Source organism: Xanthomonas sp. DAR 35659, from assembly GCF_041242975.1.
Classification (GTDB): Bacteria; Pseudomonadota; Gammaproteobacteria; order Xanthomonadales; family Xanthomonadaceae; genus Xanthomonas_A; species Xanthomonas_A medicagonis.
The window spans coordinates 4,757,082-4,814,752 of record NZ_CP162488.1; the positions used below are offsets into that span (position 1 = coordinate 4,757,082).

49 protein-coding genes and 2 pseudogenes (2 of these 51 cut by a window edge) are annotated in these 57,671 nt (G+C 65.3%); 25 read left to right on the top strand and 26 right to left on the bottom strand.

The annotated features are described in order from the left end of the window. Positions 1 to 883: the 5' portion of a LysR family transcriptional regulator gene (locus AB3X07_RS20155; protein ID WP_369940633.1), read on the bottom strand. It extends 11 nt beyond the left edge of the window; only the first 883 of its 894 coding nucleotides appear in the window; it begins with the start codon at positions 881 to 883; its stop codon lies off the left edge, out of view. 85 nt (positions 884 to 968) lie between these two features. Between AB3X07_RS20155 and AB3X07_RS20160 the strand changes: the two genes are divergently transcribed. Together AB3X07_RS20160 and AB3X07_RS20165 are read left to right on the top strand one after the other, a co-directional pair. Then, entirely contained in the window at positions 969 to 1,808 is an 840-nt protein-coding gene (locus tag AB3X07_RS20160; protein ID WP_369940635.1) for an NAD(P)H-dependent oxidoreductase, read from the top strand. Between the two features lie 71 nt (positions 1,809 to 1,879). Next, entirely contained in the window at positions 1,880 to 2,974 is a 1,095-nt protein-coding gene (locus AB3X07_RS20165; protein ID WP_369940637.1) for a DUF1615 domain-containing protein, read from the top strand. A 24-nt stretch (positions 2,975 to 2,998) separates the two neighbouring features. Here AB3X07_RS20165 and AB3X07_RS20170 read toward each other — a convergent pair whose 3' ends face one another. From AB3X07_RS20170 to AB3X07_RS20185, 4 genes are all read right to left on the bottom strand, one after another. Further along, positions 2,999 to 3,337 carry a hypothetical protein gene (locus tag AB3X07_RS20170; RefSeq protein WP_369940639.1) on the bottom strand — a complete coding sequence of 113 codons (339 nt, stop codon included), beginning with the start codon at positions 3,335 to 3,337 and terminating at the stop codon, positions 2,999 to 3,001. A 122-nt stretch (positions 3,338 to 3,459) separates the two neighbouring features. Further along, entirely contained in the window at positions 3,460 to 3,804 is a 345-nt protein-coding gene (locus AB3X07_RS20175) for a DUF3817 domain-containing protein (protein ID WP_369940641.1), read from the bottom strand. A gap of 143 nt (positions 3,805 to 3,947) precedes the next feature. After that, on the bottom strand, positions 3,948 to 4,712 hold the full coding sequence (locus AB3X07_RS20180; RefSeq protein ID WP_369940643.1) for an AAA family ATPase: 765 nt from the start codon (positions 4,710 to 4,712) through the stop codon (positions 3,948 to 3,950). 270 nt (positions 4,713 to 4,982) lie between these two features. Continuing rightward, positions 4,983 to 7,067 carry a beta-galactosidase gene (locus tag AB3X07_RS20185; RefSeq protein WP_369940645.1) on the bottom strand — a complete coding sequence of 695 codons (2,085 nt, stop codon included), beginning with the start codon at positions 7,065 to 7,067 and terminating at the stop codon, positions 4,983 to 4,985. Between the two features lie 429 nt (positions 7,068 to 7,496). Here AB3X07_RS20185 and AB3X07_RS20190 point away from each other — a divergent pair, with 429 nt between their 5' ends. Then, the gene (locus AB3X07_RS20190) at positions 7,497 to 8,714 is read left to right on the top strand and encodes a glycoside hydrolase family 30 beta sandwich domain-containing protein (protein WP_369940647.1); all 1,218 of its coding nucleotides are present in this window, start codon (positions 7,497 to 7,499) and stop codon (positions 8,712 to 8,714) included. Positions 8,715 to 8,938: 224 nt separating this feature from the next. Here AB3X07_RS20190 and yjjJ read toward each other — a convergent pair whose 3' ends face one another. Both yjjJ and AB3X07_RS20200 read right to left on the bottom strand, forming a co-directional pair. Then, positions 8,939 to 10,312, bottom strand: coding sequence for a type II toxin-antitoxin system HipA family toxin YjjJ (yjjJ, locus tag AB3X07_RS20195; protein WP_369940648.1), 1,374 nt, complete (start codon positions 10,310 to 10,312; stop codon positions 8,939 to 8,941). 309 nt (positions 10,313 to 10,621) lie between these two features. Then, positions 10,622 to 11,245: a DUF2076 family protein gene (locus AB3X07_RS20200; protein ID WP_369940650.1), complete on the bottom strand. Its 624-nt coding sequence runs from the start codon at positions 11,243 to 11,245 to the stop codon at positions 10,622 to 10,624. Positions 11,246 to 11,566: 321 nt separating this feature from the next. Here AB3X07_RS20200 and AB3X07_RS20205 point away from each other — a divergent pair, with 321 nt between their 5' ends. Together AB3X07_RS20205 and AB3X07_RS20210 are read left to right on the top strand one after the other, a co-directional pair. Beyond that, complete coding sequence (locus tag AB3X07_RS20205) at positions 11,567 to 12,844, top strand: acetamidase/formamidase family protein (protein WP_369940652.1); 1,278 nt, start codon at positions 11,567 to 11,569, stop codon at positions 12,842 to 12,844. Between the two features lie 99 nt (positions 12,845 to 12,943). Further along, complete coding sequence (locus AB3X07_RS20210; protein WP_369940654.1) at positions 12,944 to 13,606, top strand: GDSL-type esterase/lipase family protein; 663 nt, start codon at positions 12,944 to 12,946, stop codon at positions 13,604 to 13,606. A gap of 121 nt (positions 13,607 to 13,727) precedes the next feature. On the opposite strand, the gene AB3X07_RS20215 is transcribed toward AB3X07_RS20210, so the two are convergent. Together AB3X07_RS20215 and AB3X07_RS20220 are read right to left on the bottom strand one after the other, a co-directional pair. Then, positions 13,728 to 13,928: a hypothetical protein gene (locus AB3X07_RS20215; RefSeq protein WP_369940656.1), complete on the bottom strand. Its 201-nt coding sequence runs from the start codon at positions 13,926 to 13,928 to the stop codon at positions 13,728 to 13,730. Between the two features lie 90 nt (positions 13,929 to 14,018). Continuing rightward, positions 14,019 to 14,990, bottom strand: a complete 972-nt coding sequence (locus tag AB3X07_RS20220; protein ID WP_369940658.1) for a polysaccharide deacetylase family protein — start codon at positions 14,988 to 14,990, stop codon at positions 14,019 to 14,021. A 341-nt stretch (positions 14,991 to 15,331) separates the two neighbouring features. Between AB3X07_RS20220 and AB3X07_RS20225 the strand changes: the two genes are divergently transcribed. After that, complete coding sequence (locus tag AB3X07_RS20225; protein ID WP_369940661.1) at positions 15,332 to 16,462, top strand: hypothetical protein; 1,131 nt, start codon at positions 15,332 to 15,334, stop codon at positions 16,460 to 16,462. A 181-nt stretch (positions 16,463 to 16,643) separates the two neighbouring features. On the opposite strand, the gene AB3X07_RS20230 is transcribed toward AB3X07_RS20225, so the two are convergent. Together AB3X07_RS20230 and AB3X07_RS20235 are read right to left on the bottom strand one after the other, a co-directional pair. Then, the gene (locus AB3X07_RS20230) at positions 16,644 to 17,279 is read right to left on the bottom strand and encodes a DUF4142 domain-containing protein (protein ID WP_369940662.1); all 636 of its coding nucleotides are present in this window, start codon (positions 17,277 to 17,279) and stop codon (positions 16,644 to 16,646) included. Between the two features lie 174 nt (positions 17,280 to 17,453). Continuing rightward, a complete protein-coding gene (locus AB3X07_RS20235; protein WP_369940664.1) occupies positions 17,454 to 18,374 on the bottom strand; it encodes a hypothetical protein in 921 nt (306 codons plus the stop codon). A gap of 282 nt (positions 18,375 to 18,656) precedes the next feature. Here AB3X07_RS20235 and AB3X07_RS20240 point away from each other — a divergent pair, with 282 nt between their 5' ends. After that, entirely contained in the window at positions 18,657 to 21,152 is a 2,496-nt protein-coding gene (locus AB3X07_RS20240) for a DUF1963 domain-containing protein (RefSeq protein WP_369940666.1), read from the top strand. A gap of 94 nt (positions 21,153 to 21,246) precedes the next feature. On the opposite strand, the gene AB3X07_RS20245 is transcribed toward AB3X07_RS20240, so the two are convergent. The 3 genes and pseudogenes from AB3X07_RS20245 to AB3X07_RS20255 all read right to left on the bottom strand — a co-directional run bounded on the left by AB3X07_RS20245 (position 21,247) and on the right by AB3X07_RS20255 (position 23,468). Continuing rightward, entirely contained in the window at positions 21,247 to 22,143 is an 897-nt protein-coding gene (locus tag AB3X07_RS20245; protein WP_369940668.1) for a hypothetical protein, read from the bottom strand. 229 nt (positions 22,144 to 22,372) lie between these two features. Beyond that, positions 22,373 to 23,152 (bottom strand): annotated as a pseudogene (locus AB3X07_RS20250) (SPFH domain-containing protein). 91 nt (positions 23,153 to 23,243) lie between these two features. Beyond that, entirely contained in the window at positions 23,244 to 23,468 is a 225-nt protein-coding gene (locus AB3X07_RS20255; RefSeq protein WP_369940670.1) for a hypothetical protein, read from the bottom strand. A gap of 1,353 nt (positions 23,469 to 24,821) precedes the next feature. Here AB3X07_RS20255 and AB3X07_RS20260 point away from each other — a divergent pair. Next, positions 24,822 to 25,154 carry a hypothetical protein gene (locus AB3X07_RS20260; RefSeq protein ID WP_369944825.1) on the top strand — a complete coding sequence of 111 codons (333 nt, stop codon included), beginning with the start codon at positions 24,822 to 24,824 and terminating at the stop codon, positions 25,152 to 25,154. A 413-nt stretch (positions 25,155 to 25,567) separates the two neighbouring features. Next, the gene (locus tag AB3X07_RS20265; protein ID WP_369940672.1) at positions 25,568 to 26,380 is read left to right on the top strand and encodes a hypothetical protein; all 813 of its coding nucleotides are present in this window, start codon (positions 25,568 to 25,570) and stop codon (positions 26,378 to 26,380) included. Positions 26,381 to 26,395: 15 nt separating this feature from the next. On the opposite strand, the gene AB3X07_RS20270 is transcribed toward AB3X07_RS20265, so the two are convergent. Both AB3X07_RS20270 and AB3X07_RS20275 read right to left on the bottom strand, forming a co-directional pair. Continuing rightward, positions 26,396 to 26,821: a hypothetical protein gene (locus AB3X07_RS20270; RefSeq protein ID WP_369940674.1), complete on the bottom strand. Its 426-nt coding sequence runs from the start codon at positions 26,819 to 26,821 to the stop codon at positions 26,396 to 26,398. A gap of 454 nt (positions 26,822 to 27,275) precedes the next feature. Continuing rightward, a complete protein-coding gene (locus AB3X07_RS20275; RefSeq protein ID WP_369940676.1) occupies positions 27,276 to 28,079 on the bottom strand; it encodes a hypothetical protein in 804 nt (267 codons plus the stop codon). 376 nt (positions 28,080 to 28,455) lie between these two features. On the opposite strand from AB3X07_RS20275, the gene AB3X07_RS20280 reads away from it, so the two are divergent. Then, positions 28,456 to 29,082, top strand: a complete 627-nt coding sequence (locus tag AB3X07_RS20280) for a hypothetical protein (protein ID WP_369940678.1) — start codon at positions 28,456 to 28,458, stop codon at positions 29,080 to 29,082. Positions 29,083 to 29,200: 118 nt separating this feature from the next. Here the strand turns inward: AB3X07_RS20280 and AB3X07_RS20285 are convergent, their stop codons facing one another. The 4 genes from AB3X07_RS20285 to AB3X07_RS20300 form a co-directional block, all read right to left on the bottom strand. Further along, positions 29,201 to 29,830: a hypothetical protein gene (locus AB3X07_RS20285; protein ID WP_369940680.1), complete on the bottom strand. Its 630-nt coding sequence runs from the start codon at positions 29,828 to 29,830 to the stop codon at positions 29,201 to 29,203. A gap of 55 nt (positions 29,831 to 29,885) precedes the next feature. Beyond that, positions 29,886 to 30,800 (bottom strand): hypothetical protein, encoded by a 915-nt coding sequence (locus AB3X07_RS20290; RefSeq protein WP_369940682.1) that lies wholly within the window; start codon positions 30,798 to 30,800, stop codon positions 29,886 to 29,888. 43 nt (positions 30,801 to 30,843) lie between these two features. Beyond that, a complete protein-coding gene (locus tag AB3X07_RS20295) occupies positions 30,844 to 32,172 on the bottom strand; it encodes an SAM-dependent methyltransferase (RefSeq protein ID WP_369940684.1) in 1,329 nt (442 codons plus the stop codon). 497 nt (positions 32,173 to 32,669) lie between these two features. Then, positions 32,670 to 33,230 carry a hypothetical protein gene (locus AB3X07_RS20300; protein WP_369940686.1) on the bottom strand — a complete coding sequence of 187 codons (561 nt, stop codon included), beginning with the start codon at positions 33,228 to 33,230 and terminating at the stop codon, positions 32,670 to 32,672. Between the two features lie 161 nt (positions 33,231 to 33,391). Here AB3X07_RS20300 and AB3X07_RS20305 point away from each other — a divergent pair, with 161 nt between their 5' ends. After that, on the top strand, positions 33,392 to 34,330 hold the full coding sequence (locus AB3X07_RS20305) for a hypothetical protein (protein ID WP_369940688.1): 939 nt from the start codon (positions 33,392 to 33,394) through the stop codon (positions 34,328 to 34,330). An 89-nt stretch (positions 34,331 to 34,419) separates the two neighbouring features. Here AB3X07_RS20305 and AB3X07_RS20310 read toward each other — a convergent pair whose 3' ends face one another. Next, a complete protein-coding gene (locus AB3X07_RS20310; protein WP_369940690.1) occupies positions 34,420 to 34,797 on the bottom strand; it encodes a hypothetical protein in 378 nt (125 codons plus the stop codon). 150 nt (positions 34,798 to 34,947) lie between these two features. Next, on the bottom strand, positions 34,948 to 35,301 hold the full coding sequence (locus AB3X07_RS20315; protein WP_369940692.1) for a lysozyme inhibitor LprI family protein: 354 nt from the start codon (positions 35,299 to 35,301) through the stop codon (positions 34,948 to 34,950). 627 nt (positions 35,302 to 35,928) lie between these two features. Between AB3X07_RS20315 and AB3X07_RS20320 the strand changes: the two genes are divergently transcribed. Then, positions 35,929 to 36,720 (top strand): hypothetical protein, encoded by a 792-nt coding sequence (locus AB3X07_RS20320; protein WP_369940694.1) that lies wholly within the window; start codon positions 35,929 to 35,931, stop codon positions 36,718 to 36,720. Between the two features lie 21 nt (positions 36,721 to 36,741). Further along, positions 36,742 to 38,826, top strand: a complete 2,085-nt coding sequence (locus tag AB3X07_RS20325; protein WP_369940696.1) for an XVIPCD domain-containing protein — start codon at positions 36,742 to 36,744, stop codon at positions 38,824 to 38,826. 163 nt (positions 38,827 to 38,989) lie between these two features. Here AB3X07_RS20325 and AB3X07_RS20330 read toward each other — a convergent pair whose 3' ends face one another. Further along, complete coding sequence (locus AB3X07_RS20330; protein WP_369940698.1) at positions 38,990 to 39,589, bottom strand: XAC0095 family protein; 600 nt, start codon at positions 39,587 to 39,589, stop codon at positions 38,990 to 38,992. A 373-nt stretch (positions 39,590 to 39,962) separates the two neighbouring features. Between AB3X07_RS20330 and AB3X07_RS20335 the strand changes: the two genes are divergently transcribed. The 6 genes and pseudogenes from AB3X07_RS20335 to AB3X07_RS20360 all read left to right on the top strand — a co-directional run. Beyond that, positions 39,963 to 40,688, top strand: coding sequence for a hypothetical protein (locus AB3X07_RS20335; RefSeq protein WP_369940700.1), 726 nt, complete (start codon positions 39,963 to 39,965; stop codon positions 40,686 to 40,688). Between the two features lie 126 nt (positions 40,689 to 40,814). Next, a complete protein-coding gene (locus AB3X07_RS20340; protein WP_369940703.1) occupies positions 40,815 to 41,447 on the top strand; it encodes a hypothetical protein in 633 nt (210 codons plus the stop codon). After that, positions 41,444 to 42,268 (top strand): hypothetical protein, encoded by an 825-nt coding sequence (locus tag AB3X07_RS20345; protein WP_369940705.1) that lies wholly within the window; start codon positions 41,444 to 41,446, stop codon positions 42,266 to 42,268. The genes AB3X07_RS20340 and AB3X07_RS20345 overlap by 4 nt, the downstream gene beginning before the upstream one ends. Next, positions 42,265 to 43,713 carry an XVIPCD domain-containing protein gene (locus tag AB3X07_RS20350; protein ID WP_369940707.1) on the top strand — a complete coding sequence of 483 codons (1,449 nt, stop codon included), beginning with the start codon at positions 42,265 to 42,267 and terminating at the stop codon, positions 43,711 to 43,713. Before AB3X07_RS20345 ends, AB3X07_RS20350 begins: the two co-directional genes overlap by 4 nt. 114 nt (positions 43,714 to 43,827) lie before the next feature. Continuing rightward, positions 43,828 to 44,526: a transposase gene (locus AB3X07_RS20355; protein WP_369940710.1), complete on the top strand. Its 699-nt coding sequence runs from the start codon at positions 43,828 to 43,830 to the stop codon at positions 44,524 to 44,526. A gap of 21 nt (positions 44,527 to 44,547) precedes the next feature. Further along, positions 44,548 to 45,039, top strand: a pseudogene (locus AB3X07_RS20360) (transposase); the annotation flags it as partial. A 214-nt stretch (positions 45,040 to 45,253) separates the two neighbouring features. On the opposite strand, the gene AB3X07_RS20365 reads toward AB3X07_RS20360, so the two are convergent. Continuing rightward, on the bottom strand, positions 45,254 to 48,304 hold the full coding sequence (locus tag AB3X07_RS20365) for a metallophosphoesterase (protein WP_369940712.1): 3,051 nt from the start codon (positions 48,302 to 48,304) through the stop codon (positions 45,254 to 45,256). A gap of 209 nt (positions 48,305 to 48,513) precedes the next feature. Next, positions 48,514 to 51,204 carry a pyruvate dehydrogenase (acetyl-transferring), homodimeric type gene (gene aceE / locus AB3X07_RS20370; protein ID WP_369940714.1) on the bottom strand — a complete coding sequence of 897 codons (2,691 nt, stop codon included), beginning with the start codon at positions 51,202 to 51,204 and terminating at the stop codon, positions 48,514 to 48,516. Between the two features lie 269 nt (positions 51,205 to 51,473). Here aceE and AB3X07_RS20375 point away from each other — a divergent pair, with 269 nt between their 5' ends. From AB3X07_RS20375 to AB3X07_RS20400, 6 genes are all read left to right on the top strand, one after another. After that, complete coding sequence (locus AB3X07_RS20375) at positions 51,474 to 53,381, top strand: SpoIIE family protein phosphatase (RefSeq protein ID WP_369940716.1); 1,908 nt, start codon at positions 51,474 to 51,476, stop codon at positions 53,379 to 53,381. Further along, positions 53,378 to 53,818: an ATP-binding protein gene (locus tag AB3X07_RS20380; protein WP_369940718.1), complete on the top strand. Its 441-nt coding sequence runs from the start codon at positions 53,378 to 53,380 to the stop codon at positions 53,816 to 53,818. The genes AB3X07_RS20375 and AB3X07_RS20380 overlap by 4 nt, the downstream gene beginning before the upstream one ends. Then, the gene (locus AB3X07_RS20385; RefSeq protein ID WP_369940720.1) at positions 53,815 to 54,201 is read left to right on the top strand and encodes an STAS domain-containing protein; all 387 of its coding nucleotides are present in this window, start codon (positions 53,815 to 53,817) and stop codon (positions 54,199 to 54,201) included. Before AB3X07_RS20380 ends, AB3X07_RS20385 begins: the two co-directional genes overlap by 4 nt. 281 nt (positions 54,202 to 54,482) lie before the next feature. Beyond that, positions 54,483 to 55,037, top strand: coding sequence for a PadR family transcriptional regulator (locus AB3X07_RS20390; RefSeq protein ID WP_369940722.1), 555 nt, complete (start codon positions 54,483 to 54,485; stop codon positions 55,035 to 55,037). A 75-nt stretch (positions 55,038 to 55,112) separates the two neighbouring features. Then, on the top strand, positions 55,113 to 55,904 hold the full coding sequence (locus AB3X07_RS20395) for a siderophore-interacting protein (RefSeq protein WP_369940724.1): 792 nt from the start codon (positions 55,113 to 55,115) through the stop codon (positions 55,902 to 55,904). Positions 55,905 to 56,451: 547 nt separating this feature from the next. After that, positions 56,452 to 57,375, top strand: coding sequence for an IS110 family transposase (locus AB3X07_RS20400; RefSeq protein WP_369938742.1), 924 nt, complete (start codon positions 56,452 to 56,454; stop codon positions 57,373 to 57,375). A gap of 278 nt (positions 57,376 to 57,653) precedes the next feature. Here the strand turns inward: AB3X07_RS20400 and AB3X07_RS20405 are convergent, their stop codons facing one another. Beyond that, positions 57,654 to 57,671: the final stretch of a YceI family protein gene (locus AB3X07_RS20405; RefSeq protein WP_369940727.1), read on the bottom strand. It continues 615 nt past the right edge of the window; only the last 18 of its 633 coding nucleotides appear in the window; its start codon lies off the right edge, out of view; the stop codon is at positions 57,654 to 57,656.

The window sequence follows — 57,671 nt, forward strand, 5'->3', positions numbered from 1 at the left end:
CCGCAAGAAGCTCACGCACCCAGCGATGCGCCGGATCGCGATGCACCCGCTCATGCCACAGCATCGCCATCTCGTATCCAGGCACCGGCACCGGCGGCGCGCACAGGCGCAGGCCGGGGTGGCCGCGCGCCACCCGCTCCGGCAGCATCGCCACCAGATCGGTGCGCAGCAGCACGTCGATGACGAACAGGAAATGCGGCACCGACAGCGCCACCCGGCGCCGCAGCCCGCGCTCGTGCAGCGCCGCGTCGGTGACGCCGCTGAACCCGCCGCCGTCCGGCGATACGATCACGTGTTCGAGCGTGCAGAACTGCGCCGGCGTCGGCCGTCGCCGCAGGCGCGGATGGTCGGCACGGCCGGCCAGCACGTAGCGCTCGGCGAACAGCGTGCGCTGGCGCAGGGTCGGCGGCGCGCCGGCGCGGGTATGCAGGGCCAGGTCGATCTCGCCACGTTCGGCCTGGCGCGCGATCTGCAACGGCGCCACCTGCAGCACCGCCAAGCGCGTGCCCGGCGCCGCGCGGCGCAACGCCGCCAGTGCCGGCAACACGATGGTGGACTCGCCGTAATCGCTCGCCGCCACGCGCCAGGTGTCGCCGGCCTGCGCCGGATCGAACGGCGCGGCGGGCGCGACCGCGCGCTGCAGCGCCTCCAGCGCCTGCCGCAGCGGCGCGCGCAGGGCGTCGGCGCGCGCGGTCGGGCGCATCCCGCGCGGGCCCGGCAGCAGCAAGGGGTCGTCCAGCGCCTCGCGCAACCTGGCCAGGTGCACGCTGACCGACGGTTGCGACAGATGCAGGCGTTCGGCGGCGCGGGTCACGTTGTGCTCGGCCAGCAGCGCGTCCAGGGTCAGCAGCAGGTTCAGGTCCAGGCGTCCGAAATTAAGCATGGCTATGACTGGAATATCCGAAATTCATTTCCACTATAGCCAGGCGCGGCCTACGTTGCGTGTCTCCGTCATCGAAGGTCGCCCCATGAACGTGCTGCTGGTCTACGCCCACCCCGAACCCACATCGCTCAACGGCGCGCTGCGCGACTTCGCCGTCCGGCGCCTGCAGGCCGCCGGACACCAGGTGCGGGTATCGGACCTGTACGCGATGCGCTGGAAGCCGACGCTCGATGCGCAGGACAGCCTGGACGGCGCCGCCGGCGCGCGCTTCGATCCCGTCCTGGACTCCGGGCGCGCCTTCGCCACTGGCCGCCAACGCGAGGACATCGCCGCCGAACAGGAAAAACTGCGCTGGGCCGACGCCGTACTGCTGCAGTTCCCGCTGTGGTGGTTCTCGATGCCGGCGATCCTGAAAGGCTGGGTGGACCGCGTCTACGCCTACGGTTTCGCCTACGGCGTCGGCGAACACTCCGACACCCACTGGGGCGACCGCTACGGCGAGGGAACGCTAGCCGGCAAGCGCGCGATGCTGCTCGTCACCACCGGCGGCTGGGAATCGCACTACGCCGCGCGCGGCATCAACGGGCCGATCGACGACCTGCTGTTCCCGATCCAGCACGGCATCCTGTACTACCCCGGTTTCGACGTGCTGCCGCCGTTCGTGGTCTACCGCAGCGGCCGCATGGATGCGCAGCGGTTCGCGCGGACCTGCGACGCGCTCGGCCAGCGCCTGGACACGCTGTGGGACACCACGCCGATCGCATTCCGCAAGCAGAACGGCGGCGACTATGCCATCCCGGACCTGACGCTGAGACCGGAGATCGCCCAGGGCCAGACCGGGTTCGCGGCGCATGTGCTGGGGCACGAGGAGACGCGAGCCACCGAGGCAGCGCCCGCGAGCGAGCGCCGCAGCGGTCGGGCATGAAGGACCGCGCCGGACGGTAGGATGGCGCGTGCGGCGAGTCCGCCGCGCTTGCCATCGGAACCCTGCCGCACATGACCGTCCCCGCATTCGCCCGCCTGCTCGTCCTGTGTGCCAGCCTGGCTCTGGGCGCCTGCGCCACCCAGGCACCGCGCGCGCCCGAACGCACACCGGCCGAGATCAAGGCCGACATCGCGCGGCGCATCCCGGCGGCGATTCCCGATCGCAACGGCTGGGCCAACGACGTCTATGTCGCCCTGGCCTCGCAGGAACTGAGCACCAGCGCCGACAACATCTGCGCCGTGCTGGCGGTGATCGAGCAGGAATCCACCTACCGGGCCAACCCACCGGTGCCGGGCCTGGGCAAGATCTCGCGCGCCGAACTCGGCCGCCGCGCGTCGGCATTGCATGTGCCCGGGTTCGTGCTCGACGCGGCGCTGGCGGTGACCTCGCCGAACGGCCGCAGCTACGGCGACCGCATCGCCGCGGCGCGCACCGAGCAGGAACTGAGCGCCATCTTCCAGGACTTCGCCGGCAGCGTGCCGCTGGGCCAGCGCCTGTTCGGCGGGCTCAACCCGGTGCATACCGGCGGGCCGATGCAGGTGAGCATCGCCTTCGCCGAAGCGCAGACCGACGGCTATCCGTATCCGCTGCAGGACACCGTGCGCCACGAAGTCTTCAGCCGCCGCGGCGGCGTGTGGTTCGGCACCCGCCATCTGCTCGGCTACCCGAGCGACTACGATGCGCTGCTGTACCGCTTCGCCGACTTCAACGCCGGCTGGTACGCCAGCCGCAACGCCGCGTTCCAGGCCGCGCTGGCACGGGCCAGCGGCATCGCCCTGGCGCTGGATGGCGACCTGCTGACGCCGGGCGCGGACCTCGATGCCCCCGGCGCCACCGAGCGCGCCGCGCGCAGCCTGGGCGCGCGGTTGGGCATGGACGCACGCGCGATTCGCCGCGACCTGCAGCGCGGCAGCGATGCGGACTTCGCCGACAGCGCGCTGTATCGCCAGGTGTTCGCGTTGGCCGACCGCGACGCCGGACGGCCGCTACCGCGCGCCGTGCTGCCAGGCATCGCCCTGGAAAGCCCGAAGATCACCCGCAAACTGACCACCGCCTGGTTCGCGCAGCGCGTGGCCGAACGCTGGCAGCGCTGCCTGGGCAGATGACCCGGCCGCTGAGCGGCGGCCGCGCTACTTCGGCTTGCGCAACGCCATCACCGACCAGCCAGTGGCGATGCCAAGCGCCAGCAAAACGACGCAGAGCACGCTGTCCCACGCGATCGAGAACCAATAGTGTCCTGGATCGGCCTCCAGCACATAGATCCGTTTCGGCCCGCCCCTCGCTGAGCCGATGTACACGCCGCTCAGCAGCGCCTTCGTCAGCAGGTAAAGCTTGATCGCGGCGCTGGCGCCGATGACCGCGGCCATCATCAGCAACAGCGGCCGTTCCAGACGCGCGACCAGCCGCTGCAGGCCGCTGAGTGGCGGCAGTGGCGGTGGCGGTGGAGGACGTCGTTTCCGTTTGCCCATGGCTTCCTCGCCTGCGTAGGCGCCGCATTCTAGAGCGATGCTGGAGAACCCAGGCACAATGCATCACCGATACAACGCATCCACACGCGGAGAAGTGCCTGGCCTGCGCGGTCGCGCCTGCGCTACTGCACTGCGCGCTGTCGTGGCTCGCCGAGCAGGCCGATGCGGCGAAACCACAGTTCCAGCGGCACCGTCACCAGCGGCGGCAGCGCCGCCAGCAGGCTCAACAGCCAGGCCCACCATGGCCAGCGCAGGCGGACGGCGGCGATCACGCTGACGGCCAGGTAGCACAGGAACGCTACGCCATGCAGGCGCCCGAACAGCCACACGCCCAGCTCGGTGGTCTGGGTCCCGTACTTGAGCAGCATGCCGAGCAACAGGCCGGCCCAGGTCAGTCCTTCGAAGAAAGCCGCGGCGGCGAACACGCGGCCAACGGGTGCGAGCGGTGCGACGGTGGAGGAAGGCACAGGCGGCTCCAGCGGAGAGGGAAGATGCCGCGACGCGATGGCGGCGGCGACGCCCGCTGGCCGCGCCATTCTACAGACCCGCGACGCGCGATCGACGGCGCGGCGCGGCGAACCGGTCGCGCCGGCGCGACGCGGCGGCCGTGTCACGCCTCCTCGTCGAGCAGCGTGTCGAGCATGCGCTGCGGCTGCTCCAGGAACGCGCGCGTGAGCTGGTAATGCTCGGTGTCGCGGTAGGCCACGCGCTGCAACCCGTCCTCGCCGATCTGCAGGATGTCGGCATCCGGGTAGGCCATCAGGATCGGCGAATGGGTGGCGATCACGAACTGCGAGCGCTGCTGCACCAACTGATGCAGGCGCGTCAGTATCGCCATCTGCCGCTTCGGCGACAACGCCGCCTCCGGTTCGTCGAGCACGTAGAAGCCGTTGCCGCCGAAGCGGTGCAGCATCAGCGCGAAGAACGACTCGCCATGCGATTGCGCGTGCAGCGAGGTGCCGCCATAGCTGCTGATGAGACGGTTGCCCAGGGTCGGCGCCGCGTCCAGGCGGTCGATCTCGGTGGCGACGTTGTAGAAGCTCTCCGCGCGCAGGAAGAACCCGTCGCGCGCGCGGCGGCCGCTGCGGCCCAGGCGCAAGGCCTCGTGCAAGGGCGAATGCGAGGCCTGCGTGCTGAAGTTGAAGTTGCGGGTGCCGCCCTCCGGATTGAAGCCCCAGGCCACCGCGATCGCTTCCAGCAGGGTCGATTTGCCGCTGCCGTTCTCGCCGACGATGAAGGTCACCTTGGGGTGGAAGCGCAGCACGCCCAGGTTGCGCACCGCCGGCAGCGAATACGGCCAGTCGCGCATCGAGGCGATCCGGTCCAGCTTCAGCGCCACATCCATCAGATAGTGTTCGGCATCGATCGCGCGCACGTCCTGCTCCCGGCCGGCGGGATGCCGGACCACCCGCGCCAGTCTTGCGGCGACCTGCGCCGCACGCAAGGTGCCTGGCGCCCTAGCCGGCCCATGGCGACGGGTGGCGCGGACGCGCGCATCGCGGTCGACCCGCAAGGCGCCCGTGTCGCCCGGCAAACGGCAGGATCGCGCGTTGCGCCAGCAGCGACGCGTGCAGCCGCGCGCCGCATCTGATCGCGCAACGGCCGGATGACCGCGCCGCTTCGTCGGCCCCGCCCGCGGCCTCGCTCAGCGGCGATCCTCCAGCACCGCCACCGCGTCGGGCGCCAGGTGCACCGTGTCGCTGGCGGCGCCGGCGTCGAGCAGCGAACGCATCGGCGCCGGCAGCCGCACCTGCTGCGCATCGGTGCCGTGATTGATCAACACCAGCACGCGACGGCGGCCGTCGCCGCGCACGCCCACCTCCACGTCCGCGGGCACGTCGGCCAGCGGCGCACGCACGTGCGCATCGCGCAGCCAGTCGCCGGTGAGGCGATCCAGGGTCGCGTCGTCGAGCCAGGCGCCGACGTAGCTGATGCGCCCCTTGCCCACCTGCCGGGTCAGCACCGCCGGCTCGCCGTCCAGCCAGCCATTGGCCTGGCCGTAGCGCAACGGCACCTCGGTCTGCGCGGCGCGCGCCTGCAACTGCTCGGCCCAGATCTTCGCGCTGCCCTCGCCGGCCGCACCGGCGACCGGGATCGGCTTGTCCAGCGCATAGAACTGCTGCACGCGGCCGCCCAGCAGTTCGCCCAGCGGACCGGGCTGGCGGTGCGGCTGCATGCCGTTGTCGGCGTTCTTCATTGCGCTGCGCGGCCCCAGCACCAGGTGCCCGCCGCGTTCGACATAGGCCTTCAACCGCTGCGCCTGCGCATCGCTGAGTACGTTGAGCGACGGCGCGACCACCAGCTTGTAGCCCTCCAGCGGCGCCAGCGCCGACACGACATCGACCACCTGCGCCTGCTGCCGCAACGGGCGGTAGAACGACTTCATCTGCACGACCGGATCGAAGTCGGCGGCATGCTTCTGGAAGCCCAGCGCCCAGCGGCTGTCGAAATCGTTGATCAGCGCGACCTCGGCATGCGGCGTGGTGCCGGCCAGCGCGGCGCCGGCCTTGGCGAACTCGGCGCCGACCTGCTGGATCTCCGCGTACACCGGCACCGGCTCGCCATCGGCGCCGACCAGGGTGCCGTGGTACTCCTCCTGGCCGTTCGGCGCCGCCCGCCACTGCCAGTACGCGACCGCATCGGCGCCATGCGCGACCGCCTGCCAGGCCATCGCCCGCACCTGGCCCTTGCGCAGCGCCACGTTGGTGGCGCGCCAGTTGACGAAGCCCGGTTGGGTTTCCATCACCCAGTAGTTGCGCTGCTTGTAGCCGCGGGTGAGATCGTGGCGCGCGGCATTGTCCACCCAGTCGTAGCGCTCGCCGGCGACATAGTCGTCCCAGGCGGCGATATCCAGCACGGCGTGCACCTTGTAGGCGTCGAAGCCGGCGAACCACCCCATCATGTTGGTGGTGATGAACTGGCGCGGATCGGCGTGCGGGCGAATCGCGTCGATCTGGTTGCGCGAGTAGTCGGTCCAGGTGTCGCTGACGAAGCGCTTCCACTCCAGCAGCAGCGCCGGATTCTCCTCATCCTCGCGCACCGGGATCTGTCCGAAGTCGTTGTACGTCTGGCTCCAGTACGCGGTGGCCCAGCGCTGGTTCAATGCGTCGATGTCGCCGTACTTGCGCTGCAGCCAGGCGCGGAACTGCGCCTTGGCCTCCGGATCGAACGAGGCCTGCGCGTACTCGTTGTCCAGCTGCCAGCCGACCACGTGCGGGTTGCGGCCGTAGCGCTGCGCCATCTGCTCGGCGATGGCGTGGGCGAATCGCCGGTAGCGCGCGCTGGCGAAGGAAAACTGCTGGCGGTTGCCGTGCTCGTCGCGCACGCCGTCCTGGCTGACCCGCAGCGTGTCCGGGTACGCCTGGGTCAACCACGCCGGTGGCGCCGCGGTCGGCGTGCCGAGCACCACCACCATGCGATGGCGCGCGGCCGCGGCGATGGCGCGATCCATCCAGCCGAAGTCGTACTGGCCCTCGCGCGGCTCCATGCGGCTCCAGGCGAACTCGCCGATCCGCACCACGCGCACATGCGCCGCTTCCATCAGCGCCAGGTCGCGCTCCCACTGCGCTTCCGGCCATTGCTCCGGATACCAGGCCACGCCCAGCAGCAACGGCGCGGCATCGGCGTAGCGCGTGGCCTGCGCGCGGGCCGCTGGCGGCACCGCCAGTGCCAACAACGCGGCGAACAGCAGCGCGAGCGCGCGCGGCGGAAACAAGGAAGACGATGGCATAGCGGACTCGTCGAGAGGGGGAGTGGCGACCGAGGCACATGCGTGGCGGCCGACCTCATTGTGCACGCGCGCACCGTGCGCGGACTTGCGCAACTTGCCACGCCTGGATGCGCAACTTCGCACAAAGCCGATTGGCCGCGCAGCCACCCGCGCAATCCGCATCGTCGCACCGTGCATTGACCGCAAGTGTGTGCATGCGCAGTGCCGGTCTGCCGCACGCCACCGAGCCGATACGACCGCGCTGCACCGCTCGGCCCACGCCTGTCCCGGGACAGCGCGCTGCCTGTCCTGCATCCACGCGAAGGCAATCCCTGCTTCGCTGCGCGTTGCATCTCAGTTGGCGCCGTTGGCGCATGCACCGATTGCCGATGTCACCTTCGCGGCGTAGCGTCGCGCCCTGCCCCACCGTTCCTTCCCGAGGAGACAGACATGAAGACACCCCGCATGCTCGGCGCGTTGCTGGCGATGGCCGTCGCCGCCTTTTCCAGCGTTCCCGCCCGGGCGCAGAACGTCACCCTCAATCCGAACGAGACCTACCAGACCATCCAGGGCTTCGGCGGCATGAACGGCGCCGGCTGGATCGCCGACCTCACCCCCGCGCAGGTCGATCTGGCCTTCGGCAGCGGCGACGGCCAGATCGGCCTGTCGATCATGCGCATGCGCATCGATCCCTCCAGTTCCGGCTGGAGCCTGCAGGTGCCGTCCGCGGTGCGCGCCCGCGCGCGCGGCGCGGTGCTGCTGGCCACGCCGTGGTCGCCGCCGGCGTACATGAAGTCGAACAACAATCTCAACAATGGCGGCAAGCTGCTGCCGCAGTATTACGGTGCCTACGCCAAGCACCTGCTGGACTTCGCCAACTACATGGCCGCGCAGGGCGCGCCGCTGTACGCGCTGTCCGTGCAGAACGAGCCGGACTGGCACCCGGACTACGAGTCGGCCGACTGGAACGGCAGCGACTTCACCAATTTCCTCAGCGTCCAGGGCGCCGGCTTCGGCACCCTGAAGGTGCTCGCGGCCGAGTCGTTGAACTTCAATCCGACCCTGACCGACGCCTTGCTCAACAGCGGCGCCAGCCAGCACGTGGACATCATCGGTGGGCATCTGTACGGCGTGCAGCCGAAGGACTATCCGCTGGCGCGCAGCAAGGGCAAGCCGCTGTGGATGACCGAGCACTACACCGACAACACCGACGGCAATGCCTGGCCGTCCGCACTGGGCGTGGCCAGCGAATTGCACAAGAGCATGGCGGCAAATTACAGCGCCTATATCTGGTGGTACATCCGGCGCAGCTATGGGTTGATCACCGAAGGCGGCGCGATCAGCAAGCGCGGCTACGCGATGGCGCAGTACGCGCGCTTCGTGCGTCCGGGCGCCAAGCGCATCGGCGCTACCGCGGCCCCGTACAGCGATGTCGCGGTGACCGCGTACAAGCGCACCGACAACAAGCTGGTGCTGGTCGCGGTCAACACCGGCACCCAGTACCGCGAACTGAAGCTCACCCTGCCCAGCGGCAGCGCCGCCAGCTTCACCAAGTACAGCACCTCGGCCAGCACCAACGTCGGCTACGGCGGCACCTACCAGGTCAGCAACGGGCAGACCGCGTTCTATGTCGATCCGCAGAGCGTGGCGACGTTCATCAGCAATTGAGCGCTGCTGGCGCAGTGCCGTGGCTGGCACTGCGCCGCGAGGCCTGCGGGACGCTGCCGGCATGGTCTGGCGCAGCGTCGCTTGGTCGTGCGGGCATCCGCTTTCCGACATGCGTGTCGCCGTCGCACACGATCTTCAATGCAGCGGAAGCCGCCCAAGATCCTCACGCATCGCCTGCCTGATGACGCATGCGGCGCGAGGCGGCGCAATGGCCGCCATCGGTGTCAGCCGATGCGCTGCACGGCTCGGCCGAGCTGCTCCAGCGCGCGCGTCGCCACAGCGCGGAAGCCGGCCGACACCGCCGCGGCACGTGCGACGCGGCCCCAGAAATCCAGCGCCATCGCCGCCGCTGCGCGCCATTCTTCCCGGTCCTCCGGCGTCGGCAGCAGCACCGCGTAGTCGCGCTCGACCACCTCGCCATTCACCGCTGGGCGGAACGCCATCGGCAGCATGTCGTAGGCCGGGGCTAGCGCCAGCGGCCGCACGTCGGCGAGCAGCGCGCCGGCATTGCCCAGATGCATGTCGTTGTTGCCGATCAGCGCGCCGAACCAGCCATACACGCCAAGCCGTTTCGCGTCGTCGCGCGCGAGCCAGCCATCACGCTGCAGTTGCCGGGCGAACAGCCACCAGTCGATGCGGCCGTGCCCGTAATAGGCGGCGTCCAGTGCGGCCAGCGAGACGAAGCCGCGCCGGCCCAGGTCCGGCGTGCGGTCGAAGCGGGTGGATTGCAGGAACACGCGCTCGCCGGCGTCCACGATTTCGCTGTCGGCGGCGGCCATGCCGTGCGCACGCAGCACCTGCCCCGCCAGATGCTCGCACCGCAGCAGGTCGGCCCAACGCTGCGCGGCCGGCGTGCCGGCGCGTTCGCTGAACTTGACGATGACCGATTGGAAGCGGCCTTCGTGCTGCAATGTCGCGACGAACTTGGGCTGTTCGCCGCCGGCCGAGGAACCAACGTCCTCGCCACGCAGGGCGGCCTCGGCAAGGCGCGGGTATGCCTGCGCGCGCTGCGCCGGCGCGATCGCGTCGGCCGGTTGCAGCATTGCCTGCAGCGCGCGTTGCAGGGCGACGTTGCCCAGGACCAGATCGCCAGGTTGATCGTCGCCGTGACGCAACAGCCCCAGGACGACGTCGTCGGGCTGCCAACGCAACAGATCGGGAGAGGCGCCGATGTCCTCGGCCACGCGACGCGCGAAGGCACGCCCCAGGAAGCCTTGCGGCCGCTGGTCGTCGAGAAACCAAGGCAACCCCGGGAACACACCGCTCGCGAATTCGCCATGCAGCAAGGCCGGACACGCGCCTTGGGGCGCGAACAGGTAGCCATCGCCATGCAGGGCATGCAACTGGCCGAGCGATTCGGCCTGGCCTTGCGCGGTGATACGGAACAGCGGCCATCTGCCGCCGACGCCCCCGAGCTGGCGGCTGAGCGCGTAGCGCGTGGCGCGCGCCTTGCCCAGGCGCACCACGCTGTCGCCTGCGGACAGTAATAGGCGCGATACCGTCGGCTGACTGACGCCCAGCGCCACCCCGATCTGGGCGGCGGTGCAAGCGCCCTGGCGAAGGAGCGCGGTCAACTCAGGGAGGCGAGAGGCTGGCATGCAGCAGAATTGAATGGAATTATGAATAGATAGTCAGGCCATCTTAACTATCGATCCACATGTGGATCAATCGCTTGCCGCTTGTCTTGGCTGCCAGAAGCAGTAGAAGTTGAATAGATAGTTCGTCCATTCCGCATCGGTGCGGGCGTGCCCCATCGCCCCGGCTTGGCGCTGAGTGCCGCGCTTCTTAGGCTCGACTTGGACCGCAAAGACCGCTCCAGCCCATTGAAGACCGGCAGCGGGAGCAGCCGGCGCCATGGCCGGACGCGCCCGTCCGGCCATCGCATCGGAACACCTGTGGGACCCGGACTACACCCAGTTGTCGTCGTCCGCGCCCGGATCGTCGGCAAAGTCCTGATCGGCATCCTGCAACGGCGCATCGTCGTAGTAGTTGTTGGTGACGTTCTCGACCACGGTGGGTTGGGCGGCCCCGCCACCGAGGAACCCGCCATGGTGGCCGCCAAGCAGGCTCTCCACGCCCTCGAACAGGAACATGCCGCCGGCCACGCCGGCGGCCGTGGTCGCAGCGGTGCCGAGAAAACTCGGCGCGCGTGCCGCTGGAGCCGCGACCGGCGCCGGCTGCGACGCGGCAGGGCCACCGCCGAACAGGCGCTCGCGCCATCCCGGTGCAGCAGGCTGTTGCGCGGACGCGGACGGCGCCGGCGGCGGCGCCGCATTGAAGTCCTGCCCAAGGAAGCTGGCGGCGGGCGGTGGCGGCGGTGCTGCCTGCTGCAACTGGGCGATTTGCGCCTTAGCATTCTCCAGCGCGTGTTCGAGCAACAAGGCCCGCTGCACCAGCAGGTAGGCCGCGTCGGGCTGGCCGGCCAGGCGCTCGCGGATCAGCGCGTCGGCCTGCGGGTCCTTGGCGAGACCTCCGGCATTGCGGACGCGCGCCAGGAAGTCTTCGAGTAGCTGTTGTTCTTGCGGGGTCATACCGGATACCTGGAGGGGATGACCGGCTCGATGCCGGCACGCACAGCATGGGCACGGACCCGCCGGCACCAAGGGGCGTCACGTGCGCCGGTGCGATGGCGTTCATCGAGCGAACGCTGCATATGCTCGCCTGGAGCCTGATCGCCCTGCTGTGCGCTGGCCATGACTTCCGGCATCTCCTGTCGGCACCAGTATTGACTACATTTGTAGTCAAATTTCCGCAGGGGAACACCGATGCACCTCAAGGGCCTGCAACGCGTCCTCGCGGCGACGCTCGCGGTGGCAGCCTCGGCGCCCGCGTGGTGCAAGGAACAATGGATCGTGACCACCGATCTGTGGGGAAACCGCCTCCAACAGACGCTCGAACTGGAGGCGAGCGGCGCGCACCTGCAAGGACGGCTCGACGCCGATCCGGTGCGCGGCAGCCGCCACGGCGACACGCTCGCCTTCACCGCCCTCTCCGCCGACGGTCGCGTCTATCGCTTCGATGGCCGCATCGATGGCGAACGCATGCGTGGGCGCAGCGACCAACCCGATCCCAACGCCGCGGGCGTGCGCGCCAGCCACACCTTCGAGGCCTGGCGCGTGCCGGACCGCGACGCCGATACGCCGCGCACCCACGATTTCGCGCCCAGCGACTACGCCAACGTCTTCAGCGCCGAGCGCGCGCCGGTGCTGGTGATCTGGCCGGGCGACACATTGCGCACGCGGACCCTGGACTCGGGCGGCGTGGACGCCGCCGGCGTCACCCGCGCGCTGTTCGGCAACCCGCAGGTCGGACCGTTCTTCGTCGCCGGCGCCGAACCCGGCGACACGCTCGCGATCCACCTGGTCGCGCTGCGCCTCAACCGCGACTGGGCGGACAGCCTCGACGGCCTGGTCGAACGCCTGCAGACCCCACGCGTGGCGGCGCAGGCCGGCGGTCTCGGCAAGCACGTGCGCTGGCGCCTGGACCGCGCCGCCCAGCTCGCCTCTCCGCAGCAGGCGGAAGGACCGATGCAGCGCTTCGCGGTGCCGGTGCGGCCGATGCTCGGCGGCCTGGCGCTGGTACCGGGCTTCGGCAACGCCGCGCTGTCCACCGGCGACACCGGCGCCAGCGGCGGCAACATGGACTTCAATGCCGTGGTCGAAGGCAACACGGTGTACCTGCCGGTCCAGCAGCCAGGCGCCCTGCTGTATTTCGGCGACGGCCATGCGCTGCAAGGCGACGGCGAGACCACGCAATGGGCGCTGGAGACCTCACTGGACGTGGAGCTGCGGGTCGAGCTGATCAAGCATCAGGCGATCGCGATGCCGCGGGTGGAGTCGCCCGAACGCATCATGACCTTGGGCCAGGCCGGCTCCAGCGACGATGCGCTGCGCATCGCCACCTCCGGCCTGTTGCACTGGCTGCAACAAGGTTATGGCCTCTCGCTGGCGCAGGCCACGCAGGTGCTCGGCGTGGCGGTGCAGTACCGGGTGGCCAACCTCGCCGGACGCAGCATCGGCGTGGCCGCCAGTCTCGACAAGGCGGTGCTGCGCACGCTGGACGCAGCGCCGTCGCGGGCCGCGTCGCCGACCAATGGCCAACGCTTGTCTACCGAACGCAGTAGGGAGTGACGACCGCCACTCGTCTTTCATGGAACAGGGCTGCGATGGCGGCCGAACCAGGGAGTCGACATGGCACGTAGCCCCCGCAACTGGTTGGCGTTGCTGCTAATGGCGGTCGGCGGCGGCAGCGCCGCGCCGAGCTTCGCGTACTGCAGCATCGAACTCAACGGCGACAGCATCCTGTACGGATACGCGAACCGTCCCGGCATGCAACTCGAGATCACGCCCGAAGCCTATCTGCGCGCGCGGGTCGGCGCGTGGATCGACAACCGCACCGCCGCGGGACTGAATACGCGGGATCTGGTCAACGGCTACACCGAACCGTTTCCCGGCGCCGATCCGGCGCTGTATCCGCGTGGGCCGCAAGCGGCGTACGCCGCGCTGCCCCACATCTCCACACTGACGGTGTTGCAGGTCGGCGCGAACGACTACGCGCGCGCCGATTTCGATGCGGAAACGTTCCGCGGCTACTACCGGCATCTCATCGCGACGACGCTGAACAACGGCAGCCTCCCGCTGGTCACCGGCGTTTCGCAATTGAACCTGGACCGCCTCTCGCAGGCACAGCGCGACAACCTCGCCGCGATCAACACGGTGATCCACCAAGTGGCCGCCGAGACCGGCACCGCGCATGCGGGCTGGGACAGCATGCCGGTGCAAACCATCGACGGCGTGCATCCCGACCAGGACTCCTCCCTGCGGCTCAGCGAGCGACTGCTGATTGAACTCGACCGCCTGTGCGCTCTGGTGAACCAACCCGGTGGCGGCTAGGCCAACCCGGTGGCGACTAGGAACGCGTAGCGCCGCAGACGCGGCTAGCGATGCGGCGCGCAGGACGAACGCCGTCCACTGCTAGAGAAGGGCGACGCCCACCCAAAGGTGCCGATCCACGCTACTCCTCCTCGGCGGTGCCTGCCACGGTCTCGCCGCGCGGTTGTCGCGCCGCCCACATGTTGTCGACCAGGTTCGGGTATCTGCGGCCGTTTTGCTCGGCGCGCTGCCGGGCGGCCGCCTTCTGAGAGGGCGACAACGGTTGTGCGCGTTGGCCGCGCGGCTTGGGCTTCTTCCACGGCGGGGTCCTGGACGCGGGCATGGCTGGAGTGCCGAGGTGAGAGGGCTGCATGGTGCCGCGGCGCGGTGCGCGACGCCGTGAACGGCACCGGGCGCGCATCGCTGGCGGCGCCTATTCCGAGTCGACGCCCGCCAGCTTGAATACCCAGCCCGGCACCGCCGGCTCGCCGGCGTAGAAGTCCTTGGGCTTGTGCTCGGCCATCGCCCAGCGGTGCAGCCAACTGATGCCGCCGCGACCGGTGTAACCCTCGGCGTGTTGGTAGGCCGGGTCGCGCAGCGCCTCGTCCAGGGTCACGAACGCATAGCCGCGGCGGCGGGTGGCGGCGATCAGGTCCGGGAACGCGGCCGCGTTCAACTCGTTGGCGTGCATCAGCCAGACCTGCGCGATGCGACGGCCGAACAGCCGCTGCGATTGCGCCTCGAAATAATCCAGCTTGTTGAGCATGTACGGCACGTAGCCCTTGCGCAGCCGCAGCAACGTCGCCTCGCGCGCGGGGCCTGCCGGCTCGGTCTCCAGCACGCGCGCATAGGCGAACGCCCACACCCACTCGCCGTTGTCCACGGTGACCGGCGCAATGCGATAGCCGCGCGCGGTGACGAAGGCGACCACCGCCTCACGGTCGGCCTCGCTGCGGCCGGTGGCCAGGTACGGGTGGCGGAACCAGCGCAACGGCTGCCCGTACTCGGCCAGCAACGGGCGCAGGGTGCGTTCGCCGCGCACGATGGCCTCCTCATAGGCCGGCAGCCCCACTTCGTGCAGATTGACGTGGCCATAGGTGTGATTGCCCAGTTCGTAGCCGGCGTCCAGCCAGTCGCGCAACATCGCCACGCGCTGCGGCTGCACTTCGCCACCCTGTTCGAGCTTGTCCTCGTTGACGAAGCCGACGATGGGCACGTTCGCCTGCTTCAGCGCCGCCATCAGCTGCGCGTGGTATGCCGGCGCCAACGCGTCCGGGGTCTTGCCCAAGCGCTGCCAGGGCAGGTCGTCGATGGTCACGGCGATCCGCCGATCGGTGCCCTGCGCCTGCGCGACACCGAACACGGCCAGCAAGGCCAGCAACACGAAGCGGCGGCAGGGGTTCATCGGGTCGCACCAGATCATGGAATGGCCAAGTCTAGCGGGAACGCTCGCGAGCATCCCCCCATGGCGGCACACGTCAATGACGTGGCGCCCCGACACCACCCGAAGCCGTACAGGCATCGCCCATCCCGACGGAGACCGGATCGCCGCGCCATGCTCCACGCCCGTGGCGCCTGCCGTGCCTCGACGTGCCGGGCCTGCCCGCAACGTCCGCCACCCTCTCTGCGATACTGCGGCGATCCACCCGCTGGCACGGATCGCGGGCCGCCGCCGCTTCGCCAGCACGGACGGCCACCGCCGCCGACCGAATCGCAAGCCGCCTCAACACACCAAGGGAATGAAGCATGAAAGCAACGAAGCACCGCCGCTGGCTCTGCGTGTTGTTCCTGGTCAGCGCCACCTGCGGGGTCCAGGCCACGGCACAGCCCATGACCTTCGGTTCCATCGGCAAGCGCATGGCGGGCAACACGCTTTCGCTCCCCGGTCCGGATGGCGCGGCCGGCACCACGGCCTATCTGGCCGAGGACGGGAGCGGCTGGATCCTGCAAGCCGGACGCGACCAGGCGCCTGCGCCGATCCACTGGTTCACCTACTCCGATGGCACATTCTGCGTGACTCGGACGACGCGCGGCGCTCCGCAGCCAGGGGAATGCGCGACGTACACCTTCGCAGGCGACCGGGTCAGGCTGACGCTGGATACCGGCGACATCCGCGACGGCACCGTCCTGCCGGGCGATCCGAACGGGTTGGAAGCGCGCGCGCGCGGCCAGGCGCCACGGCGTCTGCAAGGCGCCGATGCGGTCCACGCGCTGGTCGGCAATACGCTCGCGATCGTGGCGATCGGAAGCCGGCATCAGTACAGCGCCTACCACCTGCTGGCGGACGGCAGCGGGCGCTGGCTGCAGGACGAGGAGTCCTTCGGCGACGACGTCGGCAAGGTGAAGACACAGGACTTCCGCTGGCGAATCGATCCGCAAGGCCGATGGTGCACCGCGTGGACGCGCGGAGAGGACTGCATGACCATCGCCATCACCGGCGACCGCGTGCTGTTGCGCCAGGACGACCAGGTGCTTGCCGGGCTGCTGGAAACCGGCGATACGCGCCACCTGGCACCGCAGGCGATGGCGCAATCGCAGCGCATGCTGCGCGCCCTCACCGATGCCACGTTGGTGCGGGAGGCGCCCACCGGGCAGGCGGACGGACGCGCCTACTACCTCGGCGCGGATGGCCGTGGCGAGGAACTGCGGCGTACGGACGGCAACTGGACGACGACCGAGCGCGTGCAGTGGCTGTTCCGTCCCGACCGGCGCTGGTTGTGCATCTCGCCGCTTCCGCCGGAGCATCCGAATCCCTTTCGGACCAGCCACTGCGCGTCGGTCGTGCTGTCCGGCAACACGATCACGCTGACACCGGAAAACGGCACGGCCGCGCACGGCACCCTGTCGAAAGGCAGGCCGTCGGCAAAGCGTCCTTAACGCCCCGCCATTGGATGCGCTTGCCTGACGCAGATGGCTTGCGCGATCGCCGCTTCCCGGCATGAACTGGGCCAGTCGATGAACTCGCAGGCATCGGCGCAGGTCGACCAGAGGGGCTTGCCGCGTTCGATATCACGCGGCAAGCCAGGCGCGGCAGATCGGCGACCTGCCGCACCCATGCTCACATCGACTTCTTGATCTCTTCCGCCTTCGCCAGGTGCTGCTCGACGTGGGTCTTGGTCTCGGCCAGATGCTTCTTGACCGGTTCGGTCGAGGCCGCCGCCGTCATCTGCGTATCCAGCAACTGCAGCGCCTCCTTGTGCCCGGCGATCATCGCGTCGATGTAGGCCGCCGCGTAGTCCTTGCCGGACTTCTGCCCAAGCGTGCTCAGTTCCTGCTCGCCCTTGCTCTCCAACTGCTTGACGTCCGGCGTCTCGGCCAGCGTGCCCAGCGCCTGGGTCTTTTCCAGGTTCGCGGTGTGTTCCTTCTCCATCATCTTCGCGTACTCCAGCACCGCGCCGGTCACGTTCTTCTCCTGCGCCTGCTTCGCCGCGGCGATTTCGTTCTTGTCGACCGCACCCAGCAAGCCCAGTGCGATGTCGTCCCCGGAACTCGCGCGTGCCGCGCCTTCCGGCGCCGGGCCGGGCTGGCCGACCGGGGGCGTGGTGGGCGTGGCCGCGCCACCCGCGGGCGTCGGTTCGGCGGATGCGGCCGGCGCCTGCTCGGCGGGTGCCGCGGCGTCCTTGTCGGCATTGGGCTTGCAGCCGGCAAGCGTCAGCACGGCGGCGATGGACAGGACCAACAGTGACTGTTTCATGCTCGCTTCCCTCTCGAATGGAGACCGCAGCATCGCGCCACCAAGGTGAAGAAGGCTCATGCAGCCGCACTGAATTATTCAGACGCAACGTTGCCTGGTGGCGCCAGCACGTCACCGCCGCGAAACCGCCGCGCGACGGGCGCGGGGCGCCAGGCGCGAATCCTTCGCCACCGCTCAGTACTTGCTTACTTCCGCCGAAGTGTCCAGCGGCGCGAAGCGGGCGCCGCGGAAATCATGCAGCAGGCGAAACGCAGGCGCGCTCTCCTGTTGCGAACGCGGGATATCGCTCTTCACGAGACGATACAGGCAGCCACCGCGCGCGAACACCAGATCGCCGCCGTCCCAGTCCGCCCAGTCGGTGTCCGGCAACGCCAGCAACAACACGCCGTCGCGGTCCATGATCCGGTAGTCGAGCGAATACCAGGGCGCATTGCGGCGTCCAATCGCGTGCAGCACCGCCTGCAGGCGGCGACCGCCGACGCCCTGCTTCTCCGATACCCGCGGGCGGCTGAACCGATGGAACGTATCGCCTCGCAACCGATCGCGTTCACTCTCGCCGACATCCAGTACCTGCCAGCCATCGCGCTGCCGCAGCGCGCTGTCGATCGGCTCGTCTTCGCCGCGACCCGGATAGTGCCCGAACGGGCGCACACGCATGTCCGGCGCCAGCGCGAACCCGGCCGGCATCGGGAATGGCGTGCGGCCTTCCAACGGCGCATGGTTCAACAGCAATGTCCGCTCGTCCTCGAACATGCCACCACCGCCCCAGGAATCGCCCTTGGGCCACAGCGCCAGGGCGGTGAAGAACGGCGGGCGCGAAAGCGCGGTCCATGTACCGAACTCGCCGCGCTGCGTGGAGGCGAAGTAGACCAGCAACCTGCCCGATGGCGACAGGTCGCAGCGCCGCTCGTAGATACGGCCCTTGAACCATTGCCCGTGCTCGAACGTGTCCGTGCGCAGATCCCAACGGATGAGCTGGACCTGTTTGCTGGGCCCGCGGCGAAAGATCACGCCGCAGCGGCCCTCGCGCGCCAGCAGCGCATATAGGCGCGTGGATGGGGCGCGCTGCGTCTTGTCGTGGCGAGTACTTTCCAACTGGCCTCCATGAATGCGCTCGGCAGCGTGATCGGCACGCCGTCGGCAACGCCGAGCTCATCGCCACTGCATGCGATACGGCATGGCGTCCGCGCTGACGCGATGATGCCTATATGCCGCTCGGTCCCGCGCATGATATCGATACTCCGCCGTCATCGTCGCGGCGTCACGCCACCACGCGTCGAGCCGATGGTCGGGAGTGCGGCACGCGTTCGCGCGCATGACAGACGCAAAAAAGGGGGGGTAAGCTGCGGCCACCTCGCCATACTCCAATCCCACGTCATGCGCACTGTCCAGACCGATGCCCTCTCCATCGACCTGCCCGATCGCTTCACCGTCGTGCGCCAGATCGGCCAGTTCATCAAGGCCGCGTATCCCGTCGGCGACGACGAAGTCTCGTTAGGCATCGTGATCGTGCGGCGCAAGGCCCCGTACGATGCAGATGCCACCGATCCGTGGGCCGCCTTCCGCGTCGACTGCCGCACGCGCCGTGGCGAGGCGACGCTGTTGACGGAGCAGACGCTGACGATCGACGGCCGCCCTGCGGCGCAGATGACCTTGCACGGCAATGGCTACGCCTACCTGTTCGCCATGGTGCAACTGGACGAGACGCTGTCCCTGGACATCGCCGGCGATTGTCCCGTCGGCACCGAGGCCGAGCACTTCCCGGTGTTGGAAACCGCGCTGCGCAGCCTGCGCGTCACCGGTGATCCCGCCGCCGCGTTGGCGGCGCACGAGCGCTGGATGCAGCAGATGTTCGGCGACGACGACGACGATGATGACGACGAAGAGGAAACCGCGAGCGACGACCCGCATCCCGCGCCGGCGACCGCGGCGGCCGAGCCGTTCCGGATTCCCGAGAACGGCGAGGACGTCTTCCGCATCGACGACCTGGCGTTCGACTTCCCGCGCAAGACCACGCCGCGCATCGACACCGCGAGCAACACCGGCGGCGAACTGACCATCGACCTGCAGGCCAAGGCACGCAAGGGCGACGCCGCCGCGCGGCCGCATCTGGTGGAGGAGAACAAGGTCTATTTCCGCTTCTCGGTAAAGGGCGTGCACGCCGCCGGCGTCCCCACCGGCCGCATCCGCTTCGAGAACGATCGCGAACCCGCGCACCAGGCCTATCTGTGGTCCGGCGGGCTGCGTCACGACCTCAAGCTCTGGGGCGAGCTGGTCCTGGAACAGGGCTGGGTCGGCTTCAGCGGCTATCTGCAGGCGTACGGCGCGGGGCACCGCTACCCGGTACGCATCGCGCGCAAGCTGGCCTTGGACGCGCTGAATTGGAAGAACTACCGTTTCACCTCGATGGATGAGCTGGCGAGTGCGCCCGCCGATGTGCCGCGTCACGTACATCTGTCCAACCTGCCGGGACCCGGGTTGCCGGATGCGCTCCTCGCCTATCCGGCACTGCGTTCCCTCAGTCTCTACTACGACGAAGATGCCGATGCCACGCATGGCGTGCGGGAACTGCCCGAGGCGTTGGCGGGCCTGTCGCACCTGGAGGAACTAAACATCGTGCGCGCCAGTGCGTTGGCGCGGCTGCCAGCGACGCTCGGCGCCCTGCGCGCCTTGCGCCGCCTGCACATCACCGGAACCGCCATCGACACCTTGCCGCCGGAGCTGCTGTGGCTCCCGCTGGAGCACTGCGTGCTGGACAACAACGCGCTCACGCACCTGCCCGAGGCGCTCTTCCCGGCCACGCTCAAGACGCTCTCGCTCGCACACAACCAACTGCGGACCGTGCCGGCGAGCGTCGCGGCATTGCCGGCACTGCGCTCGCTGGATCTCACCGACAATCCCTTGACCGCGCTGCCGGCCGGACTGGAACGCATCGAGAAGTTGGACCTGGAACTGCCCAAGAAGCATGCGTTGCTGGACTACCGCTACAAGGGCGCCGACGGGCAGGGCACCATCGGCTTCGACGACGATGCCTTCTTCGTGCGCAGCGATCCGACGTTGGTGGAGCGCCTTGCGCAAGCCCTGGCCAATGACGCGCAATGGGCGCCCTACCACGACGGAATGCAGGCACTGGCCTGGCGCGCGGTGGCGCTGGCCACGGACGCGCCGGACGACTACGCGACACGCGGCAATACCCGCTTCGGCGGCCTGCCCGACCTGCCGCCGGGCATGGCCTATCCGCATCACACCGACGCCGACGGCACCACCCGGCCGATGCTGTTCATCGCGCAACTGGACTGCACGCAGTTGGCGCCGTTGCAGACCTATCTGCCGCGCAGCGGCGTGCTGTACTTCTTCATCTCCGACCAGGAAGAGCTGGTGCCGCGGGTGTTCCATTACGACGGGCCAGGCGACACGTTGCGCAGCGCCGCGGCGTTGGCGGGGGATGCCTTGCAGTTCGAGGACGAGGACGTGTCCACGCCCTACCGCGCGAACGCGGCCAGTTGGATCAGCGTGCCGCATTTCTATTCCGACGACGCCTACTACGAGGGCGCGGCCGGCGGCCTGAGCGAACTGGAGGAGGCCTACGACCTGGTGGAATCGCTGCGCGAGCGCCTGCAGGCGCAGTCCACCGTGCACCCGGTGCACGGCGTGAACAGCCATGTGTTCAAGCAGCACGACACCCCGCTCAGCGAAGCCGCCAACCGGCTGCACGGCCGGCCCGAGGATTTCATGGTGCTGCTGCGCGTCGCCTCGGACCCGCAGCCCGGCTTCTGCTTCTGGGACGCGGGCGAGGTGTACTTCGTAATCCACAAGAGCGACCTCGCCAAGCAGGATTTCTCCAATGTCTACTGCGGGCTGGAGAGCAGCTGAGCGGGTTGGCGCACCGCCGTCGACCGCGTGCGGCCTGCGATGCACGGATGCGGTCACGGCCTGCGCGCTGGCAGGCGTCACATCGATCCGTTCATCACGGCGATGTCGGTCCAGCGGGCGCCGCCTCCCAGGTCGCCATCGGATGCCAGGTGCCCATGACCGATTTCAGCCATTGAGCGAACGTGGCGCAGGTCTCCGCGGAGGATTCGCAGCGTACGGCGTAGGTGCGCGCCTTGTTCGGATAATCGTCGACGATCAGGACCGCCGCCTTGGCGCGTCCGTTGCGCTCGTCGGACAACCACCAGATCAGCGCCAGCTGCTCACGCTCGTTCCAGGTGGCGTTCATCGCAAACGGCTTCCGGGTCTCGTCTTTCTTGAACGCGGGATCGGCCTGCACCGTCGCCGCGATCTGGTCGACGCTGCCGCGAGGCATCAAGCGGTCGTCGCGCTGCGTCGCGCGGCGGCCTGGCTGTGCCCGTTGTGCGTTCAGCCACGACGGGAAATAGCCGATGGCAAAGCGCTGCGGCAACGGCTGGCTGTGATCCGAGCCGAGCACCGCCGGATCCATCGCGATGTCCACCCTCGCCCAACGCTGCGCCTCCGGCACGCTCGACGGACAGACATAACGCCACTTGCGGGCCGTCTGCATCGCGATCCGGTCGAGATCGCGATTGCGCGTGGAGCGCTGCACCTGCACGTCGCTGGCCTGCAGTCCGGCGAGCTCCGCCGGCGCGGGTGCCGCCGGCGCGTCCGCCTTGTTCTCGAGCGCGACATCGATCAGCACAGTCCCCTTGATGCCCGATGTCCCCAGGAATCCGGGATACAGCGGAGGATGCGCCTTCCTGCTGGCCTCCTCGGCGCGGCAAGGCGGCACGTCCGCCAGCGTCTTTCCCAGTTTGACGAACGGCGTGGCCGCGACGGCAGTGGCCGAGAGGGTGAGCGCGACCAGGAAGAGAACGGGGCGAGAAGGCTCGAAATGACTGGAACGCATGCGGGTGTCTCGAAAGTTAGGCCGGACAGTGCGATCGACCTGGGTGAACGCGTTACTGCACGCTACATGGATCGACCATCGAATCGACGGCGCAGCGTGGTGTGCCACGGAGAGCGGGGGGCCACGCTGGGGACCATATCGCTGATCGACGGCGCACACCAAGTCGCCGCCGATGCCTGGCATCCAGAGCAGCCAGGCATCTCGCAACGTCGCGGCCGCCAGGTACAGCCTACTTGGCGACCACCGAGGTCCCGGACGGCACCATGTAGCACGCCTGCGCCTTGGCGCAGGCGTCGGCATTGACCTGGGCGATCTGGCTGGCCAGGTACTGCTCGGGGGTCAGCCCCATGCGGTTGCGATAGGCATTGTCGGCATCGGCCTTGGCTACCTGCTCCTGCTCGCGCTGGCGTTCGGCGGTGGTCGCCTCGACCAAGGTCTTGACCCGCTGCTGCTGCGCGGCGGTGAGATTCATCTGCTGCAACACGTCCGGATTGGGGCGCGCACGGCCGAGGGTGATGTTCTGGATCTCGATCGGCAGGCCCTGCTGCTTGACCAGTGCGCGCACGTTCTCGGTGACCGCGTCGTCGATCTTCCGCGCGGTGTCGGGGTCGCTCATCATCCGCGTCATGTCGTAGCGCTTCACCTGGTCGCGCACGATCGCCGCGTACTGGCTGGCGACGTTGTTCTTGAACCAGTCCTACCCGAAGCCCGACAGCAGCTTGGCCGGCGCGGTGATCCGGTATTGGATCTGGGTAGAGAAGTCCAACAGGATATTGTCACTGGAGGAGAAATCGTCGAACGCCACCTGCACCGTCTGCGGTGTGACGTCCACATACACCGCCGAGGTGGTCAACCAGGCGTAGGTGCGGCCGGGATCGCGCACGTCGTCCAGGCGGATGCCGCCCTTGCCGAACAACACGGGCTTGTCCACCAGAACCGCCTGCTGCCCGGGATCGGGCGAGACCACGGTGCAGGCGCAAAGCAGGCTCGCCACCGCGGCGGCCAGCAGAATGTGTTTCATCGATGTCCCCTTGCCGGCCGGCGCAGCGCCGCCCATCGCGCGCCGATGCTAGCCGATCCTGGCGGACAAGGCATCCGGATCAGGACAGCCCCAGCAAGTGCAGCCCCATCCGCACGCCCAGCACCAGCATCCACGCCGACATCAGCGCGTACACCAGCAGCACGCACCAGAACCGGCGCGGCTGGCGTGCCCGGTAGAACACCAACCGGTGCGCGCCGGTCACTCCTTTGCGCCAGGACAGCAGCGTGATCGCCAGAAACAACAGGCCGAAGCCCAGCACCATGAGGAACGCGACCCACTCCACTGCAGACTCCTCCCGTGTTGCGCGCGGGCGCCCAGGCGACACCCAGACGCACAGCATGCACCCGTGCGCGGCGGGACGCATCCGCGCTCCGCCGCCGTATGCGGCGACCCGATCCGGCGCCGTTCATCCCAGCGCCGCAGGCGGGCGGCTAAGCTGCCGCCTGCCCCAAGGATCGCAGGGAGGACACGCATGTCACAGCACGCCATCGAGGATCTGGTCGAAGCCACCATCCACCTCATCGACCACAGCGCGCTGGATCCTGAGCGCCAGGCGGCGCTGATCCACGGCGTACTGGACCTGCAGGCGCGCTACGACACCAGCCTGATCTGGTTCCGGATGACCGAGGTGCTACTGCGTCGCGGCGTGTTGCTGCGCACGTCGCTGGATGCGCTCGCCGACGCCACGCTGCGCGCCCGCGCCGACGCGGCCGATACGCCAGGCTGGATCGAGCACGAGGGTGACGCGCTGTACCTGGAGTGGGAGGACGGCGCGCGCGTGCTGTATCGCCAGACGACGCCCGGGACCGTGTTGCCGCTGCCGGTCCTGCTGCACGATGTGCTGGCGCTCGCGGACCAGGCCGACGATGGCGCGCTGTTCAACGACTGGTACGCGCTCCTGGTAAACGGTTGGCTGGAGGACGTGTTCGGCGCAGAGGACGGTATCGCCGCCTCGCTGGATGGGCTGCTCGCCTCGGACACGCTGCAGGCCATCCGCGCGCTCGCCGCGCACCGAGGGCTCAAACGCCGGCGCGGCGTCCCGGAGGATCTCGCGCTGCCGCGGCTGGCCGACGCCGGCGACCGCGACGATGTCGAACGCAGCGCTGGCCTGCGCTTCTTCCTGGAGCCCAAGCGGCGCCCGAGCGCGCTACGCGCGGCGCGCGACAAGGCGCTGGCGCAGCAGGTGCGTGTGCGCGAGCGGATTCCCGCGCTGGTCGCGCAGCGGCTGGATGGCCCGATGCAGGGGTTGGGCTGGGTGCCTGTGACCGCTGCGCCGGCGCCGCGGCGGCACTGGGTCCGCGAGCGCGACGGCGGCCATCATGCGCTGTGGGTGCACCACGAACCTGCGCTGGGCGTGCTGATGGTGCATGTCGGCATGCAGCATGCCACGCTGCTTGGATGGCAACAGCGCGTTGCGACCGCCGAGTTGCACGACCTGCACTTCCAGGACAGCGCCGCCGGCTTCCTGGACCACGGCGTGCTCGCCAGCGAGGACATCGGCGCGTTTGGCGGCTGGGTACTGGACCCGGCCAGCGACGATGCGCACCTGTGCGCCGCGCTCGACCGCCTGGCGGCCGCGCTGCCCGCGCTCGACGCGAACTACTTCGGCTTCGTCGCCCGGCAGTTCCCGGACGCCTTGTTCGCACGCGACATCGACACCTTGCTGCACCTGCTGGAGGAAGGCGACGACACCGGCGCCATCCCGCCGGAAGTGCTGTTCGACAGCCCCGACAGCCTGCTGCTGGCCTTCGTCTTCCATCATCTGGCGCAAGACGATGTGGCCGGCGCGGCGAGCATGGTCGAGCGCCTGCGCGCACGCCATGCCGCGCTCACCCGCCTCAACGCGTGGCAGCGCCGCCACCTGGCGCCGTTCCTGCAACAGTGGGACGCGGGCAAGCGCGACATGCCGATGCCGCCGGTGCTGCATCCGTTGCTGGCCGGCCACCTGCGCGCGCAGGAGGCCGACTGAGTGGCGCTGCTGCGCATCCGCTGCCGGCGGCGATAGCATGGAGTTGTGCTGGTTCGACTCCGCGGTGATCGCCGAGCGACCCGTGAGTCCGAAAAAGCGCCAGCGTGAGCGCTGCTCCGTGAAAGCGTCCTTGTAGCTGGCGCGCCATTGCAGCATCAATAGTTCGGTCCGGCGCGCCATCGGAGAGCGCAGCGCGCGTGCTCGAGGATTGGCAGGACGGCCATCGATGCAACGCGCGTTGCCCGCCAACCGGGCGCCATCTCCAGCGCCTGGCGAACCGGCACCCCAGGTGACGCCCAGCATGCCGCAGCACGGAATCCAGTGTCCGCTTCCTCGAGGCTCCCGCGCGGATTGACGCAGCCCGCGACGACGCGCTACATAGGGCCGCACAAGGAAGACTCGGCGAAGCGACCATGGCACAGCTCCATCACCTGAAAACCTGGCTGCCCTGCGCGGCGCTCGCGGCGTTCTGCGCAGCATCCAGCTCCGCGCAACCGGCAGCTGCCGCCGCCGGGCAGGCGCAGGACAGCGCCCCCGCCACGGCAGCGGCGTCGCGTGCCAGTGGCGGTAAAGCGCCGCAGGCGGGCGAGTACATCACGAAAAAGGGCTGGGGCCGCTTGCTGCTTCAGAACACACAGGGGCCGATGAAGTTCTCCCTGGAAAGCACCTCCGGAGAGGACATGTGCGAGCTAGGCGGCACGCTCGACGGTACCAAAGGCATCGCCAAGAGCGACGACGGCAGCGACGCTTGCAAGGTGATCTTCACCCCCACCGCGCAAGGAATCGAGGTCAAGGCCGCCACACCCGCCGAATGCAGGGACTTCTGCGGCTACAACGGCAGCTTCCAGGCCGAATACCTGCATGTCCCGGAGGGCTGCGGCCGCGACGCGCTCGACCGCACGCGGACCACGTTCAAACGTCTCTACGACAGCAGGGACTACAAGGCCGCACTGGCGACCTTGGCGCCCGCGCTGGACAAGTGCCAACCGACGCTGGAATGGCGGGAAGAAGGCGGCATGCGCAACGACCTGGCCATCACCCAGTACAGGAACGGCCTGTACGCGCAATGCCTGGCCACGCTCGCCCCGTATGCCGAGGATGCGCGCAAGGACGACAATGCGGTGACGGAAGGCTGGACGCCGATGCTGGCGGACGACTACCTGTCCATCGTGCGCGCCGCGAGAACCAACCTCCGGCTGTGCCGCAGCAAGCAGGCTAGCAGGTAGGCAGCCAGGCCGGCCTCAGCGCGGCTCGTCGTCGTAGCAGTTCTGGTCAAGGGCGACCTCCTTGCCTGCCGGAGCGGGCTGCAAGGCGATATCCGGTGCGAACCCGGCGCCGAATCGCTGATGGCGCAACAGCATTCCCTTTTCGATCGTGAAATAGTCCTCCTCGGGCCCAAACGCAGGGCAGGCCTGGTAGCCGACCCCGCCGTCATCGCTGCAGTAGCGGACATATAGCCGACTGCCGCGCACGGTGCCCTGCAGTTGGCCATCGTTGCCGCGCAACAAGGTCCCCGCACTCCAGTCGCCGTTCACCGACGCGCCAGACTGCTCCAGGCGCAGGCTCACGAAGTGTCCGCGATCGCAGGTCTTGGCGTAGGCCCACTCCCCGGCAAAGCGAGGAGTGGAGCAGGCGGTGATCAGCGCGGCGATGGCGGCTGGCAGCAACCATCGCGCAAGGAAGCGGCGTACGTCGCGCGACGTGGTGTGGGCCGTCCCCACTCCAGGACACGTGGCCGCTCCGCTTGCCATGCGCGTCACGCCCACCGCCTCGATAGGATGGCGCTCACCGCCTGCGTCGCCGTGTGTGGCAACAGGAAGCCGGACGTTCAGGCATGGACGACAGCGTAAGGACATGCAGCACCCTGGTCAGAGAGATGGCAATCGTCTAGGCGACGCGCCAGGCAGCATAGCGGGATCGCGCTCGCCATGAGACGCGCAAGCGGCAGAAGCACATTCAGGCCGCAACACCTTTGCCATTCCGGCGACACCGGGGATAGCGCTCCAACGCGCGACGCTACTGCGGGAGCGCAGCAGTCGGATGGCATTCGCCGGCTTGTCCCCGCACCTCGCGCGCCCCAGAGCGCCGCCACCGCGGAATCGCCTTTCGTGCACTGGATACCTAGCGGACACCACGCTGCTGCGCGTTTTCCTTAGCAGCACTGCATGAACGCTCTGCAGCAATCTCGAGGTCACCTCGCAACCGAGAACGCATTTGCTCGATGCCACCCACGCGCTGGTAGAGCTTCGACTCGGGCGGCAGCAATGCCTGAACCGAACGAGTGAGCGGCACCGACCAGTTCTGCGGTGCCTGCGCGCGTGCGCGCCGGTCGGGAACACCGACGTGCCAAGGCAACATCAACGCCATTTGCGAATCCGACGAAATGACCAGCGGTTCGGCATCGCGGAAAAGGATCTGCACCACAACAAAAGGGTAATCGTCCGTCCAGCGCATACCATCCCCGTAGTACGCATCGACGATGCCCTCGACGCCCTGGCGCGCGACCATCGAACGCGCCGCCGCCAGAATGGCGCTGTCATCGCAGGCCGACGGGGGCAGCCTGCTCACCGGCTCGAAACTCAGCAGACGCCGCACGCCAACCCGTTTTGCGACGTCCCCAATGCCTTCGCGTCGCGACCAGGCAGGCGCAGCGGCTTCGTCCAGGAAACGCCGGAGATCCGATTTCCGCACCGCGACATCGACTGTCCTGGGTGGCTGGCCGCCGGACGCAATCCTTCCCGTCATCCCAAAGTCACCATTCGGCCGGCGCTGAATGACGAAGTCTTCGTTCACCGTCGCCCAGCCTCTGTATTCGTAATGGAGCACGATCTGCCGAACCGCCTCTTCATCGATCGCGCGCTCCTTGTGTCGGGGCGCTCCATTGCAGGCAGCGATGCAGCCGGCCACCAGGATTGCCAGGCCCAAAGTCCTGCTCGACGTAGGGCGACGCTGCTCCATTGGCTCGGGCTCTGTGTAAGGCGGAGCAAGCAGTGGACCAGAGTCATGCATCTTCCGTCCAGCTGTAACGGATGGCCTGTCAGATGGCGGAGCGATCCCGCATCTGGAGCTTCCCGAACCCCACGGGGATGCTGGTACGCCGCCAGGCACGCCCGATACCGAAAAGGTCATGGCGCTGTATACGCCCCACGTTGTGGCGCGGCCGTTGGCCGCCAGGCGCAATACGCCCGCGGTGCGCGAGCGTAAGGGAATCCCCGCCGTCGTTCGTCTTTGAGAAGAGCGCGCTCGCGGCCGCGCCTCGGCACCGGCCCAGTGCTGCTTTCCCACCTCTCGGAACCATCGCATGCAATACGACCAAACCGCAGACACCGCATCGATCGACACGCTACGCGCCCTGGCCGAGCAAGGGCGGGACAAGGTCGAGGTCCACGAGGGCGGCAGCACGATCCCCATCATCCTGCTGCTGTGGGGGCTGTCGTTCTTCATGATCGCGCCTGCGCTGCTGATGCTGGCGTTCGCGTTCAAGCAAGCATGGTGGATCGCCCTCGGAGGCCTGGCGGTCGGCATCGGCTTCATCCTGCTCGGACGCATGTTCTGGAAGCGGCGCACTACGCCGTTCCTGTGCATCAGCGACGCGGGCCTGCAGTATCCGGACCTGGCGCGGCCGATCCCGTGGACGGATGTCCAGGGCTACCGCGTGCAGGCCGGCCAACTTCCCGGCCAGAACCTGATCATGTTCGTGGACCTGCGCGAAGGTTGCCACGTACCGCTGCGGGATCCGCGCCTGGCCAGCGCGACCTACAGCGTGCGCCGCGTCTGGTTCAACCCGAAGGAACACTGCATCGTGTTCAAGACCCTCGGCGTGCGCGGCATGTCCGGCGCGAAGCTGATCGAGCTGTTCGACGCTTACATGCAGGCCGGACATGCACGGGCGCGGTTGGCGGCGCTGGACTATCCCGGTCAGGGTTGAAGACGGTAAGCAACATGCCCAGGACCGCAGGTCAACCGGTGAACCCGACAGAGACTTCGCAGTACCGCATGGAGGCCACGGCGCGGCACGAACGGTCGCCGGCGCGAGCCGACCCGCTCTACAAGGAAAAGCGGAAGTCGTAGGAAATCCGGGTGCCCCCACTCAGATTGTCCAGCGTGCCGTGCACCATCTGCGTGCCGTAGAACATGAAGCCTTCGCCGTAGTCGAGTTCGACCGGCTTGAAATCGCTCAGCCCCGGCGCCGATTCCACGTACATGGAGTTGCTGCCGTGCGTGCGCGTGACCGGCAGCCAGATGTTGACCAGGTTCGGCCGCTGGCCGTACTCCTCGTCGCGGTGGAAACGCAGGATCGCCCGCGAGCCATGGAAGTTCACCCGCATCATCGCCTCCGGCTGCAGGCTGCGGATCGGGCTAACGAAGCCAGCGATGTGCTCGAACACCAGCGACTGGATCAGCGGCATCGAGCGCTCGATCACCGCCTCGCGCAAGGCCTTGCTGACATCCCAGCTGTTGCGGGTGACGAAGTGATGCGGAAGGGGGAGGCCTTCCTCCTGCGGATTCCAGCGCGGATTCAGATGCAGGGTCTCCAGCGCATCGGTGCCGAAGAACTCGGCCACGATCGCGCGCAGGTCCCAACGCGCCGTGTCGTAGGCGAAGACGGAGGACAGCGGCAGGGCATGCCCCGCCACCTCCACCGTCTCCTCGCTGCGCGCACGCAAGGCGGACACGCGAGACGCCATGACCGGTTCGCCCATACCCAACGCCCCGAGCGCGCGCCGCCGCCTAGCCCGCCAGCGCCAAGGCCTTGGTGAGCAGGCTTTCCGCCGCCGCCGAATCGTCCTTGGGACGCGAGCCCTTGGTCGAGCCCAGCGACGGCTTGTCCTCCTCTTCGGCGAACACCTCGATCACCGCCACCGCCACCTCTGTCATGACTTCGGTGGTCACTTCGGTCGTGACCTCGGTGGTCACCTCCGTGGTGACTTCCGTCGTCACCTCGGTGGTCACCTCGGTCGTCGTATTGCTGATCAACGCGGCGACCACGGTGATGTTCGGCGGGTTGGACGCGTCCTTGGTCGTACCCGACAGGTTCACGTACGTCGGCTGCGCACCGCTGCTCCACACCTCGCCATAAAGCGTCAACGTCGGCGCCTGCGAGTTGGAGAACTGGATGATCGCGTTCTGCGCATTACCGTTCTGGCTGGACCAGGCGAGCTGATCGATCTCGCCATTGGGCCCCTTCTCGCCGGTATAGATCGGCTGGTTGATCGTCGCGCCGCCATACGTCACCTGGGGCGCGCTGATCACCAGCTTGTCGCTGAGCGGCGTGCTCTTGCCGTCGCTGGTGAGGCTGAACAGATTGTAGGTACCATTCCAGGTGGAAAGCTGCTGGGTCGCCGTGCCGGCATTGCCGAACAGGTTGTTGGCCGCTGGCAACGGATCGCTGCCCTGCGCAAACAGACCGACGAAGCCGTTGACGCCGGCGTTCTGGTAGAAGGTCAGCTGCGCCGAGGTCGCGTTGTTGTTCGACGCGGCCCAGCTCACCCCCGTCGCGGTGAACGCGGGTGAATTGATCGCCGCGCCGTTGAGCGTGATCGACTGGTTGCTCGTGTCGATCACCACCGGGCCGGGGATATAGGTCTTCCCGTCCGGCTGCAGCCAGCTGGTCATGTAGGTTCCGGACGGATCGAAGGTCGCCATGGTCGTCTCCTGGATGTCCCGCGGATGGAAGGTGCGATCGGAATCAAGCCGCGACCAGGCTGTCCTTGCTGGTGCGGACCTCGGCCATGGCGCGGGTCACCGCGGACGGCGTGGCCGCATAGCCCTGCTGGCGCAGCCACGACGCGACCATGCCCTCGTATTCGCCGATCGTAATCTGGTGATCGACGACCGCCTGCGCGGCGGCGGCCTGGCGGTCGCGGTAGGCGCGCGCCAGGGCCGGATCGATCAACGCGGCGCCGACGAAGCGGACCGCTTCTTTGTCCGGGTCGCGCTTGAACATCATGCGCGTCACGCCGGTGTGCTGCATCAGCAGTGAGCGCCGCTCCTCGGCACTCAGGCCCGCGCGCGAATCGAGATAGGCCTTGGGGTTGGCGCGGAACTCGCCCTGCGCACGCTGGTCCAGCGCCAGCGTCAGCAGCGTCTGGTACAGCGCCTCGGACGCGAAGCTGTACTTGTAGCCGGGCGGCACCGCGTGATTGTGGATGTTGCGGCGGGCGATCTCCGCCAGCACCGGATAGTCCTCGCGGTCGCAGATCAGCGGCGTGCGGCGCGCCTCGCTGATCTTGGCCAGGCCTAGCCTGGACAGCATCTCAGGATCAGACTGGATCGCATCCTTGGCCGGAATGAAGAAGGTTGAGATGCCGGACACCTTCGCCTTCACCTCCGGATTGCGATAGTCGCCGATCACGTGGCGGTCGATCTGCGGCGGGCCGGAGAACATGTTGGCGACATAGTTGATCGCCGGATGGTCCGCCCCGTAGATCTCCTCCAGATAGTCGATCAGCACATCGAACTTGTCGTTCGAATAGCCGCCGAACTTGAAGCCAAGATCGCCGATGCAGCCCACCTGCCACAGCACGAAGTTGGCGGTGGTATCCACCTTGCGACGACGCAGCAGGAAGTCGGTGGCCTCGTAGATCTGCATGCCCGGCACACTCGGATCCACGCCGAGATCCGCGTACAGGCAATCCTCCGCCGACACCGCCGGCAGCATCACCGCGTCGTAGCCCTCCTCGCGGGCGATCGCGATCGCGTTGTGCGAGGGCGTCACGAACACGCCGGGATGGCCGTAGAACAGCGCGCAGACGTACTTTCCGGCGCGCACCTCGGCCATGATCCGCTCGATCATCTGCACGTAGGTGATGATCCGCGACTTGTCGTCGCCGTAGTACTCGTACAGATCGAACGCATTGGGGTTCTGCGATTCGATCCACATGTCGGTGACCGGGTCGGCCGCCGCATACAGCACGATATCCGCCTGCTGGATATGCGCTTGCGCCTCGAGCGTGAAATGCGACACCGCCTTGATGCCCGACCCGATGACGACCAGCCTGCCCCGCTCCTCGCGCACTGCCCCTTGCTCGTGACCTGCCATGAGAGACGCCCCGGCTCCAGAGAGGTATCGAACGCTACGCCGATATCTCGGGAATTATGTAGACATCGCGACGATGTCTACATAATCGATTTTTCTTCGGGTTTGTGCGGTTTTCTGAATGCTCATTCCAGGTGGCGGTCGCCGAATGTCTTCACCGACCCTTGGATGCGCCGCGGCGAAGACAGCGCATCACGCCACCGAGGCTGGCGCGCCGCTGCTGCGCTGCGTGACGCGCAATGCGGGCGCTGGCGCCTGCGGTAGACAGTTCGCAGAGCCGAGATTGCTGATGTGCCTTCGCCGAACTACCTAGGGCGCCATGAGCGCCGGAGTTGCTGCGCGGAATGATGATGTGCCACCAAGCCATCGAAGCCATCACTGCTTTGGGCGCGGCCCCAATGCGTCGCCCAAGTAAGCCGGATCACGCGATAGTGCGGCAGTGTCGTGCTGGTTTCTCATCCATGGCATGCCCGCTTTCAGTCCCTGAGATTGATCACCCGCGCCAGATACCAGCAATCCAGCTTGCGCTTGAAGAGATAGGTATCCGTTTCATACTCCATGCCGAAGTCCACCTTGCGTCCATCCGCCGGCTCCGTGGCGACTGCCAACGGGTACGGCACCGATCCCTGCAGGGTCTTCTGATCGCCCTGCGAATCGATGCGGTCGAAGGCGCGTGCGTTCTTGAAGTATCGGTAGGGGAAAAGCTCCAGGCGCGAGAGCCCGCTGCGCGCTGAGACATGGGTAGGTGGAGAGGAAGGCGTCTCGTCCTCCACCGTGTGGGTGGGCACCTCGTATTCCAGCGGGTCGTCGGTGAAGCGCAGGCGCACGCTATCGTTGGATGCATCTGCGTAGCGTTGCAGGAACGTGGTGAAGTCCTGAGATGGACAAGCCGGCTTTGAACCTTGCTTGTCATGCTTGCCCGCAGCATTGGCGTCCCCGGCATACGCGAGGGCGGACGAGGCGCCGCTTGAAAGCAACACCGATAGCGCCAGCAAATGGGCGACTCGCACCTTCCAGTCGTGCTGCCACACCTTCATCTTGGCTCCTTGCTGATGCGACATCGAGTCCGGGAATCACCGCTTTGCGACACAGATGTCGCTCGTCGGCCATGCAAACCCGCCACGACATCCAATAAGTTAACCTGAACCCGTTACTCTCGAAAGCCAGACAAGCAGCTGGCCTTCTCCAAGCATAGAGGATGTTCATGAACCCCCGGCGCATATTGCAGTACGTGACTATCTTCTCTGCATGCTTCCTCTTGTCGTCACATGCATTCGCCACAAAGCCCAGGCCGATCGATTGCGGCAAAGCCCAGTCGATCCAGCCCGGCTGGACGGCCGAACAGGTCACCAGAAGCCTTGGAAAACCTTACATCCTTTCGTTTGCTCGCGAGAACATGCGGTATGGCTGGAGAAGCGCCGATGGAACCGACAAGCTCGACGTGACGTTCGACCTCGCCAACCCAAAGATGCAACAGCGCAGCGTCATCGCCATCGAAGGGGTCTGTGGCGGCAAGCAGATTGAAGCCGATCCTCGTCCTGGAGTCGATCGCCGCAACGTCGAAGTACCGGGAGCCCCGAGGCGCATCGAGTTCGGTGGGAATTCGTTCTATTTGGGCTATGTCGCCGAATCGCGTGAGGACGCGATGCGTTATGTTGAGTACGTCCCGCAAGGCCAAAGCCTGAAGAAGTGGCGCAACATGATTGCTGTGTTCCAGCATACGGATGACAGCACACCGGAGAAGCACCTGGAACTGCTCCGCCAGCGCGCCGAGGCTACCGGCAATCCGCACTTCAGGCAGGTCTACATTTCCCCGCAAAAGGATGAGGCGATTGCGGCGATGCCACAGATGATCGACAACGCCCTGGAGTACCAGGTCGCGCGCTGGCGGATTACGCCCAAGGGCACGCTCGCCGCGGTGTACTTCAGTCGCCACTACCCGGACGACAAGGGCCAGTTCGACCGAGACGCATATGTTGCCCAGGAAGAATCTCGTATCCCAGAGCACGTCGCTGCCCTGAAGGCCCTGCCCTCAATCCTGCCGCCAGAGATGGGCGGATCGGGAAGCGTCACTCTGACAATCGATGGTACCGAAACTGGCGAAGTGTTGGTGCCTACGCCATCGGCTGCAGATTAGGCGCTTGTCCAATGGGGCTCTGCCCGACGCCCCACGCACCCGCATTCGCCTCCATCCATAACGACAGCGAGAATTTTTGTCGCTGATGGCTACTTACAGCGACGATATTGTCGCGTCGCTTCTCCGTCGGAGATGGTGAGATAGTCGCCTTTGACGATGTACAAATCGACTGTCCTGATGCCCGGCGCGTTGTCCGACGTCGTGGTTACCGCCCATGCCAAGGGATCCATGGACACTCGCTTGATGGAGACCAGGGACTCTTGGTGCTCGTAACCGACCAGCCGCACCGCTTCCAAGCGTATCGGTGAATCCGCATCGGGACTGACTGGCAGCGTGCAGGACTGCGGCCCGAGATTCCAGGTACCAAGGAGCACAGCAGGATACGCAGTCGCCGGATGAGCATCTGTCGCACCTGCGCAAGAGGAGACCATGAATAGCGCCAGACGAAGCCTTATCTTCAGGTTCACTTTTGCCCCGCCTTGAACACGACATGGAGTTCGAGAGTCACCGCCTCGCCGGCGTCAGGCCCGCCTGTGGGCCACGCAAACCTGCCACGGCACCGAATATATTCACCTGACCCGCTACTCATACCCATATTCCTGTGCCATGGCCACCACCTATGGAATGGCTTCCCCTAGTTGTTTGAGTTGTTCGATCCGGGAGTGCGTAAGCCGCAGCCGGCAGTCCGATGCAAGCGCTTCCTGCTCATCACGCGACATGCCCTGCACCAGTGGCTCGGCCTGGCAATACGCATCTCGATAGGTACGCCACGCCACCGCGGATGATGCAAAGCTCTTTTGGAGATCGCCGAGGTATTCCGCATCGTCGGCAACGTAGCTCACATACCGGGCCTGAGCCCTCGCGAGAATATTCTTCTCGATACGGGTCAACTCGGCTTCCTGCCTGTGCGCGCGCTGCACCGTGGCACAGGCCGCTCCCATGGCGTTGCATTGATCTTCCGGCAGCGACAAGAAGCATGCTTCGCGATCCCGAACAGACCCAGTGCGTGAACAATCACCTGTTGTCACTGCTGCCGGACGGGCACCACTCACCGGGGACTTTGCATACACCAACGCCCCGTGGAAGCTTGACGCCATCAACAAAAATACCGCCATCGCACCAACGCATCGCGGCACTCCGCAACCTCGAGCATGCACATCAGTTCCGGTCCCCATCTTCCTATCAACCATCGACGTGTCTCTAGGTGTACGTTTACCTGGAAGCTACCCAAAGCAGGCGAAGCACTCAACTATCGCCGACGCCAGGCCCGCCCGTCGACCACGCAAATCCGCCACGACACCGAATAAGTTAACCTGACTCCGTTGCCCTGGATGATGCCGTCCCATCTATCCGCTCAGACCCAGTTGCGAGATCCGCCAGCGCCCGTCCTAACAACTGGCACAACATCTTGCCAGGGTAGCCAGTGATCTTCAGCTGCCGAGGGCAGCCCCCTGTTGTTCCGGCCATAGGCCAGTCAGGCACAGGACTAAAGCGCGCCTCCAGCACTCGGACTTGACGCACGGCCGCATCGCGCGTTAAAGAGCGGCGTGGAAGACAGAAATCGGCGAAAGGACATGGCGAAAGCAGTTCCTCTGAAGATGGCCTGGCTGGCCGGCGCCGCGATCGCAACGCTGCCTGTAGCTGCATGTTCGGCACAACCACCGGCCGCCCCCCCCAGGCCGGCGGTGCGCAGTGAGCAGCCTGCCTTAGCCGCCACGCAGGTCCCGGCCGATCATCCTCTGCAGCCGGGCGAGTACATCACCGACATGGGATGGGGTCACCTACTGATCAAGCAGCAGAACGGGTCATTAGCCTTCTCCTTGGAAAGCATCACCGGGGAAGACGTGTGCGAACTGGATGGCGCGATAGAGGGACACTCCGGCATCGCCAAGGGCAACAAGGGCCAACCCACCTGCAAAGTGAACTTCGCCAGTACCCCGCAGGGTATTGACGTATCTGCAGCCACGCCCGCTGAATGCAAGACGTTTTGCGGCTACAACGGAGATTTCGAGGCCCCCTATCTGCGGGTCAAACATGGCTGCGGCCGGGATGAGCTGGCTCGCACTCGGGCCGCTTTCAAACGTCTCTACGATGCGAAAGAGTACAAGGCTGCGCTCACTACCTTGTCACCGGCCCTGACGAATTGTCTGCCAACACTGGAATGGGAAGAAGAAGCCGGCATTCGCAACGATCTGGCCATTACCCAGTACAAGAATGGGCTGTATGCGCAGTGCTTGGCCACGCTCGATAAGTATGCCGAGGACGCCGCCAAGGACGACGACGCCGCGGTGGAGGGATGGACGCCGATGCTGGCGGATCGCTACCTGGCGATCGTTCGCGCAGCGAGAACCAACATCGGCTTGTGCCAGAAAGGTGCAATAAAGAAATAGGCCAAAAAACGAGGGAGTGTCATGGCGAAAGGAAATGAGGGCACCACGCCACCGCCGGCGGCGCTGACGGATTCGGAGTTGCGTGCACTGGCCTACTTTGGCGTAGGGCTTGGCTCGGAAGGGGGTGACAGTGGGAGAAACATCTCCTATCAACTCTCCTTCGCTGGCAATGTTCGCAATGGGGTGATGACCCCCTCAGGAAACAGCGGTTACTCCATCGGCACCTTGCAGACGGACTTAGGCCAGCATCCTGAGGTGGCCGCGTCATTGGTGGAGGCCTATCAAACCTGGGCGGGCAGATCGCATCCAGACTGGGTACTCACCGAAGCGCAGCAGACCCAGACCGCCAGTGACCTCGGCCGCAACGGCCGCACGATCAAGGCCCAACACGGCCGCCCCCTGGACGAGACGGTCAAATCGCACCTGGACACCTTCCTCGCATCGGATGCAGGCCTTACCTATGTCCATGAGCGCGACACTACCCAAGTCAATTTTTTGATGCGACCCGATAGTGGTGTCAACCAGCTTCGCGAGACAGCACTCTACCGCGGTGCAACGCTGGACGAACAGGCAAAATTGGCCACCATCGTACTGAAGCTGGAGAACCAAGGCGGTGACCGCTATTACCCGACGATCATCGACGGCATCAGCAACGGAACGATTACCAGCACACAGGACGCCCAAACGGTCGCGAATGGCTTCCTACCCAATCATAGTGGGCCGAGTAAAACCGGGCCAGATTACATCGAGACAGGCGTTGCGCATGCCCTGGAGGCAACCGACGTCTTCAACGCCTTGCGCAATGCCGACACACGCAGCCCGCTGCGCCAGCCATGGCAGAACATACTGGCCAATCCACTGGTCAACCCCTTACAGACGGGCCAAGACGCAGCCAGGCCAAATCTCAGCGCAGAGTACATGACAGTCAGAAACCTGTTCTTGCAGAAGACCAATGCTCCTGCACTGATCGAAGCGCTGGACCAAGGCAGAGCCTACGGCTACAACGTCCCTGACCATCAGGGGCGCCCTCACCCGCAGTCCACCAGCCTGTATGCATCGGGCGACGACTTCATCGTGATGGACGGGAGCGGGGCGGGCAAGGCCTATATCGGCGGCGCCTGGAGCGATGTGAATCGTGCCGACCTTACGCGAGTGAACAACCGTGACGGCACCGTCGATCTGAATATCAACCGCAACGGCACCACGGAACGGCTACTGCACATTGACCCTGATGCACCGGTATTGCGCCCGCCGCAGCCGACTACCGGTTCAGTCGATCAAACAGCGCCGGCACCGGCACAGGCGGCACCGCTCTCGGCGACCGGTGAGCGTGAACCCGGTGACCAGAGACAAGGCGCCATTGAATCCGGCCCAACAGCGCTGCCGCCCACTGACTTCCGTGATCGCTCGCATCCTGGAAACACGGCATTTCAACGCACGCTCGGCGAGGTCTACCGCATGGAAGATGGCCAGGGTATCCCGCATGGCCCGCACAGCGAAAAGGTGGCCGCTGCACTGTTGGCGGACGCGGAACGCAACAAGCAAGGCATCACCAATGTCGAGATGGGAGCCGATGGCCAGGTGCACGGTATCGCGCGCTACAACGCCTTCGAGTCCGAGAAGCGTGTGAGCGTGGATCCTCAAAGCGTTCAGTCGGGAACGATGGAAGCGTATGCCGCGCAGTGGTCTCAGGCGCGTTCGCCGCACTACGCCAGCAACGCACCAGCGGCCCAACGGACGCCCGAGCAGGCCCAGGCATTGGAGCTGCTCTCATCCGCGGATCGGCAGATGTTCGACAAGATTCGAGGCGCTACACCCGCACATCTATCGGACGACGTAGTGGCCAACGCCTTGTACGCGGCAAAGCAGGATGGCATTGCGGATGCATCGAAGGTCGCTAGCGTGGATATGGTGGGGGATCGGCTTGTCGTGAACGGTACGACGCCAGGCTTCCGCGGCGTAGTGGACGTTTCACAGCCAGCACCGCCGATGCAAGAGACCGCACAACAGGCATTGGCATTCAACCAACAACAGGCGATCACCCAGCAACAAGATGAGGCGCAGCGGCAACAGCGCACGCAGGAGGCCAACACCAGAACGGTGTGAACTGTGTGCGCTTGACTGAAACCACGCGCAATTTCGTTTCATGCAGCCGTATCGTCAAGCGACAAGAGACCCCGCTGTAGTGCGAGGCGTACCAGCCTAGGGCAGGCCGGAAACACGAGGCCTGCCCTCTGCCGCCCCCTGCATCACCTCCCGCAGGCCACGATCAATGCAACCGCCCGCCTCCCGCAGGCGGCGTACCCCATTCCACCGCATAGACCGCCCGCTCCTCGCGCACGCCGTTGGGCGTTGGTTCGTGCAGCGGCTGGCGCTCGATCTGCAGCAACAGCGCCTGCATCGCGCTTACTGCATCGCTGAGCGTGTTGCTCGCCTCCGGTGATGCCTGACCGGCATGCGCGGTCGTCTCGCCGGCCGCCGCCATCCGTGCATGGGCCGAGACGGTCTCGGCCAACAGGTTGAGTTGGTCGATCTGCTCCAGCGTGACGTGGAAGGCACCGCCGTTCGTGTCCGGCACCACTTCGACGGTGGCAGCGGGACGGGCGCCGTACGTCGTGTCGGTCCGCTGCGCGGGATAGGACAGCGCGTCCAGCACCAGCTCCACCTGGTCGGCCAACAGCTCGAGACAGAGCGCCAGCTCGCCCATGCGCACCTTGGGTTCGGCGGCGCGCTCCTCGTCCAGCGTGCGCGGCTGCGCCAGCCGGACCAGGAACCTCACGTGATCGCGCAGCTTCGCCAGCCGGAACTGGCTCTCCTCCGGCAGGAGATAGCCGGGCATGTCTTCATCGTCCAAACGGTCGTACGACATCGTTGCCTCCTCGTTCCATGAAGGGGTCCGGCCGCCACGCATGGCGGACGGGAAGTCGGGAGGTTCGAAACCGCTAACAGACGGCGGGCGTATTTCCCCGAAGGGTGTTGTATTAGCCGCCCTCCCGACGCAGGCATCGCGTCGGCTTGCGCCCGAGCTTCGGGCACAAAAAACCCACCGGTTTGTCGGAGGTGGGTACCGCTGTTAGGGGAGTTTCGACGCTCCTTGGGATGGAGATTGCTACCGCGATGCGCGCGCTGTCAATAGCAACTTGTAGAATCTTGCATTAGGAATTTGGCTTGCTCTAGCGCAGCTTCAGTGACTACGGAATACTAGTTGGGGACAGCCTCAGCCTGGACGCTCAAAGGTAAAAATGTCGAAATCAACGGAAGAATTGACCGCAGCGTCTGCCCAACAACCGGACGACAGCAGAGCACTCCACGAACTCAGCTTCCCCTCGCTCTCCGCAGTGATGAGTCACTACTCGCAGGTGACCGAACAGGGCCGCGCCGGGCCTGTGGAGCGCTGGAGTTTCATCATCGGTTTGCTAGGCGCTGGCTTTGGCATGTTGCTCGGCACCGTACTGAATGGCAAGGCTGCAATCGCATGTGCAGCAACGGGACTCGCAATTGAGCTCATTGGCTTTGCAATATCCGCCATCTTACAGATCAAACGCGAGGTACCAGGCTTCAGACATCCCTACGCCACGCATGCAGCACAGATGGAGCAGGAGTTCCATCAGTACCAAGGCATCGTCACTGCACTGCGCGCATTTCCGCTTGAACATCGCCGTCAGCGGGAGACCTTCATCCGTGACCGCCGGACGAACATGCATGAACGCCTAGGCTTGTTCACCGGCGGAATGGAAAGGCTCGGGATCATGCCAGTTCTGCTCGCACTCTATCTGCAGTTCAAGGACTGGCGCTGGGGCGACTGGAGCGCGCTGGGCAAGATCACAGCGGTCCAAAGCGTGCTCGCGTTCTTGCTGCTATTCGCTTATGCGCTTTCCTGGCACCTGATCCGATTGCGAGTTCGCGTGCAGACATACGAGCAACTGCTTAGTGAAGCAAACCGCCAGGACAGTGCCTTAGGCCGTTAAGCGCCCTGGCGCATCCCTTTTAAATCCGAAAGTCAGCGGTGTCTAGCACAACTGCGACCAATGCCAACTTGACGCAAGTTGCCACAGACACTAGCGTTTGCCACCACACCACTAGAACGAGGCGCCATGGAAAGGCCTCAATCAGTAGCGCTCTTTCCGCTGGCACTTGCGGCTATCCTGCCAAGCGCTTGCGCTCGAACGCCCGGCGAAGCCGGTGAGGCACTTCGCCCTACGGGTACGGCTGAAAACACGGCCAACATCAGCGTTCAGGATCTGGAGCACAGGCTGCTGCGCTATGCCGACTCTCTGAAAGCGCCGGCCGACCTGGACTACCGGCGCATGGAGGCAGCATTTGGTATCAAGTTCAACAAGCCCGCCGACGCAGCGCATTCATGGCGCAACGCGAAGGACGTGCCGCTGGCCGGTGGCTTCACGCTATACGCCACGCATAGTCCAGCGGAGAAAGGCTTCTCCAGCATCGAAGCGGTGGTGAACCTGCCAGATGGGCGTGACCCCACCAGAGTTCCGACTGACATTTGCATCTGGGATGCCGCCAAACTTTCGCAGCAACTGGAGACCATAGGCTACAGGCGCGGCGGGCAACGGCCATTCCAAGGTGGCTGGATGCGGCAACATTGGCGCTCTATCAGGGACAACACGCAGGGATTCTCGGTCGCGCTACTGATCTATCGGATCGGCGACCAAGCCCGTTCGCGTGAATGCGTCCGCGGTGTTCAGATCGATGGAGGTGAAGAATGAAGCCCGTAGATCCCTGCATCGAGCCTTCGCTGGCCGACATGGCAAAGGACACTCCCCTTCCGCGCGGTATTGGAGCGTCGAGCCGGCAGGCGATCTCGAAAACGCCCTACCTTATCCGACTTGCCGAGGAACGTCGCCGCAACGGGCTAAATCGGCGCTCTTACGGTGTCGCGGGCCGAGCGCCATGCACGGTGGCAAGGCCACGATCGCAGGCCTTCTTGTTGCTGGCACTTGCTACGTCGCTGGCGAGCGCTTGCGCCCATCCTTCCGAAAAAGCAAGGCAACCCCACTCCAAGGCCATGGCCGCCAGGACGGCAAGCATAAGTACTGAAGACCTGGAGGCCAGGCTACTACGCTACGCAGGGAGCCTGAAGACGCCTGCGGACATGGACTATCGGCACATGGAGTCGGCGTTAGGCATCGAATTCAGTGCCCCCTCAGACTTGGCGCACCCCTGGCGCGAAGTAAAAGGGGCGCCACTCGCCAACGGTTTCACGCTCTACGCTACTCACAGTTTTTCAGCAAAAGGCTTTTCTCGGATCGAGATCATAGTCAGCCCACCCGGTGGTAAAGATCCCACCAGAACCCCAACCGAGATATGCATCATGGACGCTGCTGCGCTTTCGCGGAAGCTGGAAGCGATCGGGTACGAACGTGGGGTGCAGCGACCATTTCAGGGAGGATGGATGCGGCAGCACTGGCGCCCCATCGGCGATAGCGGGCAGGGCTTTTCGGTTGCGCTGCTGATCTATCGTAGTGGTGGCGAGGCCAGTTCGCGAGAATGCGCGTATGGCGCGCAGATTGACGGGGGTGACGCATGACGCCTGTGGATCCACGCATCGAGCCGTTGCTTGCTGAGATGGCCAAGGACCCCACCCTTCCAAGGGGCGCGGAGGCTTCAATTCGCCAGGCGCTTTCTGAATCGCCTTATCTATCCACCTTGTTAGGGAACGCCATCGAGAAGGGGCAGATTGGCGCCCTTGCAGTGTCGCATGGTCAAAACAATGCTGGTCATTTTGCTGACGGCAAAGACGGAAAGCCAGGCACTCTCAATATCAGCGACACGGTATTCCGCGATCGGGGCGGGAACCAGCGCATCGACTATCTGACCGAAGTCATAGGGCATGAAACGATGCACGGCGTGCTTGCGGGGCATCGTGCGAAGGCGTTGCTCGAGTTTGGGAAGACTGTAGACAATCGGCTGATGGAGGCATACGAGAATCGCGAAACGCAGGTTGACCTGACCGCCCCCATGCGCAGCTATCTTGACGCGACGCGTGAGGACGAGGCCTTGGCCGAGGTGTCCGGATTGCGTGCTTTGCACGACCGCATCAAGCACCAGAACCCGGGAATCTCGGACGAACTCGTGGAAAAGCAGCTGCTGCAGCGTTCTACAACGCGCTGCATCAACCACGAAGGAGGAGCTCCTCGTTTCGCAGACGGCTTGACGTACGAGTCGCTGACCAGCCGTCCCCTCGCCGGCAACGACGCATTGACCAAGTCGGTAGAGCGGTGCTTCTACGACGGCAAAGGCAACTTGGGTCAGCACCGCGACTCGGATTATCGCAACTACTACGGTGTCGGCCCAATAAGCCGCATCGCGGTGATCTTCGACCACCTCGCCCAGGGTCGCCGCCCGCCTGAGATCCGCATTGACCTCAAGTCCCTGGGCCTCGATCCAAACCAGTTGGAGCGCAATGGGCTGGAACTGGGATCAGCGCGCACCTTCAATATTGTTGACCTGGGTAAGGATGGCTACGGCATGGTCCAACTGAAGAACAAGGGATCACGTGAGGATCAGTCTCCCAACCTGGCGTTGCCCGAACAAATAGGGCGTGCATTGACACCTGCGGATGCAGCGCATCCAGACCACGCAATGCATCAGCAGATCCGCGGCAAGGTGGAGCAACTGGATGCAGCCAATGGCCGCACCTTTGATGCATCCAGCGAGCGCACGACCGCCAGTCTGCTGACGCTGGCGAAGAACAACGGGTTGACCCGCGTGGACCATGTCTTGCTCAGCGAAGAGACCAAGGACCTGCCTGCAGCCCAGAACCTATTCGTCGTCCAGGGAGACCCCAAAGATCCGGCAAAACTCCGGGCGCACATGCCGACCGCAGAGGCAGCCCAGCGGCCGCTCCAGGAAAGTTTCTCGCAGCTAGAAACCGTGAACCAACGTTTGGCACAAGAGCGATTGCAGGAACAGGTATTGGAGCAACAGCGGGTTCAGGCGCAGCAACAGCGAGGCTCAGCCCCTACACTTTGACACCTAAAGAGCGAGCTCAGGCTCACTTCCTACACGGCGACGTAGAGATGCCTGACAGGTTTTGCGGAACTTGCTAGATGCCGCTGATAGCGATCGTAGACCACTCTTGCCAGCATGGCTCGCCTTCCTCGCCTTGATCTTCCTGGCATACCACAGCACATCGTGCAGCGCGGCAATAATCGCCTTCCGTGCTTTTTGGATGACGGAGACCGGATGCGCTATCTGCACCTCTTACGTGCTGCCCTGCATGCCAGCGGTTGCCAACTACATGCCTACGTCTTGATGGACAACCATGTCCACTTGCTTGCCACACCGCCGGAGCCTGGAAGGATCGGGCAGCTAATGCAGCGACTCGGTCGCAACTATGTGGCCATCTTCAATGGCCGTCACGGCCGTACCGGCACACTTTGGGAAGGGCGCTACAAGTCATGCTTTGTGGACAGTGGCGACTATGTGTTGCGTTGCTATCGCTACATCGAACTCAACCCGGTACGCGCTCGCCTCATAGACGATCCAGCCGCGTATCGCTGGTCCAGTTGCGCAGCCAATCTCGGCCAGCGGGAACACTCGGCGCTAACGCCCCATCCCTCCTGGCTCGCTCTGGGTGATGCAGCCGAGCGATCCAGCGCTTATCGCGCCTTGCTTGATGAAGTCCTAAGTGACGAACTGCTCGCCGACATCCGCATTCACCTCCAGCAACAACGGGCCCTCGGCCACGATGCGTTTCGCAGCATGGTTGAGGCCAAGACCCGCCGCTTCGCGGGTGTCAGGCCGGCTCATCGGCCACGCAAATCAAGCGGGGCCATCAAGTAAGTCAACCTGACCCCGTTACTCCGGAAGAATCCGAACCGCCGCGTGATGGGCAGAACATCGCGCTCCAGCATGAGCTTGAAGGCCTCTGCCCGAGAGCGAGAGCCCTGGCTGATCATGGCCTCGCCCGAACTCGAAGCACCTAACGCACGGCAATTGGTGAAGCTTTATGCGCGACGGATGCAGATCGAACTGGCATTCCGTGACCTCAAGTCGCATCGCTACGGCCAAGCGTTGGAAGACAGCCTCACCCGGCAAGGCGCACGCCTGCAGATCCTACTGCTGGTGAGCACCTTGGCAAGCTTCGTCAGCTGGCTGGCTGGCCTGGGCTGCGAATCCACCGGTATCGCGCATTGGCTCTCGCCCAACAGGAGCGCGCGCAAGCTCTATTCAACAATGCGCGTTGGCCGCGAAGCACTGGTCAGGCGATGGCCACTGGAACCCATATCCATATGGCTAGAGCGTATGAAATCGTTGCCCCAAGCGGTCATCGATCAGATGCAGCTGGCGGCATGAAAACGTGGGGAAACCTTAGAACCTGACTCCTTTACTTGTCGATGAGGGTGCACCCTGCCCCTGCTTCTCCCTTTGACCACACCGCGTCGTGCCGAAGCCAAGACTCGGCACTGTGCTTACGTCAGATCCACCATGCAACCCGTACATGCATTAAACCAATCAACCCGCCCCCGTTATTCCGATAACTTAGGCTGACAAAGAGCAACCGTAGTGGTCAGTCGGGCTTCCGCTGTTCAAGAAACTTGAAAGGCAAAGCCTTGATCTTGAATTTGTCGAGAACAGCTCGCTTTAGTTCGTCCCTTGCAGGAAATAAATAGAGACGACGGATAATGAAACGCCTAAGCACATGATTAGGTAGAAAAGCAGCCCTAACAAGAACCTCTTGCTCGAACTTCAGAAGCTCATCCTTAGGGAAATCAGAAAAATGCTCCAACTGAGTAACCAATTTTATCATCCTACCTGTATCAGACTTACCCAAAGACTCTGTTAGAGTTGGGGTTAAATCTTCTGCGCCAATTGCATTAGCAATACGGATCAGTGAGCCAACGCATAAAGTTGATGCGAAGCCAGGAAGGTAATTCTGGAGCTCTTCGGTAATTTTTGCCGCGTCGACACCGGGCTTCTCGGCTTCAAGCTGGGCCGCCCGGAATGCGATAATATCTGGCCCATAGTCAGCAACAGTTGTGAGCATAAAAGCAAGAGTTTTGAGGCCCAATTCGCAGCAGGCATTAGTGATTCTGAGTTTTTCAGCTCTTTCTATTTCACCCGCATGATTCCGAAGGATTTGACCCAAAACCTGCAACGTTTTAAAGGCCGCATTCATTGAGAATGCGTCATCAAGACGACGCTTTACACGGGCCTCCGCAATAGCCGTTAATTCTCTTTGCGACGTTTCGGCATCTAGGAGATCTTTCTCATGCTCATTTAATTGTTCGCTGCGACTACCTTCTCTAATTAAAGCCCGAACGGTTGACGAGTCGAAATCATCAATGATGCGCTGCTTGGCGAAAAGATCTGCAACGGCCGTCCCGCGGAACATACTCTCAGCTTTTTCAATCAGCTTATCAGCAACTCTTGAATTTCTTTTTATGTGCGACAGGAAAAGAAGGACATTAGCACTTTTTTCAGTATGAATAGTCTCGATAAGAGCGTCCACCTCCCCCTCCAGCAGGAGCCAGTCGTCCCTTAACGATATCGATCGAGCGATAAAATAATATTTATGGAAGTGATATTTGAAACCAACCCCACCACCTCGATCGTCAAATATTCCTGCGGCAATCAGTTGGCTTTGCAATCTAGCAACAGGAACATCAAGCGCAAACCTAGAACAATGCTCGACATGGAACGCTTCATACGCAATTTGACTTAGCCCATCATTTGAAGAGTGATTAAGCCTCTGCGCCAACTGTGTCAGGTACGCCAAGCAAGTGGGGACGTTCATAGCCTGCACCTTAGTGCTTAGCGCTTGAACAATAAGGGACTCATAGAGAAAGCCCTGCGACCCACTCTTCACTACTGTGTCAAGGTCTTGGGCTGTCTCGGCCCTTTGAAGGACTATAAGAATAAAAACTGGAACAGCTGGAATTAAATTCCGCCCCAGCGTTTCATCAACCACCTTCGACAGCCTTGCAGCGGTGACCCTCAACGTCTGGCTATCAATATCAGGGTCACCGATACCTATCCATCTCTCGATGAGCTCAATTCTATTACTGTAGTTCATCTCCAGAATATCGAAAACTTGCGCATCCACTAGGCACTCATCATTCAGGAATTCAGTGAGCGCCATTTCAAGGCCTGGATGAGAATCAAGCATCAATATTATTTTGCCGAAATATTTTCTAAGCGCGCGCAGCCCTTCGAAGTAACCTCTTGCTACCTCCGCGAGGTCAAAGTTATCTATAATTAAAACTTTGAATTCTGGCGACAGCTGCTGATAATCCTCTCGCTGCGATCTTCCATACATTGAGTCAATAGCACCGTTAATCCGATCGTTCAGGCTCTTTTCACGCCACGAAGATATGTGACCTGCTGCGAGCAAAATCGGATGAATCCCCTTCCGCGAAAAGCTAAGCGACAGAACTTTCGCTAGAGCCGATTTACCTGCCTGCTCCCCGCCGCGAATGACTACAATATCTGAGAAACTATCATAGTCTGCCGAAATTCTTTCTGCGCTAAACTCCGTCGCCTCAATCGCGCCCCCTTTGGTCGTTGAGACATCAATGTTTGCTGATCGAATCGCGGGCCAGACAAATATATCCGGCAAAGTAATCAGTGATTTCTTGCGATGTGTGAAGTTTGCGCCAGCGTTCGTGAGCTCGCGGTATGCGACGTCCAACAAGGAAATCTTCTTAGCACTATCAGCCTTGTGCCATGGGATATAGTCAGATGAGGACTGCTCCTGCCAATAGCTGAATCGACCATCGTTCCATCTGTAACTCTCTGGCAAGAAGCCACTGTCAGTATCGATCACTACTGTAGAGAAAGCGCTATTATCGGAATCTTCCGTATCATGCAAGACATGGGCTTTTAAATATGTAATTGTAGCTCCGTCGTACAGCTCACGAACTGATTGACCCCAAGCAACGTGCTCATGCCCCATCAGGAACAGATCCGCATGTGCAGAAGCATGCTGCGCCAACTCACGCGCATTATCTTGCTGCAGCCAATTATAAGGATGGTGCATTAGATAGATAGTACGTCCATCATGTCCATCCTCTTGCGGATGTGGGAGCTCCATCTGCAAAGAGCCTGGCTTTTCCTTAATCGTCGACATTAGCGCCGAATTCATAATTACATACTTAACATGCCCAAACCTAACCTCTGAGTGCCAGGCGCTTATTTGGGAAATTTCAGGACAAAGACGCAGCTGATAATCTCTGAAATCTGCGAGAACGCAGCCCAACTGCCCCAATATGCTGTCGCTGACAGCATTCGAACCTACGCCGACGGCTTTGAGAAGTATTTCGCGAACTGCCTGATCTCCCTGAAAATTACAATCGTGATTTCCAGGTATCACGATAATTCTGGGGTTGATTCGAGTCCTAGACTCAATTCGTACTGCAACTCGCCTGAGGAATTTTTCGGCGAGTTCAAACTCCGTTTTCAAACCCCAATTGGCAGAGTCACCTGTCACTACGATATGCACTTCGTCCGCATTTGTAATGCGCGAAGTGGCAGCATCCGCGAGCTTCTCCGCTCGATCTATGAAATGCGAATCCTTTGCAGTTATGTGGATATCACTTAACTGGATCAGCAGTGCTTTCATACATTTCCCTCCTTGAATGGAACTCAACTGCATCCTAAAGTAGTAAGCTGAATTTGATGTGCGGAAATAACCCAAGATCAGCCAAATGGACTATGTGAGAACAACCAATTCTCACGCTAAAATCAATGCCCCCAGATATTTTTAGCCCGGATTATCAGTACTTTGTGAAAAATAAAAAGGGCGGCAATTAAGCCGCCCTTATACTACTCTTAAACCCCAACCGGATTAGCCTTCTCCGGATCAATCTTGTACTGCTTGATCGCCCGAGCCACATCCTTGCCGGTCATCTTCCCATCCTTCGCCAGCGCCGCAATCGCGGCATGCGCGATGTAGTACCGATCGACTTCGAAGAACCGACGCAGGTTGGCACGCGTGTCCGAGCGGCCGAAGCCGTCGGTGCCCAGCACGGTGTAGTGCATCGGCACGAAGGCGCGGATCTGGTCGGCGAAGGCGCGCACGTAGTCGGTGGCGGCGATGGCCGGGCCCTGGCGGCCTTCCAGCAGCTGGGTGACGAACGGCTTGCGCTGTTCGCCTTCCGGGTGCAGGCGGTTCCAGCGCTCGGCGTCGAAGCCGTCGCGGCGCAGTTCGTTGAAGCTGGGGCAGGACCAGATGTCGGCGGTGACGCCGAAGTCCTTGTCCAGCAGCTCGGCGGCGGCGATGGCTTCGCGCAGGATGGTGCCCGAGCCCAGCAACTGCACGCGCAGTTCGCCCTTCTTGGGCTTGCCGGCTTCCTTGAGCAGGTACATGCCCTTGATGATGCCGTCTTCCGCGCCCGCCGGCATTTCCGGGTGGGCGTAGTTCTCGTTCATCAGGGTGATGTAGTAGTACTCGTCCACCTGCTCCTGCATCATCCGCTGGATGCCGTACTGCATGACCACGGTGACCTCGAAACCGAAGGTCGGGTCGTAGCTGCGCACGTTCGGGATGGAGCCCGCGATGACCTGGCTGAAGCCGTCTTCGTGCTGCAGGCCTTCGCCGTTGAGCGTGGTGCGGCCGGCGGTGCCGCCGAGCAGGAAGCCGCGGGTGCGCATGTCCGCCGCCTGCCAGGCGATGTCGCCCACGCGCTGGAAGCCGAACATGGAGTAGTAGATGTAGAACGGCAGCATCGGCACGTTGCTGACCGAGTAACTGGTGCCGGCGGCCATCCACGAGGAGATGGCGCCCGGCTCGCTGATGCCCTGTTGCAGCACCTGGCCGGACTGGTCCTCGCGATAGAACATCAGCTGGTCGGCGTCCACCGGCTTGTACTTCTGACCGAACGGGGCGTAGATGCCGATCTGCCGGAACATGCCTTCCATGCCGAAGGTGCGCGCTTCGTCGGCCACGATCGGCACGATGCGCGGGCCCAGTTCCTTGTCGCGCAGGGCGATGTTGAGGCTCTGCACGAAGGCCATGGTGGTGGAGTAGGTGCGCTCGCCGCTGTCCTTGAGCAGGCGCTCGAACTTGTCCAGGCCCGGGGCCGGGATGGACAGGTCGGCCTTGCGGCGGCGCTGTGGCAGGTAGCCGCCCATCGCGGCGCGGCGCTCCTGCAGGTACTGCACTTCCGGCGAGTCCGGGCCGGGGTGGTAGAACGGCACCTGCTCGGCCTCGGCCAGCTGCTTGTCGCTGAGCGGGATGTTGAAGCGGTCGCGGAACGCGCGCACGGCGTCGTCGTCCAGCTTCTTGGTCTGGTGGGTGGGGTTGAGCGATTCGCCCGAGGAACCCATGCCGTAGCCCTTGACCGTCTTGGCCAGGATCACGGTGGGCATGCCCTTGGTGTTCACCGCCTGGTGATAGGCGGCGTAGACCTTGTGCGGATCGTGGCCGCCGCGGTTCAGGCGCCAGATGTCGTCGTCGGACAGGCCGGCGACCATGGCCGCGGTCTCCGGGTACTTGCCGAAGAAGTTGGCGCGGGTATACGCGCCGCCGAAGGCCTTGCAGTTCTGGTACTCGCCGTCGACGGTTTCCATCATCAGCTTGCGCAGCACGCCGTCGGTGTCCTTGGCCAGAAGCGGATCCCAGTACCCGCCCCACAGCAGCTTGATGACGTTCCAGCCGCCACCGCGGAACACGCCTTCCAGTTCCTGGATGATCTTGCCGTTGCCGCGCACCGGGCCGTCCAGGCGCTGCAGGTTGCAGTTGACCACGAAGATGAGGTTGTCCAGGCCTTCGCGGCCGGCCAGGGCAATGGCGCCCAGGGTCTCGGGCTCGTCGCTCTCGCCGTCGCCGATGAAGCACCACACCTTGCGATCGGACTTCTCGATCAGGCCGCGGTGCTCCAGGTACTTCATGAACTGCGCCTGGTAGATGGCGCTGAGCGGGCCCAGGCCCATCGACACGGTGGGGGTCTGCCAGAAGTCCGGCATCAGCCACGGGTGCGGGTAGGAGGAGATGCCCTGCCCATCCACTTCCATGCGGAAGTTGTTGAGCTGGTCTTCGCTGATGCGGCCTTCCAGGAAGGCGCGGGCGTAGATGCCGGGGGAGCTGTGGCCCTGGATGTAGAGCAGGTCGCCGGGGTGCTTGTCCGAGGGCGCGCGCCAGAAGTGGTTGAAGCCCACGTCGTACAGGGTGGCGCTGGAGGCGAAGGAGGCGATGTGGCCGCCCAGGTCGCCCGGCTTGCGGTTGGCGCGGACCACGGTGGCCATCGCGTTCCAGCGGATGATCGAGCGGATCTTCCACTCGATGGCCGCATCGCCCGGGCTCTTGGCCTCGTTGGCGGGGGCGATGGTGTTGACGTACTCGGTGGTCGGCGAGAACGGCAGGTAGGCGCCGGAACGACGGGTCAGTTCGACCATGTCCTCCAGCAGCTGATGCGCGCGCTCGGGGCCTGCGACATCGATGACGGCCTTGAGCGATTCGATCCACTCCTGGGTTTCAGTGGGGTTCGGATCGTTCTGCAGCACCTCGTTCAACCAGTTCATAGCGCTCCCGTCGGTCGCACGCACGCGCGCGATTGCATGTGTTTTTCGAAGCCTCCAAGTGTAGCGCAACCGCCCCGCGGGACCTCGTACGCCAGCGTATGGAACGGACTGTCACATTGGCCCGGGACAGCCCGGGACAGGGATGCGCGGCGGGGCGCGGCTGCGCTTATGATCGGGGCCGACTCCCGCGGAGCGCCGCCATCGCCGCCCTATCGCCAGCGCAGGACGCTCCAGCGGTCGCCTGGCGGCACAGCCTGCGCACCCGGCTGATGCTGTGGGGCAGCCTGATCCAGGTGGCGCTGCTGCTGGGCCTGGCGCTGCTGTTCTACCTGGGCGCGCGCCAGGTGGTGGTGCGCAACGCGCGCGAGGAGGTGGCCGGGCTGGCGCAGCAGACCGCGCGCAGCCTGGACGCGACGCTGGGCTCGGTGCAGGTCAGCGGGCGCACGCTGGCCGCCGGCGCGGCCGGGGTCGGGCGCCAGCCGTTCAACCTGCGCAGCCTGCTGCACGCCACGCTGGAGGGTGACCCGGACATCGCCGGGGCGCTGCTGGTGATCGAGCCGGGGGCGCTGAAGGGCGACGACCGCGGCTTCGCCTGGCACCTGCGGCGCGTGCGCGGCAAGCTGATCGAGCAGCCGGCCGAGGCGCTGGGTTTCGACTACCGCACCATGCCCTGGTACCGGCGCACGCTGGCGGCGTCGGCGCCGTGGTGGTCCGAGCCGTACAGCGAGGCCGCCATCGGCGGCGACTACCTGACCACCTACAACCTGCCGCTGCGCCTGCCCGGCGACGGCCCGCAGGCGCCGGCGATCGGCATGGTCAGCGTGGACGTGCCGCTGAAACGGCTGCAGGCGATCGTCGGCGAGTTGCCGGCCGGGGCCGGGCTGCAGCCGATGCTGCTGTCGCCGGACGGGCTGTTCGTGCTGCATCCGGACCCGGCGCTGCGCTTCCGCCGCACGCTGGAGGCGCACGTGGCGCGGGCGCGGCCGGACCTGTCGCCGTTGGCCGCCGCGGTGGCCGCGCACGCGCCGGTGCGCTTTTCCCACACCGCGCCCGACGGCGAGCGCTACCTGACCCAGAGCGCGGCGGTCGGCGACACCGGCTGGACCTTCGCGCTGACCGTGTCGGAGGGCTATACGGTGGCCGGGCTCAACCGCATCGCGCTGTGGGTGGCGCTGGGCGGCGGCACCGCGCTGCTGCTGTGGCTGTGGCTGCTGCACCGCTACACCGCGCGGCTGGCGCGGCCGATCGAGGACCTGACCAATTCGGCTGGGCATTTCAGCCAGGGCGAGTTCGATTACCCGCTGCGCCACGTGGAGCGCGCGGACGAAGTGGGGGTGATGGCGCGCGCCTTCGATCGCGCGCGCGGTTCGATCAAGCTGCAGTTGGAGGAGATCGCCACCCTGGCGCAGGCGCGGCAGCGGATGCAGAGCGAACTGTCGATCGCGCGCGACATCCAGCGCGCGATGCTGCCCGGCGGGCGCACCTTCGACAGCGCGCACAAGCACCTGGAAACCTATGCGCTGCTGGAGCCGGCGACGATGGTGGGCGGCGATTTCTACCAGTTCTTCGAGACCGAGCCGGGGCTGCTGTGGTTCGTGGTCGGCGACGTTTCGGACAAGGGCGTGCCGGCGGCGCTGTTCATGGCACGGGCGATGACCGTGCTGGAGGTGGCCGCGCGCCGCCACGGCCGGCCGGACGCGATTCTGATCGCGGCCTCGCAGCGCATGGTCGAGGGCAACGACACCTGCATGTTCGCCACCGTGCTGTGCGGCCTGATCGACGTGCACAGCGGCGACTACTGGCTGTCCAGCGCCGGCCACGAGCCGCCGGTGCTGCTCGGCGCCGACGGCCACGCGCAGCTGCTGGCGCTGGAATCGGGGCCGCCGCTGGGGATCGACCCGCAGACCCGCTACCCGGTGATGCGCGGCCGCCTGGCCGCCGGCGCCACCTTGCTGAGTTATACCGACGGCATCACCGAGGCGATGGACGCGCACGAAAAGGCCTACGGCGCCGAACGCCTGCTGGCCGCGCTGCAGCCCGGCATCGATGCGCAGGCGCAGTGCGCGCGGGTGCTGGCCGACGTGCACGCGTTCACCGGGTCGGCACCGCAATCCGACGACATTACCCTGCTGGCGATCCGCTTGCGCCAGGATCCGACGCGGGAGGGCGCGGCATGAACTTGCGATTGCAGATGGTGCCGGCGCTGGACGCGCTGGCGCAGTTGAGCGACACGCTGGAGGACGCGCTGCTGCGCCATGGCGTGGCCTCGGACCACGTGAGCCGCGCGCGGCTGATCGTGGAGGAACTGGCCTGCAACACGCTGGAACACGGCCACCTGAGCAGCGAGCAGCCGCCGGTGGAAGTCGTGCTGCAGGTGGACACCGGCACGCTGGTGCTGGAGTTCCACGACAGCGGCCCGGCCTTCGACCTGCGCCACGCGCCGCCGCCGGACCTGGACGCGGAGATCGCCGAGCGTCCGATCGGCGGGCTCGGCCTGCACCTGGTGCGCCAGCTCGCCGACCACATCGACTACCGCCACGACGCCGGCCGCAACGTCGTGCGCATCACCTTGCTGCAGCCCTTCGACCCCGTCCCCCAGGAGTTCCCCGCATGACCACGTTGAGCCTGCAGATCGAGCCCGCGCAGGACAGGCGCCAGCGCATCACCCTCAGCGGGCGCCTGGACACGCACACCTACCAGGCGCTGGACGAGGCGCTGGCGCCCCTGCTGGCCACCCCGATCACCACCCTGGTGCTGGACCTGTCGCACCTGGACTACATCAGCAGCGCCGGCATCCGCTCGATCTTCAAGGCACGCAAGGTATTGGCCACGCGCGAGGGCCGGGTGCTGGTGGTCAACCCGCAGCCGCAGATCCGCAAGGTGTTCGACGTGGTCAAGGCGGTGCCGTTGAACGAGATCTTCACCTCGGTGCAGGAACTGGACGAGTACCTGGACGAGATGCAGCGGCGGGTGCTGGAGCAGGGAGAGGGCGGGTAGGCGATCGCGCATCCGCCGGATCGCGGCAATCGCTTTCGTGTAGGAGCGGCTTCAGCCGCGACAGGCACCATCCGAAGGTTCTGTCGCGGCTGAAGCCGCTCCTACAGGGGATTGCGACCTCTCCCGCGCAGCACACGAACGTCGGTGGACTTCGGGCGCACCCGCAAAGCGCCCCAGCGCCCTGAACCCTCCCCATCCATCACCCCGCCCCGCGGCCGCCCAGTCTTGCCGCCCACCCAAATTCGATATATCGTTTCGCAAAATTTAGACATATCGAAACGATGCCTCGCGCCACCGATCCCACCCCTCGCCCCCCACGCCGTCTGTTCGACGAGGACGGCCCAGGCGCGCACGCCCGCGGCGGCGGGCGCGGCCAGCGTCCGCTCGGCCACGGCGACCTGCGCCTGCTGCTGCTGGCGATGATCGAGACCCAGCCGCGCCACGGCTACGAGCTGATCCGCGCGGTGGCCGAGCTGTTCCATGGCCTGTACACGCCCAGCGCCGGCACCGTGTACCCGACCCTGGCGCAACTGGAGGCGCAGGGCCTGGTGCAGGCCGATGCCGATGCGGCACGCAAGCGCTACGCGATCACCGCCGACGGCCGCGCCTTCGTGCAGGCGCAGCGCGCGCAACTGGACGCGGCAGTGGAACGCACCCATCACCGCGCCCGCGCGCTGGTGCGCGCGAACGTGCCGGCGCCGGTGCGCGAGGCGATGCGGCGGATCAAGCACGGCCTGCTGGCGCGCCACGGCCGCTGGACCGATGCCGAAATCGAACGCGTCGCGCAGTTGTTGATTCAGGCCGCCGACGGCATGGCGCGCGACGGCGATGGCTGAGCACCGCCCGCGCCTGGCCGCCTCGCCGCTCCGCGGGCGCTGCGCGCTTGCCCACTTCCCCCAAGGACCTTCCGCATGAACGCCCATGAACATCGACTGCTGCGGCATCCGTTGCAGCTGCGCCACCTGCAGGTGCTGCGCACCCAGCCGCTGACGCCGCACATGCGCCGCATCGTGGTCGGCGGCCCGGCGCTGGACGGCTTCGTCAGCGCCGGACCCGACGATCACGTCAAGCTGTTCTTCCCCAACCCCGACGGCGCCTTCGTGCTGCCGACGCTGACCGACCGCGGCCCGGTCTATCCGGCAGACGCCGCACCCTCGCCGGCGCGCGACTACACGCCGCGGCACTACGACGCCGCGGCGCGGGAGTTGACCCTGGACTTCGTGCTGCACGGCGACGGCGCCGCCTGCCGCTGGGCCGCACGCGCCAACCCGGGCGACCCGCTGGTGGTCGGCGGGCCGCGCGGCTCGTTCGTCGTCGCCAACGACTACGCGACCTATGTGCTGATCGGCGACGAGACCGCGCTGCCGGCGATCGGCCGCTGGCTGCAGGAACTGCCGGCTGCGGCGCAGGTCCATGCGCTGATCGAGATCCCCGGCGCCGCCGACCGGCAGGCGCTGCCGTCGCGCGCGCAGACACGGGTCGACTGGCTGGAGCGCAATGGCGTGCCGGTGCTCGGCAGCCAGTTGCTGGAGGACGCGCTGCGCGATTTCGAGGCACCGCCGGGCGATGCGTTCTATTGGATCGCGTGCGAATCGTCGCGCGCGCGGATGATGCGCAAGTTCGTGGAAGGCCGCCTCAACGTGCCCAAGGAGTGGGTGCGCGCGACGGGATACTGGAAGTCGGGGCGTGAGGAGCGGGAGTAAGCCTGAGTAAGCGGGCGAGATGCTGGTGTTCTTGATGCCGCGGTGAGTGGACTTTGTGCGCCCAGATGCAAAAAGTGCCGAGGCGGTTTCAGGTGTGATGCTCTGCCGCTGGCGATGCATCCCGGTTGTTTCATTCTTCGGTCGCGGCTGAAGCCGCTCCTGCAGGGGAAGGCGATGCGCAGCTGAGGTGTGCTCGTCGGGACTGAAGTCCCTCCCACACATGCATGCTATCCGCGCGACCACTGTAGGAGCGGCTTTAGCCGCGACAGGAAAATGGAACCGCCGTTCGGAATGATTGGCGCCAGCAAAAAGCGTCGCGGCTGAAGCCGCTTGTGTCAAAAGAGGGTCTATCGTTGAAGGTGAGAGCGGGGTGCGGCAGGCCGTTAAGCCGCAGTGCCAAGCGAGCACGAGTAGGAGTCAGTGCCGCCGCACCCCGGTTCTCCTGCCTGACAAGCCCGAACAGTTGCCTGAGCCGGGAGCTCGAACATCACAAGCCTGGGCATTGGCAGGAGCGCTCTCGACCCTAAGTCTACTGCGGAGAACGTCTATGCGGCGCTTTGTCGGGATCGATGTTGCCAAGGCCGAACTGGTCATTCATGTGCTGCCGGACGGACTGGCCTGGACCCAGCCCAACACGCCGCAAGGGCGCGTTGAGCTGGTCCAGCGTCTGGCGAGGCTGGAGTGCGAACGGATCGTGCTGGAAGCCAGCGGCGGCTACGAACATGAGGTGCTGCGGACGCTGCGGCAGGCCAACCTGCCGGCGGTGCGGATGTGTGCGCAGCGCCCACGTGCGTTGGCCAAGGCGCTGGGCATCAAGGCCAAGACCGACGCCCTGGACGCGCGTCTGTTGGCCGTGACAGCCCAAGCCATTGTGGCCCCCCCGACGGACGTGTTGCCCGAGCACCTGCAGCACCTGCGCGAACTGCTGGATCTGCGCAATGCTCTGGTCGGCCAGCACGACGCCCTGCGGCGGCGTCTGGAGCACATCACCAGCCCGGAGGTGCGGCGCCACTGCCAGGAAGCGATCGACCTACTGAAGCGGCAGAGCGATGCGCTGAAGCGAGACCTTCAGCAGCAGGCCGACGCGTGTTCGACCCTGCCCAAGGTGCCGGGGCTGGGGCCGATCCTGCGCGCCACCCTGGCCGCACGCCTGCCGGAACTGGGAACGCTGCCGCCGCGCAAGCTGGCCGCCCTGGTCGGGCTGGCGCCGTTCAATCACGACAGCGGCCGCTGGCAAGGCCAGCGCCGCATCAAAGGCGGGCGCAGCGACGTGCGCCGCGCGCTGTACATGGCCACCTGGGCCAGCATCCGCGCCAAATCCCCCTTGGCCCAAACCTATGCGCGCCTGCAAGCGGCCGGCAAACCGGCCAAGGTCGCCATCGTCGCCTGCATGCACAAGTACCTACGCTGGCTCAATGCCATCGCGCGCGATCAGGCTTCTTACGCGCCTCCCGTCATCGCTGCTGCATGACAGTTGACTCCTACAGAGGGCGGCCGAGGGCGTGCCGCGGCTCGGCGAAGGGGTGATCCAGGTGTGGGAGGGACGTCAGTCCCGACTGCCCTCAATTGTCAGCCTTCGTGCGCAGCACCGCGTTGCCAGGGACATTGACTAAGACAAATCCAGGCACATGCCTGCCGCCCGACAACCCCAAGGCAACCCCCACCTCCGCGCAAACGAAAACGCCCGCCAGGCGGCGGGCGTTTCGATCTACAGCGACGGCCTGCTCAGGCCGACGCCGCAGCGCAGGCTTACTTCGCGTCCTGCAG

Bases quoted from the DNA above. Each gene is read 5' to 3' on its own strand.
- AB3X07_RS20170 (WP_369940639.1), bottom strand. From the start codon at position 3,337: ATGGGCAAACGGAAACGACGTCCTCCACCGCCACCGCCACTGCCGCCA.
- AB3X07_RS20340 (WP_369940703.1), top strand. From the start codon at position 40,815: ATGGAAAGGCCTCAATCAGTAGCGCTCTTTCCGCTGGCACTTGCGGCT.
- AB3X07_RS20200 (WP_369940650.1), bottom strand. From the start codon at position 11,245: ATGACCCCGCAAGAACAACAGCTACTCGAAGACTTCCTGGCGCGCGTC.
- AB3X07_RS20190 (WP_369940647.1), top strand. From the start codon at position 7,497: ATGAAGACACCCCGCATGCTCGGCGCGTTGCTGGCGATGGCCGTCGCC.
- aceE (WP_369940714.1), bottom strand. From the start codon at position 51,204: ATGAACTGGTTGAACGAGGTGCTGCAGAACGATCCGAACCCCACTGAA.
- AB3X07_RS20375 (WP_369940716.1), top strand. From the start codon at position 51,474: ATGCTGTGGGGCAGCCTGATCCAGGTGGCGCTGCTGCTGGGCCTGGCG.
- AB3X07_RS20400 (WP_369938742.1), top strand. From the start codon at position 56,452: ATGCGGCGCTTTGTCGGGATCGATGTTGCCAAGGCCGAACTGGTCATT.
- AB3X07_RS20320 (WP_369940694.1), top strand. From the start codon at position 35,929: ATGGCCTGGCTGGCCGGCGCCGCGATCGCAACGCTGCCTGTAGCTGCA.
- AB3X07_RS20280 (WP_369940678.1), top strand. From the start codon at position 28,456: ATGCAATACGACCAAACCGCAGACACCGCATCGATCGACACGCTACGC.
- AB3X07_RS20225 (WP_369940661.1), top strand. From the start codon at position 15,332: ATGAAAGCAACGAAGCACCGCCGCTGGCTCTGCGTGTTGTTCCTGGTC.
- AB3X07_RS20210 (WP_369940654.1), top strand. From the start codon at position 12,944: ATGGCGGTCGGCGGCGGCAGCGCCGCGCCGAGCTTCGCGTACTGCAGC.
- AB3X07_RS20240 (WP_369940666.1), top strand. From the start codon at position 18,657: ATGCGCACTGTCCAGACCGATGCCCTCTCCATCGACCTGCCCGATCGC.
- AB3X07_RS20335 (WP_369940700.1), top strand. From the start codon at position 39,963: ATGTCGAAATCAACGGAAGAATTGACCGCAGCGTCTGCCCAACAACCG.
- AB3X07_RS20385 (WP_369940720.1), top strand. From the start codon at position 53,815: ATGACCACGTTGAGCCTGCAGATCGAGCCCGCGCAGGACAGGCGCCAG.
- AB3X07_RS20325 (WP_369940696.1), top strand. From the start codon at position 36,742: ATGGCGAAAGGAAATGAGGGCACCACGCCACCGCCGGCGGCGCTGACG.
- AB3X07_RS20390 (WP_369940722.1), top strand. From the start codon at position 54,483: ATGCCTCGCGCCACCGATCCCACCCCTCGCCCCCCACGCCGTCTGTTC.
- AB3X07_RS20300 (WP_369940686.1), bottom strand. From the start codon at position 33,230: ATGAAGGTGTGGCAGCACGACTGGAAGGTGCGAGTCGCCCATTTGCTG.
- AB3X07_RS20230 (WP_369940662.1), bottom strand. From the start codon at position 17,279: ATGAAACAGTCACTGTTGGTCCTGTCCATCGCCGCCGTGCTGACGCTT.
- AB3X07_RS20245 (WP_369940668.1), bottom strand. From the start codon at position 22,143: ATGCGTTCCAGTCATTTCGAGCCTTCTCGCCCCGTTCTCTTCCTGGTC.
- AB3X07_RS20380 (WP_369940718.1), top strand. From the start codon at position 53,378: ATGAACTTGCGATTGCAGATGGTGCCGGCGCTGGACGCGCTGGCGCAG.
- AB3X07_RS20305 (WP_369940688.1), top strand. From the start codon at position 33,392: ATGTTCATGAACCCCCGGCGCATATTGCAGTACGTGACTATCTTCTCT.
- AB3X07_RS20345 (WP_369940705.1), top strand. From the start codon at position 41,444: ATGAAGCCCGTAGATCCCTGCATCGAGCCTTCGCTGGCCGACATGGCA.
- AB3X07_RS20395 (WP_369940724.1), top strand. From the start codon at position 55,113: ATGAACGCCCATGAACATCGACTGCTGCGGCATCCGTTGCAGCTGCGC.
- AB3X07_RS20355 (WP_369940710.1), top strand. From the start codon at position 43,828: ATGGCTCGCCTTCCTCGCCTTGATCTTCCTGGCATACCACAGCACATC.
- AB3X07_RS20220 (WP_369940658.1), bottom strand. From the start codon at position 14,990: ATGAACCCCTGCCGCCGCTTCGTGTTGCTGGCCTTGCTGGCCGTGTTC.
- AB3X07_RS20365 (WP_369940712.1), bottom strand. From the start codon at position 48,304: ATGAAAGCACTGCTGATCCAGTTAAGTGATATCCACATAACTGCAAAG.
- AB3X07_RS20265 (WP_369940672.1), top strand. From the start codon at position 25,568: ATGGCACAGCTCCATCACCTGAAAACCTGGCTGCCCTGCGCGGCGCTC.
- AB3X07_RS20350 (WP_369940707.1), top strand. From the start codon at position 42,265: ATGACGCCTGTGGATCCACGCATCGAGCCGTTGCTTGCTGAGATGGCC.
- AB3X07_RS20160 (WP_369940635.1), top strand. From the start codon at position 969: ATGAACGTGCTGCTGGTCTACGCCCACCCCGAACCCACATCGCTCAAC.
- AB3X07_RS20215 (WP_369940656.1), bottom strand. From the start codon at position 13,928: ATGCCCGCGTCCAGGACCCCGCCGTGGAAGAAGCCCAAGCCGCGCGGC.
- AB3X07_RS20330 (WP_369940698.1), bottom strand. From the start codon at position 39,589: ATGTCGTACGACCGTTTGGACGATGAAGACATGCCCGGCTATCTCCTG.
- AB3X07_RS20185 (WP_369940645.1), bottom strand. From the start codon at position 7,067: ATGCCATCGTCTTCCTTGTTTCCGCCGCGCGCGCTCGCGCTGCTGTTC.
- yjjJ (WP_369940648.1), bottom strand. From the start codon at position 10,312: ATGCCAGCCTCTCGCCTCCCTGAGTTGACCGCGCTCCTTCGCCAGGGC.
- AB3X07_RS20165 (WP_369940637.1), top strand. From the start codon at position 1,880: ATGACCGTCCCCGCATTCGCCCGCCTGCTCGTCCTGTGTGCCAGCCTG.
- AB3X07_RS20290 (WP_369940682.1), bottom strand. From the start codon at position 30,800: ATGGCGACCTTCGATCCGTCCGGAACCTACATGACCAGCTGGCTGCAG.